54 protein-coding genes (2 of these 54 running past the window's edge) are annotated in these 55,757 nt (G+C 68.9%); 24 read left to right on the top strand and 30 right to left on the bottom strand.

Going from position 1 to position 55,757, the window contains the following annotated elements; all coding sequences use genetic code 11:
- Window positions 1-169: the final stretch of a YdeI/OmpD-associated family protein gene (locus AC07NI_RS15100; RefSeq protein ID WP_494620447.1), read on the top strand. Its footprint begins 428 nt before the window's first position; only the last 169 of its 597 coding nucleotides appear in the window; the start codon falls outside the window, past its left edge; it ends in the stop codon at window positions 167-169.
- A gap of 142 nt (window positions 170-311) precedes the next feature.
- Here AC07NI_RS15100 and AC07NI_RS15095 read toward each other — a convergent pair whose 3' ends face one another.
- Window positions 312-2,597, bottom strand: coding sequence for an NADP-dependent malic enzyme (locus tag AC07NI_RS15095; protein ID WP_494620446.1), 2,286 nt, complete (start codon window positions 2,595-2,597; stop codon window positions 312-314).
- 249 nt (window positions 2,598-2,846) lie between these two features.
- On the opposite strand from AC07NI_RS15095, the gene dapB reads away from it, so the two are divergent.
- The 5 genes from dapB to AC07NI_RS15070 all read left to right on the top strand — a co-directional run bounded on the left by dapB (window position 2,847) and on the right by AC07NI_RS15070 (window position 8,448).
- Window positions 2,847-3,620 (top strand): 4-hydroxy-tetrahydrodipicolinate reductase, encoded by a 774-nt coding sequence (gene dapB / locus AC07NI_RS15090; RefSeq protein WP_494620444.1) that lies wholly within the window; start codon window positions 2,847-2,849, stop codon window positions 3,618-3,620.
- A gap of 55 nt (window positions 3,621-3,675) precedes the next feature.
- Window positions 3,676-6,912: an intermembrane phospholipid transport protein YdbH family protein gene (locus tag AC07NI_RS15085; RefSeq protein WP_494620442.1), complete on the top strand. Its 3,237-nt coding sequence runs from the start codon at window positions 3,676-3,678 to the stop codon at window positions 6,910-6,912.
- Between the two features lie 35 nt (window positions 6,913-6,947).
- Window positions 6,948-7,133, top strand: a complete 186-nt coding sequence (locus AC07NI_RS15080) for a YnbE family lipoprotein (protein ID WP_494620440.1) — start codon at window positions 6,948-6,950, stop codon at window positions 7,131-7,133.
- Window positions 7,134-7,147: 14 nt separating this feature from the next.
- Window positions 7,148-7,504, top strand: a complete 357-nt coding sequence (locus AC07NI_RS15075; RefSeq protein WP_494620438.1) for a YdbL family probable chaperone protein — start codon at window positions 7,148-7,150, stop codon at window positions 7,502-7,504.
- A 71-nt stretch (window positions 7,505-7,575) separates the two neighbouring features.
- Window positions 7,576-8,448 (top strand): EamA family transporter, encoded by an 873-nt coding sequence (locus tag AC07NI_RS15070; RefSeq protein ID WP_494620436.1) that lies wholly within the window; start codon window positions 7,576-7,578, stop codon window positions 8,446-8,448.
- Here the strand turns inward: AC07NI_RS15070 and cysQ are convergent.
- Window positions 8,445-9,230, bottom strand: a complete 786-nt coding sequence (gene cysQ, locus AC07NI_RS15065) for a 3'(2'),5'-bisphosphate nucleotidase CysQ (RefSeq protein WP_494620434.1) — start codon at window positions 9,228-9,230, stop codon at window positions 8,445-8,447. The two genes, AC07NI_RS15070 and cysQ, sit on opposite strands and share 4 nt — an antisense overlap.
- 10 nt (window positions 9,231-9,240) lie before the next feature.
- Window positions 9,241-9,432, bottom strand: coding sequence for a DUF3553 domain-containing protein (locus AC07NI_RS15060; RefSeq protein WP_494620432.1), 192 nt, complete (start codon window positions 9,430-9,432; stop codon window positions 9,241-9,243).
- 65 nt (window positions 9,433-9,497) lie between these two features.
- Here AC07NI_RS15060 and chpT point away from each other — a divergent pair, with 65 nt between their 5' ends.
- The 3 genes from chpT to AC07NI_RS15045 all read left to right on the top strand — a co-directional run bounded on the left by chpT (window position 9,498) and on the right by AC07NI_RS15045 (window position 11,488).
- Entirely contained in the window at window positions 9,498-10,175 is a 678-nt protein-coding gene (gene chpT, locus AC07NI_RS15055; RefSeq protein ID WP_494620430.1) for a histidine phosphotransferase ChpT, read from the top strand.
- Between the two features lie 105 nt (window positions 10,176-10,280).
- On the top strand, window positions 10,281-10,658 hold the full coding sequence (locus AC07NI_RS15050; protein ID WP_494620555.1) for a response regulator: 378 nt from the start codon (window positions 10,281-10,283) through the stop codon (window positions 10,656-10,658).
- Window positions 10,655-11,488: a CheR family methyltransferase gene (locus tag AC07NI_RS15045; protein WP_494620428.1), complete on the top strand. Its 834-nt coding sequence runs from the start codon at window positions 10,655-10,657 to the stop codon at window positions 11,486-11,488. Before AC07NI_RS15050 ends, AC07NI_RS15045 begins: the two co-directional genes overlap by 4 nt.
- On the opposite strand, the gene AC07NI_RS15040 is transcribed toward AC07NI_RS15045, so the two are convergent.
- From AC07NI_RS15040 to nepR, 5 genes are all read right to left on the bottom strand, one after another.
- Window positions 11,446-12,564, bottom strand: a complete 1,119-nt coding sequence (locus AC07NI_RS15040; protein WP_494620426.1) for a hypothetical protein — start codon at window positions 12,562-12,564, stop codon at window positions 11,446-11,448. The two genes, AC07NI_RS15045 and AC07NI_RS15040, sit on opposite strands and share 43 nt — an antisense overlap.
- Before the next feature lie 173 nt (window positions 12,565-12,737).
- Window positions 12,738-12,872: an entericidin A/B family lipoprotein gene (locus AC07NI_RS15035; RefSeq protein WP_099575337.1), complete on the bottom strand. Its 135-nt coding sequence runs from the start codon at window positions 12,870-12,872 to the stop codon at window positions 12,738-12,740.
- Window positions 12,873-12,964: 92 nt separating this feature from the next.
- The gene (gene phyK / locus AC07NI_RS15030; RefSeq protein ID WP_494620424.1) at window positions 12,965-14,659 is read right to left on the bottom strand and encodes a sensor histidine kinase PhyK; all 1,695 of its coding nucleotides are present in this window, start codon (window positions 14,657-14,659) and stop codon (window positions 12,965-12,967) included.
- The gene (locus tag AC07NI_RS15025; RefSeq protein ID WP_494620422.1) at window positions 14,656-15,261 is read right to left on the bottom strand and encodes a sigma-70 family RNA polymerase sigma factor; all 606 of its coding nucleotides are present in this window, start codon (window positions 15,259-15,261) and stop codon (window positions 14,656-14,658) included. Before AC07NI_RS15025 ends, phyK begins: the two co-directional genes overlap by 4 nt.
- A 2-nt stretch (window positions 15,262-15,263) precedes the next feature.
- Window positions 15,264-15,449, bottom strand: coding sequence for an anti-sigma T factor NepR (gene nepR, locus AC07NI_RS15020; protein ID WP_199743613.1), 186 nt, complete (start codon window positions 15,447-15,449; stop codon window positions 15,264-15,266).
- Window positions 15,450-15,683: 234 nt separating this feature from the next.
- Here nepR and phyR point away from each other — a divergent pair, with 234 nt between their 5' ends.
- Window positions 15,684-16,484, top strand: a complete 801-nt coding sequence (gene phyR / locus AC07NI_RS15015; protein WP_494620420.1) for an anti-anti sigma factor/receiver protein PhyR — start codon at window positions 15,684-15,686, stop codon at window positions 16,482-16,484.
- A 180-nt stretch (window positions 16,485-16,664) separates the two neighbouring features.
- Here phyR and AC07NI_RS15010 read toward each other — a convergent pair whose 3' ends face one another.
- The 4 genes from AC07NI_RS15010 to AC07NI_RS14995 form a co-directional block, all read right to left on the bottom strand.
- Window positions 16,665-16,931 carry a hypothetical protein gene (locus AC07NI_RS15010; RefSeq protein ID WP_494620418.1) on the bottom strand — a complete coding sequence of 89 codons (267 nt, stop codon included), beginning with the start codon at window positions 16,929-16,931 and terminating at the stop codon, window positions 16,665-16,667.
- A 13-nt stretch (window positions 16,932-16,944) separates the two neighbouring features.
- Window positions 16,945-17,133, bottom strand: coding sequence for a hypothetical protein (locus tag AC07NI_RS15005; protein WP_494620416.1), 189 nt, complete (start codon window positions 17,131-17,133; stop codon window positions 16,945-16,947).
- A 331-nt stretch (window positions 17,134-17,464) separates the two neighbouring features.
- Window positions 17,465-17,941, bottom strand: a complete 477-nt coding sequence (locus AC07NI_RS15000) for an OmpA family protein (RefSeq protein WP_494620414.1) — start codon at window positions 17,939-17,941, stop codon at window positions 17,465-17,467.
- 106 nt (window positions 17,942-18,047) lie between these two features.
- Window positions 18,048-18,392 carry a YMGG-like glycine zipper-containing protein gene (locus tag AC07NI_RS14995; RefSeq protein WP_494620412.1) on the bottom strand — a complete coding sequence of 115 codons (345 nt, stop codon included), beginning with the start codon at window positions 18,390-18,392 and terminating at the stop codon, window positions 18,048-18,050.
- 151 nt (window positions 18,393-18,543) lie between these two features.
- On the opposite strand from AC07NI_RS14995, the gene AC07NI_RS14990 reads away from it, so the two are divergent.
- A complete protein-coding gene (locus tag AC07NI_RS14990; RefSeq protein WP_494620410.1) occupies window positions 18,544-19,407 on the top strand; it encodes a diacylglycerol/lipid kinase family protein in 864 nt (287 codons plus the stop codon).
- On the top strand, window positions 19,404-20,192 hold the full coding sequence (locus AC07NI_RS14985; RefSeq protein ID WP_494620408.1) for a metallophosphoesterase family protein: 789 nt from the start codon (window positions 19,404-19,406) through the stop codon (window positions 20,190-20,192). Before AC07NI_RS14990 ends, AC07NI_RS14985 begins: the two co-directional genes overlap by 4 nt.
- Before the next feature lie 58 nt (window positions 20,193-20,250).
- Here the strand turns inward: AC07NI_RS14985 and AC07NI_RS14980 are convergent, their stop codons facing one another.
- From AC07NI_RS14980 to AC07NI_RS14965, 4 genes are all read right to left on the bottom strand, one after another.
- A complete protein-coding gene (locus AC07NI_RS14980) occupies window positions 20,251-20,427 on the bottom strand; it encodes a DUF1328 domain-containing protein (protein WP_494620406.1) in 177 nt (58 codons plus the stop codon).
- A 118-nt stretch (window positions 20,428-20,545) separates the two neighbouring features.
- Entirely contained in the window at window positions 20,546-21,166 is a 621-nt protein-coding gene (locus AC07NI_RS14975) for a superoxide dismutase (RefSeq protein ID WP_494620405.1), read from the bottom strand.
- Between the two features lie 216 nt (window positions 21,167-21,382).
- Entirely contained in the window at window positions 21,383-21,784 is a 402-nt protein-coding gene (locus AC07NI_RS14970) for a hypothetical protein (protein ID WP_494620403.1), read from the bottom strand.
- On the bottom strand, window positions 21,781-22,119 hold the full coding sequence (locus AC07NI_RS14965; protein WP_494620401.1) for a hypothetical protein: 339 nt from the start codon (window positions 22,117-22,119) through the stop codon (window positions 21,781-21,783). The genes AC07NI_RS14970 and AC07NI_RS14965 overlap by 4 nt, the downstream gene beginning before the upstream one ends.
- Before the next feature lie 197 nt (window positions 22,120-22,316).
- Here AC07NI_RS14965 and AC07NI_RS14960 point away from each other — a divergent pair, with 197 nt between their 5' ends.
- A complete protein-coding gene (locus AC07NI_RS14960; protein WP_494620552.1) occupies window positions 22,317-24,155 on the top strand; it encodes an HWE histidine kinase domain-containing protein in 1,839 nt (612 codons plus the stop codon).
- A 3-nt stretch (window positions 24,156-24,158) separates the two neighbouring features.
- On the opposite strand, the gene AC07NI_RS14955 is transcribed toward AC07NI_RS14960, so the two are convergent.
- Window positions 24,159-25,370, bottom strand: a complete 1,212-nt coding sequence (locus tag AC07NI_RS14955; RefSeq protein WP_494620399.1) for a CaiB/BaiF CoA transferase family protein — start codon at window positions 25,368-25,370, stop codon at window positions 24,159-24,161.
- Between the two features lie 125 nt (window positions 25,371-25,495).
- Between AC07NI_RS14955 and AC07NI_RS14950 the strand changes: the two genes are divergently transcribed.
- Window positions 25,496-26,170, top strand: coding sequence for a DUF4142 domain-containing protein (locus tag AC07NI_RS14950; RefSeq protein WP_494620397.1), 675 nt, complete (start codon window positions 25,496-25,498; stop codon window positions 26,168-26,170).
- Window positions 26,171-26,173: 3 nt separating this feature from the next.
- Here AC07NI_RS14950 and AC07NI_RS14945 read toward each other — a convergent pair whose 3' ends face one another.
- From AC07NI_RS14945 to AC07NI_RS14935, 3 genes are read right to left on the bottom strand one after another with little or no spacing between them, the layout of a single operon-like run.
- Window positions 26,174-26,599, bottom strand: a complete 426-nt coding sequence (locus AC07NI_RS14945; protein WP_494620395.1) for a PaaI family thioesterase — start codon at window positions 26,597-26,599, stop codon at window positions 26,174-26,176.
- Window positions 26,596-30,180 carry an ABC transporter permease/M1 family aminopeptidase gene (locus AC07NI_RS14940; protein WP_494620393.1) on the bottom strand — a complete coding sequence of 1,195 codons (3,585 nt, stop codon included), beginning with the start codon at window positions 30,178-30,180 and terminating at the stop codon, window positions 26,596-26,598. The genes AC07NI_RS14945 and AC07NI_RS14940 overlap by 4 nt, the downstream gene beginning before the upstream one ends.
- 14 nt (window positions 30,181-30,194) lie before the next feature.
- Complete coding sequence (locus tag AC07NI_RS14935; RefSeq protein WP_494620391.1) at window positions 30,195-31,073, bottom strand: ABC transporter ATP-binding protein; 879 nt, start codon at window positions 31,071-31,073, stop codon at window positions 30,195-30,197.
- Window positions 31,074-31,282: 209 nt separating this feature from the next.
- On the opposite strand from AC07NI_RS14935, the gene AC07NI_RS14930 reads away from it, so the two are divergent.
- From AC07NI_RS14930 to AC07NI_RS14920, 3 genes are read left to right on the top strand one after another with little or no spacing between them, the layout of a single operon-like run.
- Entirely contained in the window at window positions 31,283-31,963 is a 681-nt protein-coding gene (locus AC07NI_RS14930) for a fumarylacetoacetate hydrolase family protein (protein ID WP_494620389.1), read from the top strand.
- Window positions 31,964-31,974: 11 nt separating this feature from the next.
- On the top strand, window positions 31,975-32,607 hold the full coding sequence (gene maiA / locus AC07NI_RS14925; RefSeq protein ID WP_494620387.1) for a maleylacetoacetate isomerase: 633 nt from the start codon (window positions 31,975-31,977) through the stop codon (window positions 32,605-32,607).
- Window positions 32,608-33,240 (top strand): carbonic anhydrase, encoded by a 633-nt coding sequence (locus AC07NI_RS14920; protein WP_494620385.1) that lies wholly within the window; start codon window positions 32,608-32,610, stop codon window positions 33,238-33,240.
- A gap of 3 nt (window positions 33,241-33,243) precedes the next feature.
- Here the strand turns inward: AC07NI_RS14920 and pbpC are convergent, their stop codons facing one another.
- The 4 genes from pbpC to AC07NI_RS14900 all read right to left on the bottom strand — a co-directional run bounded on the left by pbpC (window position 33,244) and on the right by AC07NI_RS14900 (window position 41,832).
- The gene (pbpC, locus tag AC07NI_RS14915) at window positions 33,244-35,253 is read right to left on the bottom strand and encodes a penicillin-binding protein 1C (RefSeq protein ID WP_494620383.1); all 2,010 of its coding nucleotides are present in this window, start codon (window positions 35,251-35,253) and stop codon (window positions 33,244-33,246) included.
- Window positions 35,254-35,288: 35 nt separating this feature from the next.
- Window positions 35,289-40,343, bottom strand: coding sequence for an alpha-2-macroglobulin family protein (locus AC07NI_RS14910; protein WP_494620381.1), 5,055 nt, complete (start codon window positions 40,341-40,343; stop codon window positions 35,289-35,291).
- A gap of 108 nt (window positions 40,344-40,451) precedes the next feature.
- Window positions 40,452-41,279, bottom strand: coding sequence for a carbonic anhydrase (locus AC07NI_RS14905; RefSeq protein WP_494620379.1), 828 nt, complete (start codon window positions 41,277-41,279; stop codon window positions 40,452-40,454).
- A gap of 79 nt (window positions 41,280-41,358) precedes the next feature.
- The gene (locus tag AC07NI_RS14900) at window positions 41,359-41,832 is read right to left on the bottom strand and encodes an Lrp/AsnC family transcriptional regulator (RefSeq protein WP_494620377.1); all 474 of its coding nucleotides are present in this window, start codon (window positions 41,830-41,832) and stop codon (window positions 41,359-41,361) included.
- A 120-nt stretch (window positions 41,833-41,952) separates the two neighbouring features.
- Here AC07NI_RS14900 and ald point away from each other — a divergent pair, with 120 nt between their 5' ends.
- Window positions 41,953-43,065: an alanine dehydrogenase gene (gene ald / locus AC07NI_RS14895; protein WP_494620374.1), complete on the top strand. Its 1,113-nt coding sequence runs from the start codon at window positions 41,953-41,955 to the stop codon at window positions 43,063-43,065.
- 63 nt (window positions 43,066-43,128) lie between these two features.
- On the opposite strand, the gene AC07NI_RS14890 is transcribed toward ald, so the two are convergent.
- Window positions 43,129-43,833 carry a glycosyltransferase family protein gene (locus tag AC07NI_RS14890; RefSeq protein WP_494620372.1) on the bottom strand — a complete coding sequence of 235 codons (705 nt, stop codon included), beginning with the start codon at window positions 43,831-43,833 and terminating at the stop codon, window positions 43,129-43,131.
- A gap of 154 nt (window positions 43,834-43,987) precedes the next feature.
- Window positions 43,988-44,866 carry a bifunctional regulator KidO gene (locus tag AC07NI_RS14885; RefSeq protein WP_494620367.1) on the bottom strand — a complete coding sequence of 293 codons (879 nt, stop codon included), beginning with the start codon at window positions 44,864-44,866 and terminating at the stop codon, window positions 43,988-43,990.
- On the opposite strand from AC07NI_RS14885, the gene AC07NI_RS14880 reads away from it, so the two are divergent.
- On the top strand, window positions 44,859-45,941 hold the full coding sequence (locus tag AC07NI_RS14880; RefSeq protein ID WP_494620362.1) for an XdhC family protein: 1,083 nt from the start codon (window positions 44,859-44,861) through the stop codon (window positions 45,939-45,941). The genes AC07NI_RS14885 and AC07NI_RS14880 overlap by 8 nt on opposite strands.
- On the opposite strand, the gene AC07NI_RS14875 is transcribed toward AC07NI_RS14880, so the two are convergent.
- Complete coding sequence (locus tag AC07NI_RS14875) at window positions 45,938-46,693, bottom strand: creatininase family protein (RefSeq protein ID WP_494620358.1); 756 nt, start codon at window positions 46,691-46,693, stop codon at window positions 45,938-45,940. The genes AC07NI_RS14880 and AC07NI_RS14875 overlap by 4 nt on opposite strands.
- A 133-nt stretch (window positions 46,694-46,826) precedes the next feature.
- Here AC07NI_RS14875 and acs point away from each other — a divergent pair, with 133 nt between their 5' ends.
- The 4 genes from acs to AC07NI_RS14855 are packed head-to-tail and all read left to right on the top strand — an operon-like array spanning window position 46,827 to window position 51,409.
- Window positions 46,827-48,767 carry an acetate--CoA ligase gene (acs, locus tag AC07NI_RS14870; protein ID WP_494620355.1) on the top strand — a complete coding sequence of 647 codons (1,941 nt, stop codon included), beginning with the start codon at window positions 46,827-46,829 and terminating at the stop codon, window positions 48,765-48,767.
- Between the two features lie 34 nt (window positions 48,768-48,801).
- Window positions 48,802-49,359 (top strand): SRPBCC family protein, encoded by a 558-nt coding sequence (locus AC07NI_RS14865; protein WP_494620353.1) that lies wholly within the window; start codon window positions 48,802-48,804, stop codon window positions 49,357-49,359.
- Window positions 49,356-49,772, top strand: coding sequence for a thiol-disulfide oxidoreductase DCC family protein (locus tag AC07NI_RS14860; RefSeq protein ID WP_494620351.1), 417 nt, complete (start codon window positions 49,356-49,358; stop codon window positions 49,770-49,772). Before AC07NI_RS14865 ends, AC07NI_RS14860 begins: the two co-directional genes overlap by 4 nt.
- Complete coding sequence (locus tag AC07NI_RS14855) at window positions 49,769-51,409, top strand: DUF4166 domain-containing protein (RefSeq protein ID WP_494620349.1); 1,641 nt, start codon at window positions 49,769-49,771, stop codon at window positions 51,407-51,409. The genes AC07NI_RS14860 and AC07NI_RS14855 overlap by 4 nt, the downstream gene beginning before the upstream one ends.
- Here AC07NI_RS14855 and AC07NI_RS14850 read toward each other — a convergent pair.
- Genes AC07NI_RS14850 through AC07NI_RS14840 form a run of 3 tightly spaced genes read right to left on the bottom strand, consistent with a single transcriptional unit; the run spans window position 51,373 to window position 55,225 of the window.
- Window positions 51,373-52,080: a hypothetical protein gene (locus tag AC07NI_RS14850; RefSeq protein ID WP_494620347.1), complete on the bottom strand. Its 708-nt coding sequence runs from the start codon at window positions 52,078-52,080 to the stop codon at window positions 51,373-51,375. The two genes, AC07NI_RS14855 and AC07NI_RS14850, sit on opposite strands and share 37 nt — an antisense overlap.
- Window positions 52,081-52,134: 54 nt before the next feature.
- The gene (locus AC07NI_RS14845) at window positions 52,135-54,669 is read right to left on the bottom strand and encodes an HWE histidine kinase domain-containing protein (RefSeq protein WP_494620345.1); all 2,535 of its coding nucleotides are present in this window, start codon (window positions 54,667-54,669) and stop codon (window positions 52,135-52,137) included.
- The gene (locus tag AC07NI_RS14840; protein ID WP_494620343.1) at window positions 54,638-55,225 is read right to left on the bottom strand and encodes a biliverdin-producing heme oxygenase; all 588 of its coding nucleotides are present in this window, start codon (window positions 55,223-55,225) and stop codon (window positions 54,638-54,640) included. Before AC07NI_RS14840 ends, AC07NI_RS14845 begins: the two co-directional genes overlap by 32 nt.
- 163 nt (window positions 55,226-55,388) lie before the next feature.
- Between AC07NI_RS14840 and AC07NI_RS14835 the strand changes: the two genes are divergently transcribed.
- Window positions 55,389-55,757, top strand: the beginning of a protein-coding gene (locus AC07NI_RS14835) for a M16 family metallopeptidase (protein WP_494620341.1). The gene runs 2,496 nt beyond the window's last position; the window shows 369 of its 2,865 coding nt (coding positions 1-369); its start codon is at window positions 55,389-55,391; its stop codon lies off the right edge, out of view.

Genomic DNA, 55,757 nt, shown 5'->3' with positions numbered 1-55,757 from the left:
CGCTAGCGAGAAGGCCACGGCGATGCTGCCGACCCTGTCGGCGCAGAACCGCTTCGCCCTGGCGTTCCGGGTGCACAATCTGAAGACGGAGGCGGGGCGGAAGAAGAAGATCGCCGAATTCGTCGCCATGCTGGAACGCGGCGAGACGATCTATCCGCAGAAACGGTAAGGGCCGGCCGGCGTCGCAAGGGGATGACGCCGGCCGGAGGGCTTACGCGTCGGCGTACTGATGCCGACGAGAACAAGATGGGTACGCCATACGGGCCCAAAAGGCCCTGTGACGCCCTGTCGCGGAGGTTGTCCGGCGAAGCTTAGTCGGCTTCGCCGTCCACCGGTTGGTCATAGGCGGCCATCATCGCCATGTTCAGGATCTTGGACACCGAGGCCGACAGCGGCGCGATCTGCACTGACTTCGACAGGCCCAGCAGCACCGGCCCGATCACCGTGGCCCCGCCCAGCGACTGCACCAGCTTGGTGGCGATCGAGGCCGAGTGGATGGCCGGCATGATCAGGATGTTGGCGCTGTCGGTCAGGCGCATGAACGGATAGTTGGCGCGCTTTTCCGGATCGAGCGCCAGTTCGGGCGGCATCTCGCCCTCGTATTCGAACTCGACATCCATCTCGTCGAGCATGGCCACGGCCTCGCGGACCTTCTCCGAGCGCAGACCCATGGGGTTGCCGAAGGTCGAGTAGCTCATGAAGGCCACGCGCGGCTTGAAGCCCAGGCGCTTGACGGCGCGGGCGGCCTCGCAGGCGATCTCGACCAGTTCGTCGGCCTCGGGCAGCTCGGTGACGTTGGTGTCGGCCACGAAGATCGTCCGGCCCTTGGCCAGCACCACCGACATGCCCATGATCCGGCCGCCCGGCGCGGGATCGACGACGCGCAGCACCTCTTCCAGGGCCTGGTCGAAGCTGCGGGTGACGCCGGTGACCATGCCGTCGGCCTCGCCAAGCGTGACCATCGAAGCGGCGAAGCTGTTGCGGTCCTGGTTGATCAGGCGCTGGACATCGCGCTTCAGGTAACCCTGGCGCTGCAGGCGGTGATACAGCGCGTCGACATAGTCGGGATTGCGATCCGACAGGCGCGCGTTGACGATCTCCAGGCCGACGGTCTCGGGATCGAGGCCGACCAGCTTCATGTTCTCGTGCACCAGGTTCTCGCGGCCGCACAGGATGGCCTTGCCGTAGCCGGCCGTCTGGTAGGCGTAGGCGGCGCGGATGACGCTGGGGTCCTCGCCTTCCGCGAACACGATGCGCTTGGGATTGGCCTGCACCGCGCCGGAGATCTTCTGCAGGAAGCCCGCCGTCGGATCGAGGCGCTGGGCCAAGCCCGCGCGATAGGCGTCCATGTCGGCGATCGGCTTGCGGGCCACGCCGGTGTCCATGGCCGCCTGGGCTACGAACGGCGGCACGTACCAGATCAGGCGCGGATCGAAGGCCGAGGGGATGATGTAGTTGGGGCCGAACTTCAGCTGGCGGCCGTGATAGGCGGCGGCCACTTCATCGGGAACGTCCTCGCGCGCCAGCATGGCCAGGGCCTGAGCGCAGGCGATCTTCATCTCGTGATTGACGCGACGGGCGCGCACGTCGAGGGCGCCGCGGAAGATGTAGGGGAAGCCCAGGACGTTGTTGACCTGGTTGGGATAGTCGCTGCGGCCCGTGCCCATGATCGCGTCCTTGCGGATCGCGTGGACTTCTTCCGGCGTAATCTCCGGATCGGGATTGGCCATGGCGAAGATGACCGGGTTAGGGGCCATCGAGGCGATCATCTCGGGCGTGAAGGCGCCCTTGGCCGACAGACCCAACAGCACATCGGCGCCGGCGACGGCTTCAGCCAGGGTGCGCTTGTCGGTCTTGACCGTGTGGGCGCTCTTCCACTGGTTCATGCCCTCGGTGCGGCCCTCGTAGAGCACGCCCTTGGAGTCGACCGCGATGACATTGGCCGGGTGGACGCCCATGGCCTTGATCAGCTCCAGCGAGGCGATGCCCGCAGCCCCGGGGCCGTTCAGCACGACCTTCACGTCCTCCAGCTTCTTGCCGGTGATGTGGCAGGCGTTGATCAGGCCGGCGGCGCAGATGATCGCCGTGCCGTGCTGGTCGTCGTGGAACACCGGGATGTCGAGCAGCTCCTGCAGCTCGGTCTCGATGCGGAAGCACTCGGGGCTCTTGATGTCTTCCAGATTGATGCCGCCGAAGGTGATCCCGATGTTCTTGACCACCGTGATGATCTCGTCGGGGTCCTTGGAGCTGACCAGGATGTCGATGCTGTCGACGTCGCCGAAGCGCTTGAAGAGGACGGCCTTGCCTTCCATCACCGGCTTCGAGGCCAGCGCGCCCAGGTCGCCCAGGCCCAGGATCGCGGTGCCATTGCTGATCACGGCGACCATGTTGCCCTTGGAGGTATATTCGTAGGCCGCGTCCGGATCGGCAGCGATGGCGTGCACGGGAACGGCGACGCCGGGCGAATAGGCCAGCGACAGGTCGCGCTGGGTCGCCATCGGCTTGGTCGGGGTCACCTCCAGCTTGCCGGGCTGGGGGTAACGGTGGAAGGCCAAGGCCTCCTCATCCGTGAAGGTCTTGCGTTCCGCGTCGCTCATCCGGCGTTTCCCATTCCTGCTGCGCAAGTCGAAGAGGGGCGCGCCGATCGATGCGGACACGCCCTTATGTGCGCTCACCGTAGCGACGGGTGCGGAGCGTCACAACCGGGGACGGATGCGAAAATCCCAGCAAACGCTTGTTGGGCTTGGCCTTGCGTCAACCTCGCTGACCTTCGGGAAGTCGGCGCGAGGTTGACCCGAGGGGCCGGAATAGGCGATTTCCGATATCGCTTATTTAGAGGAAGTCCCTTGTCCCAGCCCGTGAAGATCGCGATCGCCGGCGCCAACGGCCGCATGGGCCAGGCCGTGGCCAAGGCTCTGGAAGGCCGCGCGGACGCGACCGTCACCGCGCGCTTCGAGCGTCCGGGCGTCGAGGGCGCTGATCTGCTCTCGCGCGACGAAGCTCTGGCCACGGCGGAAGCGGTGATCGACTTCACCCTGCCGGAAGCTTCGGTGCTGCTGGCCGAGGAGGCCGCCGCCAAGGGCGGGCCAGCCCTGATCATCGGCTCGACGGGCTTCTCGATCGAGCAGCTGGCGCGCATCGACGCCGCCGCGACCAAGATCGCCATCGTCCGCTCGGGCAACTACTCGCTGGGCGTCAACATGCTGATGGGCCTGGTGCGCCAGGCCGCCGCCGCCCTGCCCGCCGAAGACTGGGACATCGAGGTCTACGAGGCCCACCACAAGCGCAAGATCGACGCCCCGTCGGGCACCGCCCTGATGCTGGGCGAAGCCGCCGCCGAGGGTCGCAATGTCGGCCTCGGCCAAGTCGCCGATCGCGGCCGCGACGGCGTCACCGGTCCCCGCAAGGAAGGCGCGATCGGCTTCTCGGTCGTCCGTGGCGGCGGGATCATCGGCGAGCACAGCGTGATCTTCGCCGGCGAAAGCGAGAGCCTGACCCTGTCGCACTCGGCCATCGACCGCGGCCTGTTCGCCCGCGGGGCCATCGCCGCCGCCGTCTGGGTCAAGGGCAAGCCGCCAGGCCTGTACGACATGCAGGACGTGCTCGGTTTTTCACGCTAGGGAGCTAAGCTGAGCCGGGGGGCTTCTTACTAGGATCTGGACTGCCAAGGACCTGATGGCCGACCCCGCGACCGCTCCCGAAACCAGCAAGACGCCCCGCAGGACCTGGGACCGCGCGCGCCTGCTCGATCTCGGCCTGGAAGCCGTGTCGCTGTCGATGCTGGCCTTCATCGCCACGGGCCTGGTCGTCTGGTCGGGCCGCCGCGAGATCAGCCGCGAACTGGCCGAGGCCTGGCTGCGCGATCACGGCATCGAGGCCGCCGTCGAGCTGGACGACCTGGACGCCACCGGCTTCACCGGCAAGGTCCGCCTCGGCTCCCGCGACAACCCCGTCTTCGCCGCCGACCGGCTGGAGGTCGCCTACGATCTCGCCGCGCCCTGGAACGGCCAGAAGTTCGGGATCCAGACCAAGGCCGTGCGTCTGGTCCGCCCGCGCGTGCTGGCCAGTATCGACGACAAGGGCCAGGTCCGCTTCGGCGCCCTGCAACCACTGCTCGACGAATTCCTGAAGTCGCCCAAGCAGCCTACCGGCCCCGGCCCGGCCGTGCTGGTCGAGGATGCGCGGCTCGATCTGATCACCCCCGGCGGCCGCGCCCGGATCACCGGCGACGCCAGCCTGGACGACGGTCAGCTGCTGCGCTTCGACGGCCGGCTGGCGCCGCTGCACTACGCCGTCCGCGACCTGGCCATCGACGCCAAGGGCGCGACGGTCTCGGCCCGCAAGCGCGGCGATCGCCTGACCATCGACATCTCGCTGGCGCTGGAGAGCTTGGAGGCGCAAGGCGCCGACCTGGCCGGGACCACCGCCAAGCTGACCGCCGACCTGCCCTACCCCGACCTGACCAAGATGACCGCCAGCGGTCCGCTCGAAGCGCGCCTCACCCTGCGCGCAGAGGATGGCCGCTTCGGCGACGCCCAGGGCGAAGCGGCGACCGGCGACGTCTCCCTGACCGGCCGCCTCGACGGCGGGCTGGACAGCTTCGCCTTCCTGGGCCGATGCCGCGCGGCTCTGCGTGGCGAGCGACTGTCGGCCCCGTCGCTGGACGCCCGCGACGCCAGCCTGATCCTGGACCTCACCCGTATCGCCGGCGGTCGCCAGGACGGCCGCCTGACCCTGAGGGGCGCGACCAGCGCCGAGCTGCGGGCCGGCGAGGCCGTGGCGGCCGGAACCGCCGTCCGCGCGGTGCGGGCCAAGGCGACCTCGGACAATCTGGGCCTCGTCGCCGACAAGGACGGGACCAGCATCAATGGCCCGCTGAAGATCGAGGCCGGCGCCGATCGCATCGCCGCCGGCGCTCTGGCCCTGGCCTCGGCCCGGCTGAACGCCAGCGGCCGCATCGACCAGGGTACAAAGGGCCTGTTCCTGACCCTGAACGGCTCGGCGGGCGGCCGCAGCGCCATCTCGGGTCCCGACGCCGAGCGTCTGGCGGCCCTGATCCCCAATCCTGACTACGGCAAGCCGCTGAGCCAGGCCCTGCGGACCTTCGAACTGGCCCTGCCCGCCGTCGGCCTGGAGGTCAGCGGCGCCCGCACCAAACTGACTCTGCCTCGCGAGGCCCGCCTGTCCGCGCCCAACGGCGTGACCCTGACCGCCGTCGCGCCCAAGGGGCTGCTGATGGACGCCGGCCCGGACGGCGCGCGCGGGGCGCTGCAAGCCTCGCTGTCCGGCGGCGGCCTGCCCGTCGTGCGGATCGCGGCCAACGACTGGCGCGCCTCGGGCGGGGTCATGGCCTCGCCGCTGACCATCGCGACAGAAGGCTTCGACCTGCCGCCAATCGAGGGGATCACCGGCACCATCGCCGGCCAGGCCCGGATCGCCGGTGGCCGCTTCACCCTGACCATGCCCAAGTGCGCGCCGATCACCGCCAAGGCCTATGCCCTGGGCGATGCGCCGGTCACCGCCATCAAGGGCACCCTCTGCCCGGCCAAGGCTCCGCTGGTCACCGCCGGGGCCAGCGGCTGGAGCGCCGCCGTCCGCTTCCAGGACGCCGAGGGCGAACTGGCCGTGGCCGAGGCCAAGCTCCAAGGCATCAAGGGCGAGGCGACCCTGGGCGGCGCCGGCGGTTTCGACCGCGCCACCGTCCAGGTCACCAGCGCCGCCGTCACCGACGCAGCCCCCGAGCGCCGCTTCAACCCCATCCTCGCCAAGGGTCAGCTGGGCCTCTCGGGCGGCCTGTGGAGCGGGACCTTCCAGGCCACGACGCCGGTGGGCGCGCCGCTGGGCGAAATCCGCCTGCGCCACGTGGTGGCCACCGGCGTCGGCCAGGCCGATATCGACGCCTCGAAACTGGCCTTCGCCAAGGGCGGGCTGCAGCCCGCCGCCCTGTCGCCAATGGCCGCCTTCGCCACCAACGCCCAGGGCCCCGCCAGCTTCACCGGCGTGTTCGCCTGGGACGCCAAGGGCGCGACCAGCCGAGGCCATCTGGTCGCCAACCGCATCGACTTCACCAGCCCTATCGGTTTCGTCGCCACCCTGGACGGGGCCGTCGACTTCGACAGCCTGGCGCCCCTGACCACCGCGCCGGGCCAGACCCTGAAGATCGTCAAGATCGACAGTCTGGTGCCGCTGACGGCCGTGGAGTCGGTGTTCCAGCTGGGCGCGGACGCCCTGCACGTCTCCAAGGCCACGTTCGAGGCCGCCAAGGGCCGAATCTCGATCGAGCCGATCGACGTGCCACTGGCCTTGGACAAGACCATGCGCGGGGCCATCGTCATCGAGCACCTGGACCTGGGAGAGCTGATCGCCGCCTCGTCCCTTGCCGACAAGGTAAAGGTCGTCGCCGTGGTCGATGGCCGCCTGCCCTTCACCTTCGGTCCCGAGGGTCTGCGCTTCCAGGAAGGGAAGATCCACGCCATCCAGCCGGGCCGGATCGAGCTAAACCGCACCGCCCTGACCGGCGTCCAGGCCAGCCCCGCCGATAGCCCCGGCGCGCCGCCGGCCGCGCCCGCTCAGGTGAACGCCATCCAGGACTTCGCCTACCAGGCCATGGAGAACCTGGCCTTCGACCAGCTGGAAGCCGGCGTGAACAGCACCGACAAGGGGCGCTTAGGGATCCTCTTCCACATCAAGGGCGAGCACGATCCGAAGGTCGCCGAGAAGGCGCGCGTGGGCATCCTCGACCTGCTGCGCGGCCGGGCCTTCGACAAGCGCATCGCCCTGCCGGCCAAGACGCCGGTCGACCTGACCCTCGACACGTCGCTGAACTTCGACGAGCTTCTGGCGGCCTGGCGCCGTTCTTTCGCTCCCGAAGAGGAAGCGGCTCAACCTCGTTCAGGCGCCGTTCAACCGTGATCGGTCACCCTGGATACGAACTGGAGACTTCACGCATGAAGACGCGCGCCCTCTTGCTGGCCCTCACCGCGACGGGAGCGCTCGGCGCGGCCGCCTGCACGCCCACCGTCCGCGTGAAGGTCGACCCGATCAACATCTACGCCAAGCTGGACGCCGACGTGCGCGTGCGGCTGGACAAGGAAGTCCAGTCGCTGATCCAGCAAAACCCCAACCTGTTCTAAGAAGGAGAGCCGACATGATCCGCAAGACGATGACGGTTCTGGCCCTGGGCCTGGCGATGACCGCCGCCGGCGCCAATCTGGCCATGGCCCAATCGGCCGCCGCCAAGGCCGCCGTGGACGCCGCCAAGAGCGCCGGCACGGTCGGCGAGCAAGCCGACGGCTATCTCGGCATCGTGGCCGGCGGCGACGCCAGCCTCCGCGCCTCGGTCGCCGAGATCAACACCGGCCGCGCCGCCGCCTACAAGGACATCGCCGCCAAGACTGGCGTGACCCAGGACGCCGCCGGCCAGGCCACCGCCAAACAGCTCTACAGCCGCCTGGCCCCCGGCCAGTTCTGGAAGCCGCTGGATGGCGGCTGGGTGAAGAAGTAGCTGACACTCCCTGTCATCCCGCGCACTCGCGCGGGATGACAGATAGGGGTTCGCGCCCCTAAAAGCGGCCCATGTCCGCCGCGCGTCCGCTTCTCCTGCCCTATGCGGCCCTGATCGGGGCCATCGTCACGCTCTGCGTCGGCACGTCGCTGGCCAAGGGACTGTTCCCGATCGTCGGGGCGCAGGGGACCAGCGCCTATCGGGTCGGGTTCGCGGCTTTGATCCTCGTTCTGGTCTGGCGGCCCTGGAGACATCCGATCTCGCGCGCCGACCTTGGCAAGGTGGCGATGTACGGCGCGGTGATGGGGGTGCTGAATCTCAGCTTCTACATGGCCATCCGCACCGTGCCGCTGGGCGTGGCCGTGGCCATCGAGTTCACCGGGCCGCTGCTGGTCTCGGTCGCCAGTTCGCGCAAGCTGATCCACTTCGTCTGGATCGGCCTGGCGGTGCTGGGCCTTGGCCTGCTGCTGCCGATCGATCCGGACGCCAAGCCGCTGGACCCCGTCGGGGTCGGCTTCGCCTGCGTCGCGGCAGTGATGTGGGCGCTCTACATCATCCTGGGCAAGCGGACGGGGCACCTGCACGCCGGACGTTCGGTGGCGTTGGGCATGGTCACCGCAGCCCTGATCGTGGTGCCGATCGGCTTCGCCTCGGCGGGCATGGCGCTCTTCCAGCCAAAGCTAATCGCACTCGGTTTGGTGGCGGCGGTGATGTCCAGCGCCATCCCCTATTCGCTGGAGATGATCGCCCTGCGCGCCATCCCCAAGCGCAGCTTCGGCGTCATGCTGAGCCTGGAGCCGGCGGCCGGGGCGCTGGCGGGCCTCATCATCCTGCACGAGCACCTGGCCCTGACCCAGTGGCTGGCCATCGCCGCGATCGTCTCGGCCTCGGCGGGCGTGATCCTGACGACGCCGGCCGAGGCCATCCTCGAAGACGCGCCTTAAGCGGCGGGCGCGCCGCGCGCCACGAACCAGCCGTTGCGGAACGCCTGGTCGGCCTTGCCATACAGGAAGGGCGAACCGTCCGGCTGGGTGAAGGTCCCGCCGGCGGCGACCACCACCGCGTGGGCGGCGGCGGTGTCCCACTCCGAGGTCGGGCCATGGCGCGGATAGATGTCGGCCGAGCCCTCGGCGATGCGGCACATCTTGATCGAACTATCCATCGGCGCGCGCAGGTCGAAGCCGTACTGGGCGGCCAGTTCGGCGGCCTTATCCTCGTGCATGGTGTGGCTGACCAGGCCCAGGGCCTTGCCGATCGGCCAGGGACGCACGTGCACGGGCGCATCGACGCCGGTCGAGGTCGTGCGCTTCATCGCGCCCTGCGCCGTCGTGAACCACACCTCGCCCGTGGCCGGGGCGCAGACGGCGCCGGCGACCGGGACGCCGTCCTCGATCAGGCCGATATTGACCGTGAAGTTGGGATCGCCGCGCACGAAGGCCTTGGTGCCGTCCACCGGGTCGACCAAGAAGAAGCGCGAGCCGACGGCGTCCGGCGTGCCGAACTCGCTGGCGTGCTCCTCGGAGATCACCGTCACGTCCGGATAAAGCTCGGCGAGGCGTTCGAGGATCAGGCGCTCGCCGGCGCGGTCGGCCTCGGTGACCGGGCTTTCGTCGGCCTTCTGGGCCACGGCCAGCTCGGTCTTCCAGAACGGCAGGATGATCACCGCGGCTTCCTCGGTGATCTTGGCCAGGGCGCGGCCCCAGTCGGCGAGATTTTCGCTGCTCATTCCTGCCCCCTCACCCCTGGCCTCTGGGGTCGTCGCCGACGAAGTCCAGACGCACGCGCGTGGCGTCGATGGTCTGCTTGCCGGCTTCTTCGAAATTGACGGTCACGCGGTGTCCGATCACGGACTGAACCTGCCCCAGACCCCAATCGGGCTGGCCGGGATGGCGCACGAGGACGCCGGGCTCTAAGAACGGATCGATCACGGGCTTCCCTGTAGAGGGACCAGCCCCGTTTGCCAAAGCCTCAAATCACGGCAGAGTCCGCCGCCATGACCGACATCGTCTCCGACACCCCGGCTCCCGCGTCCCCCGAAACGGACGTCCAGGGCCCCGACTTCGCCGCCATGCTGGCCGCGCGCCTGTGTCACGACTTCATCAGTCCGGCCAGCGCCATCGTCTCGGGCCTGGATCTGCTGGACGATCCGGCCGCCCAGGACATGCGCGAGGACGCCATGGGGCTGATCGCCTCGTCGGCCCGCAAGCTGGCCGATCTGCTGCAGTTCACCCGTGTGGCGTTCGGCGCCTCGGCCTCGGCCGAGAACTTCGACTCCCGCGAGCTGGAGAAGCTGGCCCAGGGCGTGTTCGCCCATGTCCGCCCGACCCTGGACTGGCAGATCGAGCCGCAGGCGATGAACAAGCCGTCGTCGCGCGCGATCCTCAACATCGCCCAGATCGCCGCCAGCGCCCTGCCGGCCGGCGGCGTGGCCACGGTCAAGGGCGTCGCCGCCGACGGCCGCTTCTCGATCATCTCCGACTCGGTCGGTCCCCGCGCCCGCCTGCGTCCCGAGGTGCTGGCCGGCTTGAAGGGTGAGCCCCTAGCCGAGGGTCTGGGCGGTCCGTGGGTCCAGGCGGCCTATCTGAACGCCCTGGTCCGCGCGGCCGGCGGCCAGATCGCCGTCGAGATCGGCGAGGACCGCGCCAGCATCGCTGCCTGGGTCCCCGCATAGGGGTTCCGGCACAAGCTCTGCCACAAAAGTTACATTTGCCGCACCCCGATCCGGGTTGAGGCAAACCGCTCCTTAACCAGACCGCCCCCACGATGGCGGTCTGAACTGGAGCATGCCGTGAAGACCTGTCTGGTGGTCGACGACAGCCGGGTGATCCGCAAGGTCGCCCGCCGGGTCCTCGAGGACATCGGCTTCGAGATCGCCGAGGCCGCCGATGGCATGGAGGCCCTGGCGTGGTGCCGCGCGGCCATGCCCGACGCGGTGCTGCTCGACTGGAACATGCCGGTGATGAACGGCATCGAGTTCCTGCGCCAGCTGCGCAGCGAGCCCGGCGGGACTGAGCCCAAGGTCATCTTCTGCACGGTCGAGAACCGCGCCGAGCACATCCTGGCCGCCCTGGAAGCCGGGGCGGACGAATACATCATGAAGCCGTTCGACGGCGACATCATCGAGGCGAAGTTCGCCGAGGCGGGCCTGCTGTGACGCCTGAGGACATGGACCTGCTGGCGGCCCTGGGCCGCGCCCGCGCCGGCGTGCGGGTCGAGACCGAAAAGCCCTATATCGTGGAAAGCCGCCTCTCGCCGCTGGCGCGGCGCGAAGGCTATGACTCGATCGACGCCCTGATCGCGGCCCTGCGGGCCAAGCGCGAGGACCGGCTGATCTGGGCCGTGGTCGAGGCCCTGTGCCGCAGCGAGACCACCTTCTTCCGCGGCCGCGAGGCCTTCGCCCAGCTGCGCGACGAAGTGCTGCCCGCCCTGTCGCATCGCCGCCCCGAGGCGCCGATCCGCATCTGGAGCGCGGCCTGCGCCACCGGCCAGGAGGTCTATTCCCTGGCCATCGCGGCCAATGAATCGACGGGTCTGGCGACCGGCACCCGGTTCGAGTTCTTCGGCTCCGACCTCTCCGAGCGTAGCCTTGAGAAGGCCCAGGCCGGCATCTACACCCAGTTCGAGGTCCAGCGCGGTCTGCCGATCCGGATGCTGATCAAGTATTTCGAGAACCAGGACGACACCTGGGCGATCTCGCCGCGCATCCGCCAGATCGTGCGCTGGAAGCGGATCAACCTGCTGGCCGACCTGTCAGCCATGGGTCGGTTCGACGTCATCCTGCTGCGCGGCGTGCTGAAGAACATGGACGCCTCGCTGCGCGGCAAGGTCATCCAGGCCCTGGTCAGCCTGCTGCCGGCCGACGGCGTGCTGGCCCTGGATCCGGAAGACGACGTCTCGGAGTTCGACGACGTGCTGACCGCCGCGCCAGGCGGGTCAGGGCTCTATCTGCGTGATCCGTCCGTGCGGGTCGCGGCCGCCGCATAGGCCTTGGCGGGCGCGCGGGTCACCGTCGCCCCGCCCATCAGGCCGCCCAGGGTCTCTCCCAGCTTGGTTATCCCGCCCACCGGCGCCGGCGTCACCGCCGCGAAGGCCGGCGCGAGCTTGCGGAACAGGATCGGCGACGCCTCCGGCCCGACGATCGCGCCGTGCAGGTCCAGCAGGTCCACCACCTCGCGCGCGGCCTTGCGCCACTCGACCGGCGGGGCGATGCCGTGCGGGGCCGGGGCGCGGCAGTCGGAGAAGTCGGGCTTAAGGCCGCTACCCGCCTCGATCGCCGCCTCGACCTGCCGGGCATAGGCCTGGTCACGGGCCAAGCGGTCGACATCGACCACCAGGTCGGCCTCGGGCAGGGCCTTCAGGTACGAGCGCAGCCACACCGCCAGGAAGGCCTGGAACGAGACGCTGGCCGGGGCGCGCTTCAGATGCCGACGCACGGCGGCGATGCGGTCGTCCAGGCTGCCGCCCGCGTCGAAGTCGCGACCCAGCAAGGTCCGCGAGGCTTCGGCGCAGCCGGCCATCTCCGACAGCAGAACATAGTGGCAGAGCTCGAAATAGGTCGGCCGGGGCCGTTTGCGCAGCGAATAGAACGACAGCCACTGCTGCACCGGGTCGCGGATCAGCATGACGTGGAAGCCGCCGAACCGGCGTTTCAGCCAGCCGACCCGGCCCAGGGTCCGGCAGCAGGCCAGCACCGGAACCTCGCCCCGCGCCCGCGCGGCCCCGACCAGCTCCTCGACATAGGCCTGTTGGGCTAGGTCACTGGCCTCGGACTCGATCCAGAAGCGGTCCAGCGCGAAGCCGGGCTCGAAGCGACGCACGCCGCCGGCCGGATCGAGGACGACCTCGAATTCCTTCAGATAGGGCTGAGTCCCGCCCGGATGGCGCAGGCCGCTGTTTTCGGGGGTCTCGACGTCGATCGTCTCGGCGGTCAGCCGCGCCAACTGCTCATGCCAGGGCTCGTAATAGGCGCGTACGCCCGCCAGCGCCCGGAACCGGTGCCAGACATAGGTGCTGGAGCAGCGCCAGCCGCTGTGCACGAAAACGGTGTTGGTATGCGACAAGCGCGGGCAGCCCCCTCGGCAAGGCTACAGCCTGGCTTGCCAATCTTGCAGCGAGATATCGCCCGAACGGCTCAAGGTTGCACCGTCGCAATACTGCGACGCTTTGTGGCCGCAAACGAAAAAGGCCCGCCGGCGGAACCGGCGGGCCTTTCGCTAAGGTCGGGTAGGACGACTTACTTGACGTCCTTGGCCGTGTCGCTGACGGCCTTACCGGCCGACGAGACGTCCTTGCCGGCGCCTTCAACGGTGTTGCAGGCAGCGACCGACAGCGACGCCAGAGCGGCGGCGATAATCACGAGCTTACGCATGGTCTTCTCCGATGTTCGCCCCCGAAGGGATGGGGAAGGGGCGTTGAAACGATTGCCCGGAGAGAACGTGAGCGGCGAAGCTCGGTTCCGGCCTAGGTTGGCGGAATCACCGCCTGCGGCGTCGGGAAGGTCAGACGCACCGTCAGGCCGCGCGGTTCGTGGCTTTCGAACGACACCTTGCCGCGCAGCTGGCGGGCGAAGGCGGTCATCAGGGTGCGGCCGACGCCGCCGCCGACGCTGTCCGGCACGCCCGGACCATCGTCGCTGATCGACAGCTCGGCCTCTTCGCCGCGCACGTGGAAGCCCACCGCCAGCATGCCGCCGTTCGGGCCGAAGGCGTGCTTCTGGGCGTTGGTGATGGCCTCGACGGCGAACAGGGCGATCGGGGCCAGGCGGTCGGGATCGATGACCAGCGGATCGGCATGGACCTCGGTCCGCACCAGCGGCGAGGTGGCCATGTCGTTGGCCAGCAGCTGGGCGGTCAGCTCCTCCAGGAACGGCCGCAGGTCGACGCGCTTGAGGTCCGGCCCCTGGTAGAGGGCGCGGTAAATCTGGGCCAAGGCCGTGATCCGCTGGCGGGTGTCGTTCATCGCCGCCTTGGCGGCCGGATCGGCCAGGGCCCGCTGCTGCATGTTCAGCAGCGAGGTGATGATCTGCAGGTTGTTCTTCACCCGGTGATGGATCTCGCGCATCAGCGCGTCCTTCTCGGCCAGGCTGTCCAGCAGCGAGGCGTCGCGGGTGACGATGGCGCCGGCCATGGCGTCGAGGGTGGCGGCCAGCTCGCGGATCTCGGGCGGGGCGCGCTCGGCCTGCAGCGGCCGGACGGTGAAGCGGCCGCGGGCATAGATGGCCGCCACGCGCTGCAGATAGACGATCCAGCGGATCACCTCGCGCTCGGCGACGATCAGCACCGCGCCCAGGGCCAGGACGAAGGCCAGCAGCGGCAGCAGCAGGCGTGAGATCGGGTTGATCCAGGCCCAGGACACCAGGCCCGGCGCGGGCGCCGACAGCACGACGAAGACGTCGTCATTGACCAGCGGCGCGGCCGAATAGGTGCGCTCGTGATGGGCGGCGTCCTCGTGGCTCCAGATCGCCGCGCCGCTCTTGGCCGCGCGCTGGCGCCAGCCGCGCGGCGGAGTCGAGAAGGCGTGGGGATCGGTGGCCGCGAAGATGGTGCCGTTCGAATCGGCCAGAGCCACCTCGGCCCCATTGGGCATGAAGCGGCTGACCGTGCCGACCTTGAGGTCCTGCAGGTTCAGGACGGCCGCCATCGCACCCTGGAACTTGTCGGGCGTGCCGGCGCGCACGGCGGCCAGCACCGCCGGCTCGTTGGCGTAGACCGCCCCCGGATCGGAAGCCACGACCATGGTCGCGCCGTTGCGCAGCTCCTGGAACCAGGATCGCTCGCCGCGCTGGGTGTCGAACGGCGTGGTGGCCGCCGCGCAGGCCACCCGGCCACGCGAATCGAAGCGGATCAGGTTGGCGTAGCCCGGCAGGCGGGCGCGCACGTCGGCCAGGCGCTGGGCGCACTCCAGCCCGACCGTGCCCGGACCCAAGGTCTGGAGCAGCACGCCTGCGGCCTCGATGCGGGCGCGGGCGTTGGCGGCGCTTTGGCCGGCGGCCAGCTCCAGGCTCTGACGGCGCGAATCGGCCTCCGCCCGGAAGGCGAAGAACGACTGCGCGCCGCCCAGGACAAGCACCGGCAATAGGGCGATGCACAGGGCAAGCGCCAGGCGGACACGGATAGAGGTTACGGCCTGCCCCGCGCGGCCGGCAAAAGTTTTCACCGCAGAGAGCTCAATCGCTCCGCGTCGGCGAGGATCGCATGCATGGCGTCACCCGCCGATGCGCCGTCACGATCATAGGCCCCCGCTTCGAGGATGGCCTGCAACGCCCGGCGGGCGCGGCTGACCCGGCTCTTCACGGTGCCCACGGCGCAGCCGCAGATCTCGGCGGCCTCCTCGTAGGCGAAGCCGCCGGCCCCGACCAGGATCAGGGCTTCGCGCTGTTCGGCCGGCAGCATGCCCAGGCCCAGGCGCAGTTCGTCCAGGGCGACCGGCGCCTCTGGATCATCGACCGCCACCAAGGTCCGCTCGGCGGCCTCCTGGTCCAGCTGGCTCTGACGCCAGCTGCGGCGCTTTTCCGAATAGAACTGGTTGCGCAGGATCATGAAGGTCCAGGCCTTCATGTTCGTGCCAAGCTGGAAGGACGCTCGCGCGTCCCACGCCTTCATCATCGCGTCCTGCGCCAGGTCGTCGGCGGCGGTCGGATCACCAGTCAGGGTGCGGGCGAAGGCGCGCAGATGCGGGATCAGCGTGACCAGCTCGCGTTTGAAAGCGGGATCGCGGACGGGGTCGGGCGGCGAGCGGCCGACTTGCGGTTCGCTCATGCTCAGCGCTCTCCCTTCGGAGGCTCGGCCTTGCGGAGGATTTCGAGGAATTCGTCGGGCACAGCCTCGTTGACGACCTCATCGAACATCTGACGCAGTTTCACACCGATCGCCTGCTGACGCAGACGCGCTTCATCCAGCGCCGCGGCGCTCTTGCGTTTGTCTTCCATGGGTACGTGTTCGATCATGTCCTCGACACCGAAGTGCATATGCATCGGCGTCCGCCCCCTTTGGCCGAATGTCTTTCCGCCAGACGACAACGTGGTTTTCCGTACCGGGTTCCATAAGCTTGGGCATAGGATGTCAAAAATCCGCAAAGGACGGAACCGCTCATTCGAGGGCACGTTATCGACCTTCGACGGAACGGCTCAGCTTTGCCGTTCGTTAGTATGGTTTCCGAAGACACCGCATCGGGAGGGGTCATGAGTCTTCTAGCTCGGCTAGCGCCGCATCTGCCTTACATTCGCCGCTACGCCCGCGCCCTCACCGGCGATCAGTCGACCGGCGATCACTATGTCCGCGTGGCCCTCGAGGCCCTGGCGGCCGGTGAGCGTTCGCTGGACAACGACCTGTCGCCGCGCGTGGCGCTGTATCGCGTGTTCCACGCCATCTGGCTCAGCTCGGGCGCTCAGCTCGAAGCGCGCCGCGACGAAGGCCTGACGGCCGGCGACGACGCCGCCCAGCGCCTGATGCGCATCGCGCCCCGTTCGCGCCAGGCCTTCCTGCTGACCGCGCTCGAAGGTTTCACCCCCACCGAGGCCGCCCAGATCCTGGACTGCGACTTCGGCGAGGTCGAACGCCTGATCGCCGACGCCCAGGCCGAGATCGACGCCGAACTGGCCACGGAAGTCCTCATCATCGAGGACGAACCGGTCATCGCCGCCGACATCGAGGCCCTGGTCAAGGAACTGGGTCACCAGGTCACCGACATCGCCGCCACCCGCGGCGAAGCGCTGGACGCCGTGGCCCGCCGCACCCCGGGCTTGGTCCTGGCCGACATCCAACTGGCCGACGGCAGTTCGGGCATCGACGCGGTCAAGGACATCCTGGGCCGGATGGACGTGCCGGTGATCTTCATCACCGCCTTCCCGGAACGTCTGCTGACCGGCGAGCGCCCGGAACCGACCTTCCTGATCACCAAGCCCTTCCAGCCGGAAACGGTGAAGGCGGCGATCGGCCAGGCGCTGTTCTTCCACCCGCGCCGGACCGCCAAGGCGGCCTGAAGCTAGGTTTTCCCGAGACCGTGAAACGGCCTTCCGCAAGGAGGGCCGTTTTTCGTTGGGCGGTTTCCTTCTCCCCTCGCGGGAGAGGCCCGAAGGACCGGATGAAGGGCAGCACAAACGAAAACCGCCGCGACGGCGCTGAGGCTGTCGCGGCGGTTTCTGTCTTCACCCAAAGGAGCGTCAGTTGGTGGGCGTCTGCCTCACCGGCTGCTGCGGGGTGTCGTACCGCTGCGCCTCGGCCGTCGTCTTGGCGCCGTTGTTGACCTCGACCGAGGCCAGGTCCTGCGCCTTGAAGGTCCAGGCCCCAAATAGGGCCAGCGCCGCGAGCACGGTGGAGACCACCAGCACCCAGAAGACGTGACGGCCCCAGCGGCCCTGGCGGGCGCGGGTGGCGTTCAGGCGCGGGCCACCGGCGGGCGGCGCGGCGTGATGAATGTCGGCGGGCATGATCTCATACCTCCTATGGCGTCCAGATACGGGCGGCGTCCGCGCGATCACGATCGTTGAAGGCCTGCACCGTCCCGGCGGAGGCCCCGATCGCCAGGATCACGACCAAGGCCATGACCCGCGAACGCACTTTTCTCTGACGCTGTGTGAGCGTCGAAACGAAAACCATTCCGCCATGCTCGGCTTGATAGGTCCGGATCACGACGTTGCTCCCCTGCCCCGGCGGACCTCATGTCCGCCTTGCAAAATCAACGTCTTCCGCGTCTCGCCGTTCCCGTTTCCGGCCCTTTCGAGCGTCGCTAAAAAAAATCGCGCCAAGCGGGAACCGTTGGCGCGAGACGTCGTTTTTATCTTTGCGAAGGCGGCGACGCCCCCCCGACTTGAGACTGGCGATAGCCAGTCTGCCGCCTTCGCACCCCCCTTTGTTGATGCGAACTTCAGGCGGACCGGTCACCGGCCCGCCTTTCCTTCGTTTAACGCGCGCTCGGCGCGCTTGGGCGGACCGGTCCCCGGCCCGCCTTTCCTGCGTTTGGCTATTTGCTCTCCAGGTCGAACAGGATGTCGGCCCGGCGGCGCAGGGGCGCGGCGGCGCCCGAGGCGGCCACGGCGCCGGCGTCACCGACGGCCGCCTTGTCGATCTCGACCTTGCCGAAGCCGTGCTTGGCCAGGGCGCTCGACACGGTCTCGGCCCGACGCTTGGACAGCGCCAGGTTCGCTTCCGATGTGCCGACGGCGTCGGCCAGGCCGACCACGCGCACCGACTTGACGACGCAGCCGCGCGCCTGGGTGCGGGCGTTGGCCAGCAGCATGCGAGCCTCCGGGCTCAGGTCGGCGCTGTCCTGCTCGAAATAGACCGAGGACTGGAAGTCCGCGCAGGCGGCCGGCGCGGCGGCCACGGGCTTGCGCAGGACCCGCCAGGGACTTTCGGACGTGGCGCAACCCGCCAGGGCCAGGACCACACCCGTCAGGCTGATCGCCTGCACGGTGGCTATGATCTTCGTCGTCTTCATTCGAACCCTCCTCCTCGAACCTGCGAACACAAGCCCATAAGAACGCAAGAAAGGCGACCGGCTTGGCCGATCGCCTTGCATGGGGCGTCGTCGCGTCCCGCCCAGCTTAGTAGCGGGGCGAGCCGTCTTCCCAGTAATATCGACCGCCGCGGGAGTCGTAATAGTAATAACGGCCCGCGCGCTCGTCATAGTACTGGCGGCGATTGGCGCTGGTCGAACCGCAGCCGCCGTCTTCCTTGCAGCCCTTGACGGCGCCGACGGTGCCGCCGATGGCCGCGCCCACCAACGCGCCGGTGCCGGCGCTGCCGCTACCGACATTGTTGCCGATCACCGCGCCGGCCAGGGCACCGATGGCCGCGCCGCCGGCGGCGTTGCGTTCGACATTGCCCGTCGAGGTGCACGCCGAGGCGAGCACACCCACGCCCATCAGGGCGATCATGGTCATCTTCATCTTGGCTCTCCGTTCCGAGCTTCCTGTCCCCGTGTCGAGCAAACGACTCCCGGGGGCGACGGTTCCGTTTGCCGGCGGAACCACGGCTGAGCTTCGCCCGTTGCCTCGCCGAGTCTTGAATAGCCAAGTCCTGGAATAGAAGGGGGCGCGCGTGAAGCGCATCGACATCGTCGCCAACATCGCCTCGGGATCGGTGGGGCCTGACGCGCCGCAGATCGCCGAGCGGCTGCTGGCCGAATACGGCGTCTCCGGTGTCGTTCACGCGCCGCAGCCGGGCGAGCTGATGGACTGCTTGCGCAGCGTGATCGACGGCGCGCCGGACGCGGTGCTGGTCGTGGCCGGCGACGGGACGGCCCGCGCGGCGGCAGAGCTGGCCGGTCCCGACGGTCCGATGATCGCGCCGCTGGCCGGCGGCACCATGAACATGCTGCCTCACGCCCTCTATGGCCAACGCAGTTGGCAGGACGCCATGAAGGCCTGCCTGGAGAGCGGCGAGGCCAGGATGATCTCCGGCGGCGAGGTCGGCGGACGGCTGTTCTTCGTCGCCGCCATCCTGGGCAGCCCGGCCCTGTGGGCCACGGCCCGCGAGGCGGCGCGCCAAGGCAATTTCAACATCGCCCTGGCCCGCGCCCATCGCGCCTTCCGCCGCGCCTTCTCCGGCCGGCTGCGGTTCTCGCTGGACGGACGTCCGGAGGTGAAGGCCGAGGCCCTGACCCTGATGTGCCCGTTGGTCTCGACCGCCCTGGACGCCGAGGACCGGGCCCTGGAGGCCGCCGCCCTCGACCCCTCCAGCGCGCTGGACGTCTTCCGCCTGGGCTTCAACGCCGCGCGGGGCCAGTGGCGCGAGGACCCGTCGGTCGACGCCGGCCGCTGCCGCCTCGGCAAGGTCTGGGCGCATGGCCGCATTCCGGCGATCCTGGACGGCGAGCCGGCAAGGTTCGATCCCGAGGTCGCCATCAGCTTCCGCCCCAAGGCCTTCCGCGCCCTGGTGCCGCCCGACGAGAGCGCTGAATGAGACTGGTCCAGCTCTCCGACATCCATTTCGGCGGCGAGAACAAGGAGGCCGTCGAGGCCGCGACGGCCTGGATCAACGAGGCTCGGCCCAACCTCGTGGTCGTGGCCGGCGATCTTACGCTCGACGGCAAGACCCCCGAGTTCGACGCGGCGGCGGCGTGGTTGAAGCGCCTGCCCGACCCGATGATCGTCGTGCCGGGCAATCACGACACGCCCTTTGTCGGCCCTGCCGAGCTGTTCGAGCGCTTCACCCGCGCGTGGCGGCGGTTCAAGGACCGGTTCGGCGACGAGGACGGCGCGGCCTGGCGCGCGCCGGGAGTCACCGTGACCTCGCTCAACACCGCCCGCGCCGCTCAGGTGCGCTGGAACTGGTCGAAGGGCGCGGTCTCGCACGGCCAGGTCCGCCGCATCGTCCGCGAGCTGGAGGCCGCTCCGTCCGGCGACCTGAAGGTCGTGGTCTGTCACCACCCGCTGATGGAGATCCTGGGCGGGCCGATGACCGCCAAGGTCCATGGCGGGGTCGACGCGGCCAACCGCTTCGTCGCCGCCGGCGCCGATGTGATCCTGTCGGGCCACATCCACCTGCCGTTCGTCACCGCCATCCCGTTCGGCGACGGCAAGACCCAGGCGATCGGCTCGGGCACCCTGTCGCACCGCGAGCGCGGCGCGGCGCCGGGCTTCAATGTCATCGAGGTCGAGCCGGGCTGTGTGCGCGTGCAGGCGATGGCCTATGAGCGCGGCAAGTTCGAGGTCTGGCGCACCTGGGCTTGCGACCGCCGGGGCTAAAAACGAAAACGGCGCGATCCGAAGGCCGCGCCGTTTCTTTGTCTCGTCCGGCCTTCGCCTAGCGTGGCGCGCCGCGTCCTCGGAACAGCTGGGTGACCAGCGACACCAGGAACAGCACCAGGAAGACGTAGAACAAGATCTTGGCGATCCCGATCGCCGTGCCCGCAATGCCGGTAAAGCCCAGCAGGGCGGCGATCAGAGCGATCACCAGGAAGGTCACAGCCCAATTCAGCATTTGGCCTCTCCGGTCGGCCCGGCTTCACGAGCCGGGTGGTTGTTGCGTATCGAAGCTCACGGCCTCGCTTCGAAACAACGCACCCGACTCCCGGGCGTTCCGGATTTGGGCGAAGCGCCTATTCCGGAGCCGGATAGGCCCAGCCCTGCTCGCCGGCCTTGGCGGCGGCGTATTGGCTGTCGGCCAGGGTCCAGTTCAGGACGTTGTCGAACACGGCTTCCAGGAAGCCCTTCCGCAGGTTCTGGTAGTCCAGATAGTAGGCGTGCTCCCAGACGTCGGCGACGGCCAGGGCCGTCAGGTCCTGGGTGACCGGGCTCTCGGCGTCGTGGGTCGAGATGATCTTCAGGGCGCCCGAGGCGTCCGAGACCAGCCACACCCAGCCCGAGCCGAAGTGACCGATGCCTTCGGCGACGAACTTTTCCTTCAGGGCGTCTAGGCCGCCGAAGGTCGAGTCGATGGCGGCGGCCAGGTCGGCGCCCGGGGCGGTCTTGGTGGGCGACAGGCCGTCCCAGAAGAAGGCGTGGTTCCAAGCCTGGGCGGCGTTGTTGAACACCTTGCCCGGACCGGCGCCCTTGATGACCGCTTCCAGCGAGCCCTTGTCGTCGCCGTTCAGCAGGCCGTTCAGGGCCGTGACGTAGGCGGCGTGGTGCTTGTCGTGGTGAAAGCGCAGCGTGTTGGCGGAGATGGTCGGCTCCAGCGCCTCATAGGCGTAGGGCAGTTCCGGCAGCTTGTACGTCATGTTCACTCCATGGGAAGGCGTTCCCATGGAGAGGTAAGGGAACGCGCGAAGGCATCTAGAACGCGCGAGCCCAAAGCGTAAGCTTTTAAAGCGGCTGGGCGCGTCAACTTTAGTTGAGAAATTCCCTTTGAAACTTGGGGTTTCCAGGAAATCTCTGGACGCAAAACGCCGCCGAGCAAGCCCGGCGGCGGTCGGCGATCTGATTGAAACGCGCGATCAGCGCTGCGGTGGCTTCGGGTCCAGGAAGGCCTTGGCCAGCGAGGCGGTCAGGGTCGGGTTCTTCAGGGCGAAGATCCCGGCGGCCAGACCGATGCCGATCGACATCAGCGGCTTGTCGCGCACGATCTCGACGACCTTGCTGGTCATGTCGAACGCCTGCGGCGGAGCCTGCTGACCATGATGGTGATGACGGCCTTCGACCTTGCGGGCGGCGATCATGCCGGCGATGGCGACGATCAGGGCCGCGACGGCCGAGACGATCGCGGCGGCGCCGGCCGCCGTGACCAGCGGCACGAGCACCGCATAGATCGCGAAGGCGGCGGACACGACGGCCACCGCGGCGGCGGCGGCGATCGCCGCGGCCGCGGCCAGCGTCATCAGGGTCTTTTCGAAGATCACCGGTTGTTGCTACGGCCGCCGGAGAGCAGCAGGCCGATCAGCACGCCCACGCCGAGACCGGCCAGGGTGGCGGTGATCGGGCGCTCGCGGATGCGCTCGCTGGCGTAGCGCTGGGCGTCCTCGATCTGCTGGCCGGCGGTGTCGGTATAGGTGCGGCTCTGGGCGCGCAGGGTCTCGAAGCCTTCGGTGACCGACTTCTCGACGCGCTTGGCGGCTTCGGTCAGCTGGGCGCGAGCGGCCTCGGCGGCTTGGGCGAAGCTACGCTCGGCGTGCTCGACGGCTTCCAGCGAAGCGGTCTTGGCCTTGTCGGCTTCCTTGGCGGCGGCGGTGGGCATGATCATCTCCTGTTCGCGACGCGACCGACCGGGGACGCTGAAGCTGCGCCTCGTCAACGCCTGCTCGACGTCGGGGTTCCACGTTAGCGTAAGGGCCAAAGCTTCACCACAGTCGAATCCCCTGTGGAGCCCCGGCTGAGCGCCCAAAAGATCCGTCCAAAGCGCTCGCGCCTGACGCGAAGCAAGTCTAAGCTCGAATCATGGACGCTCCCATCGCCAGCGACGACCGCCAGGAAGCCGTCAGGCTCAACGCCTTGAAGGCCTTGAACATCCTGGACAGCGCGGTCAACGAACCCGGCCTTCTGCGGCTCGTGCGTCTGGCCGCTCGCCTGTTCGACGCGCCCAAGGCCGCCATCGCGCTGGTCGATGCGGATCGGGTCTGGCGCAAGGCCTATGTCGGCCATGCCGGCCCCGAGAGTCCGCGCGCCGGCGACCTGGCCGCCCAGGTGATCGAAGCCAACGGCCCCGTCGGCCTCGGCGTGCCGCTCCGCGACGCGCAAGGCCTGGCGCTAGGCGCGCTGGTCGTCGAAGGCCCCGGCCTGACGGGCCCGGCCTCCGAAGACGATCTGCAGGCGCTGGAAGACCTGGCCGCCCTGGCCGTCGAAAGCCTTACCGACGCGCCCTGCGCCTCGCGCAACCTCGAGCGCGAGCGCCTGGAGCTGGCCATTTCGGCCGCCAGCCTCGGCGAGTTCGAGTGGGACATCAAACGCGACACCATCACGGTCAGCCCGCGCCTGGCCGCCATCTCCAACATCGAGCCGGGCGAGGTCCCCGCCAACAATGGCCTGGTGCTGTTCGACTACCTGCATCCCGAGGATCGGGAATGGGCGCCGGACTTCATCAACAAGCAGCTGAAGGAAACCGGCCGCTACGACGTCGAGTATCGCCGCCCCACCAGTCCGGAAGGCCGCGAGACCTGGAACCATGGCTCGGGCGTCGTGCTGCTGGGGGCCGACGGCGAGCCGGCCTATCTGATCGGCGTCGTCCAGGACATCACCGAGCGCAAGGAAGAAGAAGACCAGCGCGAGAACCTGGTCGCCGAACTGGACCACCGCATCAAGAACCTGCTGGCCGTGGTCCAGTCGGTGGCGGCCCAGTCGGCGCGCAAGTCGGCCTCGCTGGACGTGTTCCTGAAGACCTTCGCCGGCCGGCTGAAGTCGATGAGCTCGGCTCACGACCTCTTGACCGCCGCCCGCTGGCGCGGCGCGACCCTGGCGCGGATCGCCGCCGCCGAACTGGGCGGCCTCTCGCCGACCCAGACCCGTTGGGACGGGCCGGAGATGTTCCTGACCCCGCGCGCGGCCTCGGCCCTGTCGCTGGCCCTGCACGAGCTGGCCGTCAATGCGATGCGGTACGGCTCGCTGTCGTCCGAGAACGGCAAGGTCGAGGTGGTCTGGCGGCGCACGCCCGAAGGCGGCTTCGCCCTGGAATGGCTTGAGACCGGTGGCCCGCCCGCCACGGCTCCGACGACCAAGGGCTTCGGCGCCACCCTGATCGAGGACGTGGCCGGCCGCGAACTGGGCGGTTCGGCCAAGATCAACTACAAGTCCAGCGGCGTCACCGCCATGATCACCGGCGCGGCCGAGGCCCTGGCCGACGCCCCGCCGCCCGAGCCCGTCGAAGCCGCGCCGGAGCGTATCGTCGAGACCGTGGTCGCCGCCGACGAGACCGTCCGCCCGGGCGCCATCGCCGGCCTGAAGGTGCTGATCGTCGAGGACAGCCTGCTGCTGGCCCTGGAACTGGAAGCGGGCCTGGAAGACGCCGGGGTCGTGGTCGTCGGCTGCGCCGCCGAACTCAGCGAGGCCCTGTCGATGGTCGAGCTGGACTTCGACGTCGCGGTGCTGGACGCGGACCTGAACGGCCAGTCGGTGGCTCCCGTGGCCGAGATCCTGCGGTCGATGGGTCGGCCGTTCGTGTTCGCCACGGGCTATGCGGACAAGGCGGCGCCGATGGGGTTCGACGCGCCGATCGTGCGCAAGCCTTACAACGTGCACCAGATTGCGCGGGCCGTGGCGGGGGTTACCGGGCGGGCTTAGGCGCTACAGCACGCCCGCCTTCCGAAGGTCGGCCAGCTTTTCAGCACTCATCCCCACCACCTCGGCCAGCACCGCATCCGTATGCTCCCCCAAGGTCGGTCCCGGCCACCGCACGCCGCCTGGCGTCTCGGTCAGCTTCGGGAAGGCGTTCTGCATCTTGATCTGGCCGAACACCGGATGCGGCACGGTCACGATCGACTCCCGGGCCACGAACTGCGGATCCTCGATCATATCCGGCGCCCGATAGATCCGCCCCGTCGCCAGGCCGGCGGCCTCCAGCTTAGGCAGCAGCTCCTCGATCACCTGGTCGGCGGTCCAGGCGGCGATCCTCGCATCCAACTCTCCCTGATGCGCCCCGCGCGCGGTGTGGTCGCGGTAGCGGACGTCGTCGGCCAGGTCCGGGCGGCCCATCAGGTCGCAGAGACGGCGGAACAGGGTGTCCTGGTTGGCGCCGATCAGGACGAGCTCGCCGGACTTGGTCGGATAGACGTTCGACGGCGCGATGCCGGGCAGCACCGCCCCCGAGCGTTCGCGGACATAGCCCGTCAGGTCGTATTCGGTGATCAGGTTCTCCATCACCGTCAGCACGCTCTCGTAGATCGCCGCATCGACCACCTGGCCCTTGCCGGTGCGCTGTCGGGCGTGGAGCGCCATCATCACGCCGAGCGCGGCGTTGAGGCCGGACAGGCTGTCGCCGATCGAGATGCCGGCGCGGGCCGGATTGCGGTCAGGCTCGCCGGTGATGTGGCGCAGCCCCCCCATGGCCTCGCCGACCAGGGCGTAGCCGGCGCGGCTGGAATAGGGGCCGGTCTGGCCGAAGCCCGAGACCCGCGCCATGATCAGGCCCGGATTGGTCTTGGCCAGGGCCTCATAGCCCATGCCCCACTTCTCCAGCGTGCCCGGGCGGAAGTTCTCGACCACCACGTCGGCCTTGGCGATCAGGGCGCGGGCGATGTCGCGGCCTTCGTCCGTACGCAGATCGACGGTGACGGACTTCTTGTTGCGGCCGATCACCGGCCACCAGGGCGACAGGCCCTTGGGCTTGGAGCGTCCCCACTGGCGCATCGGGTCGCCGACCTTGGGGTCCTCCAGCTTGATGACCTCGGCCCCGAAGTCGCCCAGCACCTGGCCGCAGAAGGGCCCGGCGATCAGCGAGCCCATCTCGATCACCCGCAATCCGGCCAGCGGTCCCCCAGCCTTGGTTTCTAGGGTCATCGTCAATCTCCCCCGCCGTCATCGGAACCGTTCACGGCCCCGTGAGGTTTTGTTGATCACCCGGCGCAGTGCGCCGCCGAGCTTTCAAGAACCTCTAAGAAAAACGCGTAGGGAAAGACAGAGCCATGACCCGTCACCTGATGATTGTCGGCGCAGCAGTCGCCGCACTGAGCCTCGCCGCTTGCGGCCAGAAGGCCGATGAGACCAAGGGCGCCGCCACCCCGGCCGAGCAGGCCGCGACCCCGGACGCCAACCCCGCCGCCACCGTCCCGACCCCGTCGGACGAGACCAAGGCCGACGTCTTCGCCGCCAAGGCCGCCGACAGCGACATGTTCGAGATCGCCGCCGCCAAGCTGGCCGCCACGCGCTCGACCAACCCGGCCGTGAAGAAGTTCGCCGCCGCGATGGAAAAGGCCCACACGGCCACCAGCGCCGAGCTGAAGTCGGCCATCGCCGCCTCGGGCGCGGCCATCACCTTGCCGACCGTGCTGTCGGAAGACGCCCAGGGCAAGATCGACGACCTGACCAAGGCCGACGCCAAGGACTTCGACAAGAAGTACGCCGACGGCCAGGTCGACGCCCACCAGGCGGCTCTGAACCTGCTGCAGCGCTACGCCCAGGACGGTGACACCGCCGCCATCAAGGCCTTTGCCGCCGCCACGGCCCCGAAGGTCCAGGAGCACCTGAACATGGCCGAGGGCCTGAAGAAGGGCTTCGGCACCGGCGAGGACGTCGCCAAGGCCCAGGACAAGGCCGACAAGGCGCAGATGAAGGCCGACGAAAAGGCCACCGGCCACTAACGCCTAGGGAATGGCGTAGGCGACCGTGGCCTTGGCCGCGGCCCGCTCGCGCCCTTCCGTCCACATCAGGACATCGGCCGTCGCGATGCGGCGGCCGAGCTTGAGCAGGGTCGCCTCGGCATAGAGATCGCCGGGCTGGCAGCCCCTCAGGAAGTGAATGTTGAGCGAGGTGGTCAGCGCCATGGCCACCTCGCCGATATGCGCCAGGATCACCGCATAGGCCGCCGTGTCGGCCAGGCCCATCAGTGTCGGTCCCGAGATCGTCCCGCCGGGCCGCAGGTGGCGGCTCAGATGCGGCAGCTTCAATAAAGCCCGCCCAGGCCCGACCTCGACCACCGACGCCATCTGCTGGGGATCGATATCCGGGAAGGCGCGATGCAGGAACGCGTTCAGCGCTCCCGCATCCATCTTGATAACCTCATCGCTCACTTGCCGACCGCGACCGTGTTGTCGTCGCCGTTGCGGTCGATCACCGTGTTGTAGGGGTCGATCCCCGCGAACTTCGGCGCCTTGGCCACCGTGAAGGTGAAGGTCTGGAGGCCCGAACGGATCGGCCGGCGCTCATAGGCGACGACGTCCTGGGCGTCGAAGCCCTTGTCGCCCGGCTTGGCGGTGAACAGGCCGATGTCCATGGTCTCGGCGAGGGCGGCGTTGGTCTCCTTGCCCTTGCCGTCGGCGTATTTCTTCTGGGCGTCGACCGTGATGGTCACGTCGAACTTGCCGTCGCTGCGCTTCTTCACCGCCGCGCTCTTGGTCTTCAGGTCGTAGAGCGTGATCTTCTCGAACAGGTCGGTGATCAGGGCCTGCTTGTCGGCGGGAGCCTCGGCGCGCAGGGCGGTCAGGAAGTCGGTGGTGATCGCATAGGGCGCGCCCTTGAAGGCGTGGTCGGCGATCAGCTTGCGCAGAGCCCGATTGACGGCCTCTTCGCCGATCTCGCTCTGCAGGCGGTACATGACCAGCGAGCCCTTGCGATAATAGACATAGGGCTGGTTCTCGACCTTGTAGAGCGGCTGCTCGTCGATGACGTCGCCGCCCCGCGCGCGCAGATAGCTGTCCAGCTCGAACTTCAGGAACTTGCGGATCTGCGGCTCACCATAGGTGTGCTTCATCACCATCAAGGCCGAGTACTGGGCGAAGGTCTCGGCCAGCATCGCGCCGCCCTGCTGGTCGGCGCCGATGACCTGGTGGGCCCACCACTGGTGGCCGATCTCGTGGGCGCCGACATAGGTGACCATGTCGATCTTGGTCGGATCACGATAGTCGGAGATGAAGAACATCCCCTCCGACCACGGGATGGTGTTGGCGAACGACTGGGCGAACTGGGCGTAGTCCGGGAACTCCTGGAAGCGCAGCTGGCGGAACTGATAGGGGCTGAAATTGGCGCTCATATAGTCGAGCGAGCGCTTCATCGAGGTCTTCATCCGCTCGATGTTCCAGGCGTGCTGGGGGTCGTAGTAGACCGCCAGCTGGACGCCCTTGTAGGCCTCCTCGGCAATCTGGTAGCGAGCCGACTGGATCGAGATGAACGGCAAGATCGGCGCGTCGGTGACGAAGCGGGCCTTGCGGCGACCGTTCGTGACCGTGTCGGAGACCTTGTAGCCCGGCGCGATCGGCGTCTGGTCGGCCTCGGTGGTGACCGTGATGTCCGAGGTGACGAAGTCGGCGTCCTTGCGCAGGCCGTTGAACTGGCGGGACGTGACGTCACCCAGCTTGGCCATCCGACGCTCGGGCGGCAGGCCATACTTGCGGCGCTTGGCGCGGTCCTGCAGCAGGCCATCGCGCGCCATGCCCAGGATCGGCGCGATCTCCAGGTTGTTGACGAAGGTCCCGTTGTCGACGACCCGGCTTTCCTGGTCGCTGTTGGGGAAGCCGCGCTGCGAACGCAGGGTGATGAAGCTCATCTTCCGCCGCTCGCCCGGGGCCATCGGCGTGTCGAAGGCGAAGATGCGGTAGTTGAACTTCTCGAAGGTCTTCTTGGGCCGCGCGCCCTCGATCGACAGGCCCTTGACCTGCAGGTCGCGGTCGAAGCGGACGTGGATCTCCTTCAGCGGCGCGGCCGTCTTGTTCTCGATCACGTACGAGCCCTTGGTCTCAAGGCTGGGCGCGTGCGGCTTCAGATCGACCTCGAGCGTCATCGCGACGATCTTCGGCTGCGGCGTGGTTTCGAACGGTAGCAGGGTCTTCTCGTAGTCGGCCTGCCACTTCTCGTTGTCGATCCGGGTCCGGTAGGGGTTCCAGACGTTGGTGTTGACGTAGATGAAGGCCCCGAGGCCGACGAAGACGACCAGCGCCCCGCCCATCAGCAGGCCCGCCCCGCCGTTCAGACGCGTCGGCAGCCGGCGCAGGCGCGGCAGCAGCCGGCTCTCGGTCCCGCGCCGCCACAGGCCGTAGGCCAGCACCAGCAGCACCACCGCGAAGGCGCTCCAGTAGGCGCGCAGCCACCAGGCCCCGATCCAGAACTTGCCGAGACCGTTCATGTCCGAGAACGGCGTGTCGGTGGTCGAGCCGTAGTTATAGAGCTTGGACTCGAAGCCCAGGTTCACGAAGGTGATGGTGGTGACCATGTAGATCACCATCAGGCCCCAGCCGATGAACTTGTGCGGGCTGATCGACTGCAGGAACACCGCCAGCACGGCCACGAGGATGAAATCCACCGCCTGCGGCAGCACGTACCAGATCAGGTACTTGTCGAGCTCGAGCTTGAAATAGCCGTGGAAGACCTGGCTGAGGATGGCGGCGAAGACGCTGACCAGCAAGGTCGAGACCAGCACCAGGGCGATGGCCAGGGTCTTGGGGGCCACGAAGGCCCAGTCGGGCACGGGCGTGGCGTCGATGATCTCGTGGGTCTTGCGCTCGCGTTCGCGCCAGACCAGCTCGCCCGAATAGTAGATGGCGATGATCATCGGGATCAGGCCGAACGAGCCCAGCAGCGGGTTCAGCAGCACGCGGGTGACCGGATAGATCACCCCGCCGTAGCGGCCGGCGTCGGTAGCGAACCACAGGGCGCCCATCGCATTCGCGAGGCCCAGGAACAGCAGCACGAAATAGGCCGGGCTCTTGAACACCTGGCCCATGTCCAGGCGGGTGCGGACCACCAGCTGGGCCCAGGCCGTGGCGCGGTCGAACTTCGGCTGCGGCAGCGGGCCGGTCGTCAGGACCGGCGTGGCGTCAGCCTCGGCCTTGCCCGTCTTGACCTTGCGCTGGCCCGACAGGTCGGCCGACTGGAAGCGGAACAGGCTGTAGGCCAGCGTCAGGAAGCCGGCCGACAGCGCCACCGCGAACAGGCGGTTGAACAGCAATCCCCCGGACAGCGGCGGGATCAGCGTGTTGCGCTCGCTGGCCGTCCAGTACTTGGTGACCAGGCCATAGGCGGCGGTGCCCAGCGGCTCCCAATAGGCGGCGACCTTCTCGAACTCGGGCTTGTCCAGCGCGATGTTGGCGATGATCCACAGCACCATGAAGGCCACGACGCCGACATAGGTCCACATCATCGAGCGGGTGATCGTGGCCAGGGCGAAGAACAGCGACGAGGTCAGCAGGATCGAAGGCAAGGCCAGGGCGAAGTACGAGAACAGGTAGGCGTGGAGGTCGTTGGGACCCAGGCGCTCGGGATCGATCCACGGCATGAACGAGCCGATGAAGATCGCCAGCGGCACGGCCAGGAACGAGATCGCCGCCGCCAGGAAGGCCCCGGTGAAGCGGCCGTAGAGATAGTCGAACTTGCGCACCCGGGTGGAGCGCAGGATTGGCCCAAAGCCCGTCTCGTCGTCGCGCACCACCACATTGGCCACGAAGGCCGTGGTCACGAACATGTAGAAGATCGAGAGGATCAGGTGGGTCTGGGCGATCGCGTACGGCGCGTTCTTGTGGATGTTGCCGCCGCCGCCGATGCGGATCTGGTCGATCGTCGCCGCCCCGAAGGTCAGCAGGAAGAAGATGATCGCCACCACCCAGAAGACGGGTGACTTCAGCTGGTAGCGGAGCTCGAAGCCCGCGATCTTGCGAAACATGCCGCCGCTCCCCGTCAGGCCGCCCGCCGGGTGGTCGAGAGGGTGGAGAAGTAGACATCCTCCAGCCCGCCCTCGACCGGCGTGAAGCCATTGCCAGGGTTATCGTCCGACAGGATGTGGATGACCGTGCGGCCCGCCAGCAGGCGGGTGGAGATGACCTTGTACTGGGCCTTGGCGGCCTCCAGCTCGGGCTTGTCGATGATCTTCTTCCAGATCTTGCCCTTGAGCTGACCCACCAGATCGGCCGGCGCGCCCTCGCGGACGATGCGGCCGTCGCAGATGATGGCCATGGCAGGGCAGAGGTCGCTGACGTCCTCGACGATGTGGGTCGACAGGATCACCACCACGTTCTCGCCGATCTCGGCCAGCAGGTTCAGGAAGCGGTTGCGCTCTTCAGGGTCGAGGCCCGCGGTGGGCTCATCGACGATGATCAGGCGCGGATCGCCGATCAGGGCCTGGGCGATGCCGAAACGCTGGCGCATGCCGCCCGAGAAGCCGGCGATGGCCTTCTTGCGGACGTTCCAGAGATTGACCTGGTTCAGCAGGTTCTCGACCGTTTCCTTGCGGTCCTTGGCGCTGCTGATCCCCTTCAGCACCGCCATGTGGTCAAGCATGTCGTAGGCCGAGACCCGCGGATAGACGCCGAAGTCCTGCGGCAGGTAGCCCAGCGTCTTGCGCAGCTCTTCGGGGTTCTTCAGCACGTCGATGTCGCCGAACCGGATGTGGCCCGAGGTCGGAGCCTGCAAGGTGGCGATGGTGCGCATCAGGGTCGACTTGCCGGCGCCGTTCGGACCCAGCAGGCCGTACATGCCGCGCGGAATCGTCAGGCTGACCTCGTCCAAGGCCCGCACACCATTGCCATAGACGTGCGTCAGGTTCTCGATGATCAGCATGATCTGCCCCCGATCAAAATAAGCGCCCACTACCCCATCGCCGACATGACTCCACGGCGGAGATTGGGGCAAGTGAAAGAACGTTTAGGACTTGGGTTCAACCGCAGGATTTCTGAACGGCGACCACTTTGAGGCCCTTGGCGTTGACGGACATCGTTTGAACCGCAGAGGGGTTTTGGCCAGCCGCTTTTGGGTCTAAACGAAGCGCCATGACCAGCTACGCCTTCCCCCCGCACGCCATCCCGACGGTCCCGGTGGAGGGTTCCGACGCGGTTTTCCCGGTCCGCCGGATCCTCTGCGTGGGGCGCAACTACGCCGCCCACGCCCGCGAAATGGGCGCCGACACCCGCGATCCGCCGTTCTTCTTCGCCAAGCCCGCCGACGCGATCGCGCCACTGAAGGCCCAGATCGCCTATCCGCCGGCGACCAGCGACCTGCATCACGAGATCGAACTGGTCGTGGCTCTGAAGAGCGGCGGCGCCAATCTCTCGGTCGAGCAGGCCCTTGAGGCCGTGTTCGGCTACGCGGTCGGCGTCGACCTGACCCGCCGCGACCTGCAAGGCGCGGCCAAGGCCAAGGGCCAACCGTGGGAAGCCGGCAAGGCCTTCGACGAGAGCGCTCCGATCACCGCCATCCGCGTGATGGACGCTCCGGCGCCGCAAGCCGCCGTCACCCTGACCGTCAATGGCGCCGAGCGTCAGCGCGGCGAGGTCGGCGACATGATCTGGAACGTCGGCGAGGTCATCGCCAAGGCCAGCGAGCTGTGGACCCTGGCCGCCGGCGACCTGATCTTCACCGGCACGCCCGAAGGCGTCGGCGCCATCGCGCGCGGCGACAAGGTCGTCGGCGAGGTCGAGGGCGTCGGCCGTCTCGAGTTCACCCTGGTCTAGGAAGCGCTTCGATGAAGCTGGTCCTGCACAGCGCCAAGCGCGCCGCCGCGCCCTATCGAGTGCGCATCGGCCTGAACCTGAAGGGCCTCGCCTACGAGCTGCGCCCCGTCGACCTGCCGGCCAACGGCCACCACACGGAAAGCTATCGCGCGCTCAACGCCCAGGCCCTGGTGCCGACGCTGGAAGTCGACGGCCGGCCGCTGACCCAGAGCCTGGCGATCCTGGAATGGCTGGACGAGGTCTCGCCCGAGCCCGCCCTCTTGCCGCACACCGCCTATGAGCGGGCCATCGTCCGCAGCATGGCCGAGATCATCGCCTGCGATATCCACCCGCTGAACAACCTGCGGGTCCAGCGCCAGCTGACGGCGCTGGGCGTCGGCGACACCGACCGCAACGCCTGGACCGCCCGCTGGATCAGCGACGGCTTCCACGCGCTGGAGCCGATGGTCGCCAAGCACTCTGGCGGCTTCGCCTTCGGCGACGCCCCGGGCCTGGTCGACTGCCTGCTGATGCCGCAGGTGTTCAACGCCGGCCGCTTCAATGTCGACCTGTCGCCCTTCCCTTCGATCGTCGCCGCAACCGCCCGCGCGGCCAAGCACCCGGCGATCGAAGCCGCCCACCCCGACCACCATCCGGAGCGCTAGATGCTTGAGGACCTGAAAGCCAACAACGCCGCGTGGTCGGAACGCAAGACCCAGGTCGATCCGGACTTCTTCAAGCGTCTGGAAGGCCAGCAGAGCCCGGAATATCTCTGGATCGGCTGCAGCGACAGTCGCGTGCCGGCCAACGAGATCGTCGGCCTCGATCCGGGCGAACTGTTCGTCCATCGCAATGTGGCGAACCTCGCCCCGCCGCAGGACGCCAACTACCTGTCCGTGCTGCAGTTCGCGGTCGAGGTGCTGAAGGTCAAGCACGTCATGGTCGTCGGCCACTATGGCTGCGGCGGCGTGGCGGCGGCCATCGACGGCCAGCGCCGCGGCCTGGTCGATCACTGGCTGCACCCGATCCGCGAGGTCCATGCCGAGCACAAGCACGAGCTGGAAGCGATCCCCGAGAAGCGCGCCATGCTCGACCGCCTGACCGAGCTGAACGTCGCCCGCCAGGTCCGCAACGTCGCCGCCGACGTCTTCGTCCAGGACGCCTGGGCGCGCGGCCAGGCGCTGTCGGTGCACGGCTGGGTCTATTCGCTGAACAACGGCCTGGTGAACGACCTCAACATCGGCATCAGCAGCCTGGCCGATTACGAGCGGATGATGGCGGACAACAACTGCCCGTAGGCTCTAACCGCCCTTGATCCGCACCTTGGCTGTCGCCTTGCGCCCCTGCGCGTCGACCACCGACAGCTTGTAGAAGCCCGGCGCGACCGGCTTCCAGATCGCGCGGCCGCTGACCGGGTCCAGGTCCAGCGGCCGGCCTTCCACGTACCACGTCAGGCCCTCGCCCTCGGCGGCGAGCACCAGGCCGCGCGCCTTCGGACTGAAGGCGTCCACCTGCACCGACGCGCCGTCGGGCGGGAAGATCAGGCGCGGGCCTTCGTCGGCGGCGCGCAGCTTCTGCAAGGCCAGCGGCGCCAGCTTCGGCGCGATCGGGCGCGGGGCCGAGCTCTGGGTTCCGATGGCGTCGGCGACGTCGAACAGCAGCGGCAGGGCCGCGTCGCGGCCGGTCAGCCCCCCCCGCGCGCCGCCGTCGGCCCGGCCCGTCCAGACCAGGATCGCATAGCCGCCGACCACCCCCGCCGCCACCGCGTCGCGGAAGCCGTAGGAGGTGCCAGTCTTGAACGCCATCGACGGCCCACCGCGCGTCAAGGCTGACGGGGCTCGGCCGCGTGGAGCCGGGGCTTCGCGGAGGATGTCCAGCACCTGCCGCGCCGCTTCGGGACGGACCATGCGTGTGCCGGCCATATGCTCGCGGGCCTTGGCGTCCTCCTCGGTCCAGGCCAGCGGCTTGGCGATGCCGCCGTCGCCGAGCGCGGCGTAGAGCATGACGAGGTCGCGCCAGGTGATCCCCTCGCCGCCGAGCGCCAGCGCCAGACCGGCCTCCTTCAGCTGCGCCTTCGGACGCGCCAGGTGCGCGCCGGCGGCCTCTATGCGGCCGGCGAAGGCCTCAGGACCGAGCTTCTCCAGGGTCGCCACGGCCGGGACATTCAGCGAGTGGGCCAGGGCCTCGCGCACCGTGACCTTGTCGTGGAACACGCGGTCGAAGTTCTCGGGCTGGTAGTCGGCGAAGCGAGTGGCGTTGTCCTGCAGCTGGGTGTCGGGCGCGACCAGGCCGTCGTCCATGGCCATGGCGTAGATGAACGGCTTCAGCGCCGAGCCCGGCGAGCGCAGGGCGCGGGTCATGTCGACCCAGCCCCCGGCTCTGTCGCGGCCGGCCGAGCCGACGGACGCGCGGACGGCGCGGTTCTTGATCTCGACCACCAGCACAGCGGCGGTGGCGTCCGGGCCTTGCGCGCCCGCCACGGCGGCGACCATCGGCTCCAGTCGCGACTGCAGGTCGGCGTCGAGGGTCGAGACCACGCTGGCCTGGCCTTGCGGCGCGTTGCGGGCCAGCTCGCCGGCCGCGTGCCAGGCCAGGGTCGGGAACGGCGCGCGGCGCGGCAGTGGCTCGTTCTCGGCCTCGAACGCGGCGGCCTGGGTGATGGTGTGGGCGCGGACCATCTTGTCGAGCACCCCGCGCCGGGCGGCCTTGGCGGCGTCGGGACGGCGGTCCGGGCGACGCGCCTCGGGCGACTGCGGCAGGGCGATCAGCAGGGCCTGCTCGCCGTCGGTCAGGCTGGACGGCTCGTGGCCGAAATAGCTGAGGCTGGCCGCCCGCGCGCCTTCCAGGTTGCCGCCATAGGGGGCCAGGGTCAGGTACAGCGCCAGGATCTCGCGCTTGGACAGCCGCGATTCCAGCTGCACGGCGCGGACCATCTCGATCAGCTTCGAGCTGAGATTGCGCGGGCGCGGCTCCAGCAGGCGCGCGGTCTGCATGCTCAGGGTCGAGGCGCCGGACGTGGCCCGGCCATGCACCACCGCCGAGCCGACGGCGCGGACCAGCGACAGCGGATCGACGCCCAGGTGCCAGTAGAACCGCGCGTCCTCGGTGCGGATCAGGCGCTTCTGGAAGGTGGGATCGGTGCGCGACAGGTCCGCGCGGATCCGCCAGCGGCCGTCTTCGACCGGCAGGGCGCGCAGCCAGGCGCCGCGACGGTCGAGAACGACCGGCGACGAGTGCCTGGCCCGGGTCATGTCGGGTGGAAACGCGGCGCTGAGGGCGAACAGCCCGACCTCGACGGCGAGGGCGATCACCAGGCCTTTGGTGATCGCCCCAAGTCTGTCGTCCCTCACTGACCGGGCGCGATCGTCGCGCGCGAGGCCTCGGAGCGGCCCACCACCGCCGGGCGATACATGTCCTTGGCCACGGCGCCGGGCAGGAAGAAGCTCCCCGGCGTCACGGCCCGGGCCACATAGGCCAGGGCGAAGCCCTTGTTCCCTTCGAGGTCCAGCGCGGCGATGAAGCGGTCGTCGCGGCTTTCCTGGACGTCGGCGGCGGTCAGCTCGCCGAGGAACTTGAACGGTCCGTTCTGGGCGTCGTCGGCGCCGAGCGTGGTCTCGATCTCGAAGCCGGCCGGCAGGGCGTCGTCGACCACGAGAGCGGTCGAGCGGGCCTGCATCGAGCGGCCGGAGACCAGCACGATGATCCGGTCGCCCTGGCGGATGGTCGCCGGATCGATCGCGCCGCCGCCCATCGACAGCAGGCGCTTGGACACCGACAGGCCGTTGGCCTCCGCGCCCGGAGCCGAGACCGGCGTGCCGCGTACTGAGACGGTCCGCCAGATCGCGCCCTTGCCGGCGTTGACGAAGTGGGCGTCGGTCAGCTTGCCGACCGCCCAGCGCGGCGCGCCACCGGCCGGCGGCAGGGCGTTGGCCCCGCTGGCCTGGATCGACATCGGGCCCGAGGCCTGGATCAGGGCGTTGGCCGCGTGCAGCAGCGCCGCCTGCTCCTGGGTGTTCAGGCTGTCGGGATCCTTGCTGACGTTCTCCAGGCGGCCCTGCATCTGGCGAGCGATGTCCATCATGTTGGACTCGGCCGCGAGAGCCGTGATCACCGCGGTGTCGCGCAGGTTCGACTGGTACCAGTCCTGCTCGTCGCGATAGCCCAGGCTCGACACCGCCTGACGCATGGCCGAGCGGGCGCGGGCGTTGTCGCCCATGCGGGCCAGGCCGGCGGCCACATAGGCCTTGGCGATCGGCTGGCTCTCGTCCTTCATCTGGACGTCGTGCCACCAGCGCAGACGGGCCAGGTCACCCTTGCCGGCCTTGGCCATCACGTAGAGCGCGTAGGCGCTGGCGCGGCGGCGCATGCGCTCCGTCGCCTTCTTCGAAGCGTCCTCGTTGCTCGCCCACCAGCCCGGATATTCCATGCGGTAGGCGACCGACGAGAAGCCCTCGGGCCGGCTGACCTGGCGCATGGCCGAGACCGCCTTGTCGATGGCGTTGTCGGGCACGGCTACGCCTTGGGCGCGGGCTTCCAGCAGGAAGTCGACGACATAGGCGCCGAGCCACGGATCGGCCTCGCCGTCGCCGACGCGCCAGAGCCCGAAGGCCCCATCCAGGGTCTGGCGATCCAGCAGCTTGCCCACTGCTCCAGCCAGCGCAGCGGGAGTCCGCTTCAGCTTCGGATCGTTCGAGAAGGTCTGGGCGTAGAGCAGCGGATAGGCCGTCGAGACCAGCTGCTCGGTGCAGCCGTACGGATAGCGCTGCAGGGCCACGGCGATTGCCGACGGGTCGAAGCCCCGGATCGGCGAGTAGCTGACCTGCATCGTCACGTCGCCCGCCGCCAAGCCCGACAACAGCTGGTACGAGGGCGTGAAGCTCTCGCCCGGCTTCTGGACCTCGGTGGTGGTGCGCACGATGTCGCCCCAGCCAAGGCGGGTCTGGATCGGATAGTCCTTCTGGGTCGCGAAGCCTGGGCCAGCGACCTTGAAGCCAATCTTGCCGATGCCGGTGACGTCCGGCGCCAGGAAGGGGATCTTCTCGGCGATGCGCTGGCCCAGGATCAGCTGGAACACCTTCTTGAAGGCGACCTTCAGTCCGTTGGTCGAGAAGGCCTCGGCGGTATAGGCGCCCGGCTTGCCCTCGACATTGTGCAGCTCCAGCGTGGCGTAGGCCTGGTCGCCTGGCGCCAGGAAGCGCGGCAGGTTGAGGTCGGCCACCACGGGCTGGCGCACGGTCAGCGGCTTGGAGGCCGAGCCGACGGCGGTGTCGGTCCAGGCCACGGCCTGGATGCGCAGCTCGCCGTTGAAGTCGGCGGCTGGCAGCTTAATCACCGCCTTGCCGTCCAGACCGGTCTCGACGATGCCGGACCACAGGGCCACGGTCTTGATCGGGGTGGTCGTCAGGCCCTCGCCGCCGACCTCGTCGCCACCGAAGTTCACGTTCGCCGGCGCGCCCAGGTTCGGGTCGAGCAGGCGGCCATAGTCGTCGCGGTAGTTCAGGGTCAGGGCGCGCTTGCCGAAGTACCACTTCACCGGGTCGGGGCTGTCCTGGTGGGTCAGCTGCAGGATGCCCTCGTCCACCGCGGCGATGGTGACCTTGGCCTTCTGGCCAAAGCCCAGGCCCGACACCTTCACCGGAATCTCGACCGGCGCCTTGCTGTCGATCTTGGTCGGCGTGCCGAGGTCCACCGTCAGCTTGCGGCCCTTCGGATCGATCGGGACATAGACCAGGCCGAGCGCGCGGCGCGGCTTGGGCGAAGCGACCGGGTCACGCGGCTGGATGACGCTGACCATGACATAGGCCCCGCCGCCCCAGGCGGCCGAGGTCTTCAGGCGCACGGTCGTGCCGTTCTCGCCGACGCTAACGGTTTTCAGGTCGATCAGGCGATCGGTGGCGACCGCGATCTGGGCTTCACCGGCATAAGGCGGCTTCAGCGTGATCTCGACCGTATCGCCCTGGCTGTAGGTCTGGGTGCCGGCCGAAACGCGGACCACGTCCGGCGCCTCGCCTTCGCGGGCCGGCGCGCCCCAGCCCGCCGAGAAGCGGGTGACGGTCTTGGCGCCGTCCGCGCCCTCGACCTCGAGACGATAGTCGCCCCAGCCGAGGCGGCGGGTGAACTTGGCCGGCGAACCGGCGCTGATGTTCACCTGCGCTTTGGCCACGATCGCGTCGCGGCTGCTGCGGCGCCACTGCCAGCGGCCGTTCTGCTGGAACCAGTCATAGTCCCAGCGCTCGGCCACCAGGGTGTAGGTGGCGGTCGCGCCGACCCGCTGTCCGGCGGCGTTGACGGCGATGATGTCGAGGCTGACGGGCGGATCGCCCTTGCCGGCCTCGCCCTGGTCGACCTTGACGCCGTAGTACAGCGCCTTGGGACGAACCTTCAGCTCCAGCCCCTCGCGGACCGGCCGGCCGCCGGGCTCGAACACGGAAGCCGTGACCGAGGCGACCAGCGGCTGAGCCGTGTCGCCGGCATCGGTGGTGGCGACCGACAGGATCGCGCGGCCCTCGCCGTCGGTGACGGTCGAGCCGAGGTCCAGATACTTCTCGTCGAAGGTCTTGGACTGGTCGCCCCACTCGAAGCCCTTGTAGGCCGGGAACGGGTCGCTGTCGGCGCGCAGACGGGCCTCGCCCTGGGTCTGCAGGCCGGCGCCCGGCGCGCCGTAGAGGAAGCGGGCCGAGACATCGACCTGGCGGGTCTCGCCGGCCCCGACGGGGCGGGCTTCCTGACCCGTGGTGGTCACGGCCAGGCGTTGCGGCGCGAAGTCCTCGACCGAAAAGCTCAAGCTGCCGGTCGCCTCCTCGATGCCTTCGATATGCAGCTCGGCGGTCCAGCGGCCACGCGGGGCCGAACGCGGCAGGGCGATATCGGTCAGCACCGCGCCGGCGTTTGCCTGGCCGAACGCGTAGCGCTTGAACTCGACGCCCGAGGGCCGCTTGACGATGACCTCGCCCTTGCGGTCGGCGACGGCCTTGGCCATCCGGTCGCGGACCATCGAGGTCAGGTGGACGGTCTCACCAGGCCGGTAGATGCCGCGGTCGGCATAGAGGTAGCCGTCGATATCGGCCGCCACGCTGCGCCCGTCGACGCCGCCCTCGGTGCGGCCGCCGACGCCCTGCTTGGAGAGATCGACCGGCGAGCGGTCCAGATCCAGCACGGCCAGATCGCCTTGCGGGCCATAGGCCATGACCATCTTGGCGCGCTCGGCGCCCGTGCCTTTCAGCAGCGGACGCAGGAAGCGCACGCGGCCGTCGGCGTCGCTCTTGGCCTCGGCCAGGGGCTCGCCATCGGCGGCCACCAGGTTGACGTTGACGCCCGACAGGGTCTTGGCGCTCTTCAGCGAGCGGACCACGACATCCAGGCTTTCCGAGCCGTCATAGGCCAGCATGGCCATGTCGGTGAAGACGATCCAGCGGCGGGCCTGGGCCGGGTTGTTCTCGCTGTCGTCCGGATCGCGGCCGCCCGAGGCGTCGCGCGCCTTAATGACGAAGGCGCCGGCCTTCATGTCCTTCAGCACCGCGCCCAGCGGGAAGACGGTGGTGGCCTTCTGGCCGGTCGCGCCGCCCGTAACCTGAATCGTGCCCTTCCAGACCTGGCGGCCGTCTTCGCCCACGGCGTCATCGCCATACTCGCCGGCCCAGTCGCCCTCGCCGGTCGGATCGGGCGCGGAGATCGACTTGCGGACTAGGTTGCGGTCCGGCACGCGCCAGACCTCGATGGCCAGGGCCTGGACGTTGATCGTCTCGATGCCGACGCCGTCCGACTCCTCGCGCGGCAGGATCACGCCGTCGCCGGCGAAGCCGACATACGGCGGCTTCTCACCGAAGGTGAAGTCGACATCGGCGTTGGCGGTCAGGGTGTCGCCGCCCTTGGCGGGCAGACCCTTCAGCAGGGTGATGCGATGATCGGTGAAGCCGACGCCGCCCAGGCACAGCTCGTCGCCCTTGACGCGCACCGAGGGCTGTCGGCCCAGATCGGGCGAGACCAGCACGAAGTCGGCATAGGACTTGGACGGGTCCAGGTCCTTGCTCATGCGGATGCAGGCCAGGGGGTCGGGGCCGGAGCTGTCGACGCGGGTCTGCCAGACGGCGAAACCTTCGGGCTTGGGAATGCCGCGACGCGGGGCGTTGGCCGAGCGGGGCTTGCCGAACAGGCTCCAGGCCTCGCCCTTGACCGCCGTCGCGCCGGCCGGCTTGCCGCCGCCGAAGAACATGCCGGCCTTGCCGACGGCGAAGCCGCCGCCGAAACCGACGACCAGCGCCCCGGCCACGGCGATCGCCACCGGGCCCTTCAGGGCTGCGGGCCAGCGTTCGGAAACCTGGCCGCGAAGCTTGTCCCAGCGGTCACGCCAGGAGGCTTGGGTGTCGCGAGCGCCTTCCGGCGGCGTCTCGTCCGTCGACATCCGTTATCTCCCAAGTGATTTGCGCAGGTTCAGGGCGAATTGAACCTAAGCGCGACCAGGGGTCAACGGCAGTCGAATGACAGTGTTACGCTGAATACTTAAGCTTGATCAGGCGTCGAACGACACCACGCCCGTCGCCAGGTCGTAGCAGGCCGAGACGACCTTAAGGCGGCCTTCCTCGATGCGCTCGGCCAGGACGCCGTCGGCGACCTTCAGGCGGCCGGCGATGTCGCGGACGTTCTGGTGGATGGCGGCGTCCTGCAGGTCGGCCGGGTGCTTCTCCTGAGCCTCCAGCACCGCCGGGATGATCGGCAGCACCATCTCGTACAGCGCCCCGTGCAGATTGGCGTGCTTGGTCGCCACGTCCACCGCCGCGCCGACCGCGCCGCACTTGGTGTGGCCCAGCACGACGATCAGCGGCGCGCCCAGGTGCTCGACGGCGTAGACGATCGAGCCCAGGCCTTCTCGGCTGACGGTAGAGCCCGCCACGCGGACGACGAACAGCTCACCCAGATTGCAGTCGAAGATCAGCTCCGGCGCGGTGCGGCTGTCGGCGCAGCCGATGATCACCGCGAACGGCTTCTGGCCCTTGGAGAGCTCGCTGACCCGCGCCAGGGTCGGCAGCATCAGGTTGGCGCCGCCCCGGGCGAAGATGGCGTTGCCGTGCTTCAGACGGCCCAGGGCCTCTTCGGGCGCGACCTCCTGGGCGGGCTCGGCGGCGGCCGGAGCGTGAGCCGGCTCGGCCTCCAGCGGCTTGACGTTGGCCAGGGCCTTGTCCAGCGCGGCCTTGTCGGAGGTCTGGTGCTTGAGGGCCGAGCGCGTGCGGCGGCCCTTCTTGGTCAGGATGGTCGGCGCGGGGCCGTCACCCTCTGCGAAAGCGATGGCCGGCGCGGCCAGACCCGCCAGGGCCCCCAGCAGAAGTCGTCTCGAAACCATCTCGTCCCCCGACGCGGTTTGATGTCGGCGGGGAGCATACCCGATTTAGGTTAACCGGGCTTAACAGCATTGCGATATCTCAAAGCGGCAGTTCGACGCGCTTAACGACAGTCCGCATGGCGATACTGCTGCTGACGCGGACCACGCCGGGAATGCGGGTCAGCTCCTGGGCGTGGACCCGTTCCAGGTCGTCGACGTCGCGCACCACCAGCCGCAGCAGGTAATCCGAACCGCCGGTCATCAGGTAGCACTCGGCCACCTCGCGGACATTGGTCACCGCCTTCTCGAAGGCGCTCAGCGCGCTCTCGGCCTGGGAAGACAGGGTGACGGTGACGAAGACGCTGAGCGGCAGGCCCACGGCCCGCTCGTCGATCACGGCGGCGTAGCGGCCGATGACCCCGGCCTCCTCCAGCGCCCGCACGCGACGAAGGCACGCGGACTCGGAAAGATTCACCGCCTCGCCCATTTCCACATAGCTGGCGCGGCCCCGCCGCTGCAGCAGGTGGAGGAGCTTCCGGTCGAAGCTGTCGAGGTCGACGGGAGGTTTCTTCACCAGAACGCCCCTATTGCGCAGGATTCCTGCATAACACGTTTTGTGTCGCACGAAATACCCAAGGAACCTGCAGGCTGCGAGGCGTAAACCGGCGTCAAATCGCTTTTGGAGGAAAGCATCATGCGCGTAGGCGTCCCTTCCGAGATCAAACCGGGTGAACACCGGGTCGGCCTGACCCCCACGGCCGTCCGTGAATATGTCGGCCACGGCCACACCGTCCTCGTCCAGTCGGGCGCGGGCCTGGGCGCCGGCTATGCCGACGATGTCTATGTGAAAGCGGGCGCGACCATCGCTCCGGACGCCGACGCGGTGTTCGCCGGCGCGGACATGATCGTGAAGGTCAAGGAACCGCAGAAGGTCGAGTGGGAGAAGCTCGAGCCGCGCCACATCCTCTTCACCTACCTGCACCTGGCGCCCGATCCCGCCCAGACCGAAGGCCTGCTGAAGAGTGGCTGCGCGGCCATCGCCTATGAGACCGTCACGGACGCCAAGGGCGGCCTGCCGCTGCTGGCCCCGATGTCGGAAGTGGCCGGCCGGATCGCCGTGTTCTCGGCGGCCGAGACCCTGCTCAAGCACAATGGCGGCATGGGCCTGCTGCTCTGCGGCGTGCCCGGCGTGCCGCCGGCGCGTGTCGTCGTCCTCGGCGGCGGCGTGGTCGGCTCCAACGCCGCCCGCATGGCCGCCGGCCTGGGCGCCGAGGTCGTGGTGCTGGAACGCTCGATCCCGCGCATGCGCGAGCTGGACGACCTCTATCAGGGCCGCATTCTGACCCGCTATTCGACCTTCGCGGCGGTCGAGGAAGAGATCCTCAAGGCCGACGTGATCATCGGCGCGGTGCTGACCGCCGGCGCGGCCGCGCCGAAGCTGGTGCGTCGCGAGCACCTGAAGCAGATGAAGCCGGGTTCGGTCCTCGTGGACGTCTCGATCGACCAGGGCGGCTGCTTCGAGACCAGCAAGCCGACCACCCACGCCGAGCCGACCTACACGGTCGACGGCGTCGTCCACTACTGCGTGGCCAACATGCCGGGCGCGGCCCCGCGCACCTCGTCCGAAGCCCTGGGCAACGCCACCCTGCCGTTCGGCCTATCGCTGGCCGACAAGGGCCTGGACGCGCTGAAGACCAACGTCCACCTGGCGCGTGGTCTCAACGTCCTGAAGGGCGAACTCACCCACCCGGCCGTGGCCGAGGCGCTGGGCAAGAGCTCGGTCGATCCGTACGGGGCTTGGAAGTAACCAGACAGCAGAAGGGCGCCGCGCGGCTTCGCACGGCGCCCTTCTTTTATTCTGAGCGTGGGATCAGGCCGCGAAGCGGGCGATGTCCAGGCGGCTCTCGACCATGTCCAGCACGTCCGTCATCCGGAAGTCCGGGTCCACCGGGTGCAGGGCGTCGTAGACCGAGCGGGCGAAGGCGAGATCGGCGGCGGTCTTCACCCGCCAGTCGAACCGCGACCAGTCGCGGGCGGCCTTCAGGTGGGCCTGGCTCCAGCGCTGGGGCTGGTTGCGGATGGCGGCGGTCGGCGAGATGCGGGCCTGCGGGTCGCGCTCCTCGGCGGCGGCCTCGCGCAGCACGCTGGCCTTGATCACCTCGACCTCTAGACCGGCCGGGAAGGTGCGATGCACGCGGTTGGAGGTGTAGTCGGCGCCGCTGGCCAGGGCCATGCGGACGGCGTCGTCGATGACACCAGGGTCCATGAACGGCGCGTCGCCCTTCAGGCGGACCACATGGGTGACCGAGCTGATCGCCTCGGCGCAGCGGGCGATCCTCGCGAGAATGTCGGCGCCGGCCCCGCGATGGACGGTGTGGCCGCGCGAGACCAGGAACCCGGCCAGGGCGTCGTCGACCGCTTCGTTGCTGGTCGCCACGATGATCTTGGAGAGGCAGCGCGCGCCGCGCAGGCGCTCCAGCTGGCGCATGATCATCGGCTCACCCTGCAGGGTGGCCATCGACTTGCCCGGCAACCGGGACGAACCCATGCGGGCTTGCAGGACGGCAAGGATCATGACGCGTCTCCCTATCTTGCGGATAAGCTAGACCAGACAGATAAAACTCAAGTGAATCAGAAGCTTACAGGACCTTAATCGACAAGCTTAATCGGCGCGCAAGAAAGCGCGGCCTGTCGACCGTCACAGTGTCGCTGGTGATTCCAGGTTTAGATCAGGCGACCCAACGTCGCGGGTCGAGCGCGACCGGATCGTCGATGGCCATCTCGTCCCAGTCGAGGTCCGGCGGCGGGCTCGAAGCGGCGGCGACCACGGCCGACAGCTCGGCGGCCGAGTTGACGCCGACCAGCACGGCCGAGCCTTCCGGGCGCGACAGAGCGAAGCCCAAAGCCGCTTGAAGCGGATCCGAGCGGCCCTCGGCGATCATCCGGCGCACGCGCGACAGACGGCCCGAGGCGCCCTTCAGCTGGGCCGGCACGCGGTCGGGCGGCAGGAACAGCAGGCCGTTCAGGAAGATCGAGCGCAGGTGCACCTCGACGCCCATGCCGGCGATGCGTTGCAGCGAGCCGTCGGCCAGCAGGCGCTGGTCGAGCAAGGAAGCCGGGGCTTGCAGGATGTCGGGCTTGAAGCGCTTGGCGACGCCGACCGGATCGTCGGTGGCGTGGGCCGCGACGCCAACCTTGGCGAACAGGCCCTGGTCCTTCAGGCGGTGCAGGCGGTCCCACAGGGCCGCGCCGTGCGGGCCGCACAGTTCCGAGGGCGAATGGACGATGATCGAATCAGCGCGCTCGACGCCGATGCGGCGCAGGGCGGCGCGGGCTTCGGCCTCGACGAAATCGGGACCGCGATCGGCGCGGGCCGTGGCCAGGCAGACGCGGAACGGCACCGGACGCGGGATCAGGTCGCCCAGCAGGGTTTCGGCGCGGCCGAACAGACCCGAGGCGTCCAGCACCGACAGGCGGGCGCGGGCGGCGATGTTGAGGATGTCGCGCGCTTCGGCTTCAGGCGAACGACCGCGCGGCGCCGACGAGCTTCCGCCGTCGAGACCGAACTGGGCCGCAGCCAAACCGAGTTTTGTGACCGAAATGGACATCGCCATCCGTGCGCGAAAACATCAAACAGATGCGAACGGTACGCGCCAAGGTTTGAACATCAGGTTTCTGGAAACTTGCGGAGGCGTTAACGTCGGCATGATGATGACCGACCGCTCAGACGATGCCTGGCCCATGCACGGCATGGCCGACGACGCCCGCCCGGCCTTGTCCGCCACGCTTTTACGGGGCCCCGCAGCCCTGGCTACCATCGTCGCCCTCTCCGGCGGCGGACCGCGTCCGGTCGGCGCGCAAATGGTGTTCGGCGAAAATATTGTTTCGGGATTTTTGTCGGGCGGCTGCATCGAGGCCGATGTCGAGGTCCATGCCGAAGCTTGCCTGGAGGACGGCCAGCCGCGCCGCCTCGTCTATGGCGAGGGCAGCCCCTGGCCCGACATCCGCCTGCTGTGCGGCGCGCGGATCGAGATCCTTGTCGAGAAGATCGAACCCGACGACCCGGCCGTCCGCACCCTGCTGGACCTGGCCGAGGCCCGCGCGCCCGCCTTCTGGGTCACCGACGGCCTCAAGCGCCTATGTGTCGAGGAGCCACAGGCCCCGTGGCCGGGCGCCTTCGAGCGCGCTTATGACCCGCCGCCGCGCCTGGTGGTGCTGGGGGGCGACCCGACGGCGCTGGCCGTTGCCAGTCTCGGCGCGCAGTCGGGCTTCGAGACCTTCTTGGTCCGCCCCAAGGGCCCGGCCGCGCCGCCGCCCCTGGCCGGGGTCGCCTACAGCCGCGAGACGCCCGAGGCGGCGCTGGCCGGCATCGCCCTGGACGCCTGGACCGCCGTCGCCGTCTGCGGCCACGACATGGAAGTCGACCACGCTGCGCTGATGGCCGCCCTGCCCTCGCCTGCGCCCTATGTCGGCCTGCTGGGCGCAAGGCGGCGACTGCCGGAGCGGCTGGCGCGGCTGAAGGCGGCCGGCCTCACCGACCGCGACCTCGCCAAGCTACGCGCCCCGATCGGCCTGGACCTGGGCGGCAAGGCCCCGTTCGAGGTCGCCGTAGCGGTGATCGGCGAGATCATGGCTACCCGCCACGGCCAGCCGGCGCTGGAACGCCGGGCGGTCGAAGCCTAGGCCGGCGCCTTCTCGGCCCCGAACGCGGCGATGTCTTCCAGCAGGGCGTTGGCGGCCATGTTCACGAGCTCGCCGCCCTTTTCGGGCGTGGCCTGGGCCGGGTCCGAGCCCATGCGGCCGTCGGCGTAGCGGGCGCGGAAGTCCAGGGCCTCGCGGATCGGACCCGACGGCGCGATCTGCGGCTCATAGGCCGTGGTCTTGATCGTTTCCGGATAGGCCCATTGGGTCACGGCGATCTCGGACGGGGTCGCGTGGCTGCCGTGGCCGACGGGGAATTGGCGGTTGGCCAGGGCGTTGACGCCGGCCAGGTCCCACCAGTTCTTCAGCTTCAGGGCGAACGGCGCGCGCTGCTGGCGGAAGCTGTAGTCGGCATAGATTTCCGAGAACGCCGCCTCGATCGAGGCGACATTGCCGCCGTGGCCGTTCAGGAAGTAGATCCGCGTGAAGCCGTGGGCCGAGAGCGATCGCACCCAATCGCCGATCGCGGCGATGAAGGTCGAGGGCCGCAGGAAGATGGTGCCCGGGAAGGCCAGGTGGTGCTGGGCCATGCCGATGTTGAAGGTCGGGGCCACAAGGATCCTGTCGCCGGCGCGCCTGCTGGCCTCGTGGGCGATGATCTCCGGACACAGCCAGTCGGTGCCCAGCAGGCCCGTCGGTCCGTGCTGCTCATTGGAGCCGATTGGCACGACCACGGCCTGGCTGGTCTTGATGCGCGCTTCGATCTCGGACCAGGTGGACAGGGCAAGCAGCATGGGGAAACTCCTAGGACTACCCCCTTCAATTGGACCTCGCCTTGCGCCAACGCAAGAAACCGCATTGGTCTGCTTGCGCCTTCCCCCGGCCCGCGCATAACTCCGCCGCAACAAGACCAAGGGAGTAGGCGGCGTGAGCGACGGACAGGTTTTCCCGGTTCCTCAGGATCTGGTGGAGAAGGCGCATATCGACGCCGCCGCCTATGACGCCGCCTTGGCGCGCGTCGAAGCCGATCCGGAAGGCTACTGGCGCGACATCGCCGCCCGCCTCGACTGGATCACGCCGCCGACCAAGATCAAGGACGTCTCCTACGCCAAGGACAACTTCCATATCCGCTGGTACGAGGACGGCGTCCTCAACGTCTCGGCCAACTGCCTGGACCGCCACCTGCCGGCCAAGACCGACGACGTCGCCCTGATCTTCGAGGGTGACGAGCCCGGGACCTCCAGCACGCTGACCTATGGCCAGCTGCACGAGGAGGTTTGCCGCATGGCCAACGTCCTCAAGGACCTGGGCGTCAAGAAGGGCGACCGGGTCACGATCTATCTGCCGATGGTCCCGCTGGCCGCCGCCGCCATGCTGGCTTGCGCTCGCATCGGCGCGGTGCACTCGGTGGTGTTCGGCGGCTTCTCGCCCGACAGCATCGCCGGCCGCATCCAGGACTGCGAGTCCCGGATCGTTATCACCGCCGACCAGGGTCGCCGCGGCGGCAAGCGCGTGTCGCTGAAGGCCAATGTCGACGAGGCCCTGCTGCAGTGCCCGGAAGTCGACAAGGTGCTGCTGATCCGCTGGACCGGCGCCGAGGTCCCCGTCGTCGAGGGCCGTGACGTGGTCTGGAACGACGTCCGCGACGCCGCCTCGCCGGAGTGCGAGCCTGAGCCGATGAACGCCGAGGACCCGCTGTTCATCCTCTACACCTCGGGCTCAACGGGAAAGCCGAAGGGCGTGCTGCACACCACCGGTGGCTATCTGGCCTGGGCCTCGTGGACCTTCTGGGCGGTGTTCGACTACCGCCCCGGCGAAGTGTTCTGGTGCACCGCCGACGTCGGCTGGGTCACCGGCCACAGCTATGTCGTCTACGGCCCGCTGGCCAATGGCGGGACCAGCCTGATCTTCGAAGGCGTGCCCAACTATCCGACCCCCAGCCGCTTCTGGGAGGTGGTCGACAAGCACAAGGTCGAGATCTTCTACACCGCCCCGACGGCCCTGCGCGCCCTGATGCGCGAGGGCGACGAGCACGTGACCAAGAACGATCTGTCGTCCCTGCGCATCCTCGGCAGCGTCGGCGAACCGATCAATCCGGAAGCCTGGCTTTGGTACCACCGCGTGGTCGGCAAGGAGCGCCTCCCGATCGTCGACACCTGGTGGCAGACCGAGACCGGCGGCATGCTGATCACCCCTCTGCCGGGCGCCACCGCCCTGAAGCCGGGCTCGGCCTCCAAGCCGCTGCCGGGCGTCAAGCCGCAGTTGGTGGACGCCGAAGGCAAGGTCCTGGACGGCGCGACCGAGGGCAATCTCGTCCTGACCGACAGCTGGCCGGGCCAGATGCGGACGGTCTATGGCGACCATGGCCGGTTCTTCGAGACCTATTTCTCGACCTATCCCGGCAAGTACTTCACCGGCGACGGCTGCCGCCGCGACGCCGACGGCTACTACTGGATCACCGGCCGGGTCGATGACGTGATCAACGTCTCGGGCCACCGCCTGGGCACCGCCGAGATCGAGAGCGCCCTCGTCGCCCACGAGACCGTCGCCGAAGCTGCAGTGGTCGGCTACCCCCACGACATCAAGGGCCAGGGCGTCTACGCCTATGTGACCTTGAAGGCCGGCGTCGAAGCCACGGACCAGCTGCGCAAGGACCTGATCCTGTGGGTCCGCCATGAAATCGGCCCGTTCGCCGCGCCCGATGTCCTGCAGTGGGCGCCGGGCCTGCCCAAGACCCGCTCGGGCAAGATCATGCGCCGTATCCTGCGCAAGATCGCCGAGAACGAGCTGGGCAGCCTGGGCGACACCTCGACGCTCGCAGATCCGTCGGTGGTCGATGATCTCGTAAAAAACAGAGCCGGGGCGTAACGAATAGCAAGCCGGCTGCGTTAGCTTGAGTGTGATGCGTCGGCTCGTTCCCTTCCTGCTCCTGATCGCCCTGGCGGGTCCCGCCCGGGCCGATGCCGAGTGGGAGACGAAGGGCGACGGCATCACGGTCGACGCCCAGGCCGACAATCACGGTCGCGGCATGGTCCGGGCCAATGTCGATATCGACGCTCCGCCGGCCGTGGTGTTCCGCATCATCCTGGACTGCGATCGCGCCGCCCGCATGAGCCCGGGCGTCAAGAGCTGCCGCGTGGTCTCCCGCGCCCCGGACGGGACCGAGATCCGCGAGCACACGGTCCGCTGGAGCATCTTCCTGCCGACCATGCGCTCGACCTCGCGGGTGACGCTGATCCCCGATCGCGAGATCCACTTCACCTGCATCGGCGGCGACATCCGCGCCTGCGACGGCTCATGGCGGCTGGAACCCTTGGACGGCGGCCGACGCACCCGGGTCACCTACGACATGTGGGCCACCGCCCCCTTCGTCGTTCCCAGCGGCATGATCAGCGCCATGATGCGCAAGGACGTGCCAAGCTCCCTGAAGGCGCTGCGCCGCGAGTGCGAGGGACGATGATCGAAGAGGACGCGCCCGACGGCCTGTGGCTGTTCGACGGCGTCTGCAATTTCTGCACGGGCTCGGTGCAGGCGGTGCTGCGCCTGGACCGCAAGGGCGTGATCCGGTTCACGCCTATTCAGTCTGCCTACGGGCGGGCGCTTGCCCGCAAGCACGGCATCGATCCCGAGACGCCCGAGAGCTTCCTGTTCCTCGACCACGGCCGCGCCCTGGCCAAGACCGAGGCCATCGGCGCCCTGCTGCGCCGGCTGGACGCCCCCTGGCGCTGGTTCGCCTTCGTCGACCACCTGCCGCGCGGCCCGACCGACGCGGCCTATGACTGGATTGCCCGCAATCGCTACCGGCTGATGGGCAAGAAGGACCGCTGCATGGTCCCGACGGCCGAGCAACGCGCGCGGTTCATCCTCGAATGAGCCGGCGGATCGTCCTGGTCGGGGCCAGCGGCGTGTTCGGCGCGCGCCTGGCCGCGATGATCGCCCGCTGGCCGGACGTCGTGCTGGTGTTGGCCGCCCGCCGGCGCGAACCGCTAGAAGCCCTGCGCGATCGCCTCGAAGGCCCGGCGACGATCGAGATCATGACCCTCGACCGCAATGCGCCCGAAGGCCTGGACGCCTTCGCCGTGGTCGACGCGGCCGGGCCGTTCCAGACCAGCGATCTGCGCCTGGCCAAGGCGGCCCTGGCCTCTGGCGCGCACTATGTCGACCTCGCCGACGGCCGCGCTTTCGTGGAGCAGTTCCCGGACGCGATGACCCAGGCCGCCACGGCCACGAACCGCTGGGCGATCACCGGCGCCAGCTCGACCCCGGCGCTGAGCACGGCGGCTTTGGATCGGCTGACCGCCGACTGGACTCGCATCGACGCGGTCAACACCGCCATCTCACCGGGCGCCGACGCCCCGCGCGGCGCGTCGGTGATCGCGGCGATCTTCTCGTGGACCGGCCAGCCGGTGCGCGTGTTCGAGGGCGGGGCCTGGACCCAACGACCGGGCTGGAGCGGCTCACGCAGAGAGCTCTTCCCAGGCCTGGGCCGCCGCTGGGTCGCCCTGGCCGAGACGCCCGACCTCGACCTGCTGCCGCGCCGCTACAAGCCGTGTCACGTGGGACGGTTCGAGGCCGGGCTTGAGCTGCCGATCGCCCACCACGGCCTGGCGCTGCTGGGCTGGGCGCGGCGCAAGGGCCTGGTGCGGGATCTCGCGCCCTTCGCCAAACCCCTGGGCGTCCTGGCCGACGCCTTGGCGCGCTTAGGGACCGATCGCGGCGGCATGGTCGTCGAAGCCGTCGGCAAGGATGCCCAGCACCAGACGATCCGCGCCCGTTGGGGCCTATGGGCCGAGGCTGGCGCGGGACCCAACACGCCGGCCTCGCCCGCCGCCGCGATCCTGCGCGCTCTACTCGACGATCGGCTGACGGGACCACCGCGCGCGACGTCCTGCGTCGACCTGCTGCCTCTGGAGGACCTGCTGGCGCCGCTGACGCCCTTCCCGATCCGCACCCGCGTCGACATGGCCTCGCCACGCGCCAAGGGCGTCTTCGCTCGCGCGCTCGGTCCGCGCCTGGTTACCCTGCCCGAAGTCGTGCAGCAGGCCCACGATGGCTCGGCGAGAAGCCTGACCGGCTGGGCGCGTGGACGCGGCGCCGGCGGTCCCGCCCGCCTCGTCCGGATGCTGCAAGGCCTGCCCGAGCGCGGCCGCCACGAGACGGCGGTGTCGATCGCGCCAGACGAGCTGGGCGAGACCTGGACCCGACGGTTTGGAACACGCCGGTTCCGCTCGCGCATCGTCCGCGTCCGCCACGACGCCTACGCCTTCGAGGAGACGGCCGGCCCGCTGACCTTCCGCTTCCACGCTGCCGACTATCCGGGCGGCTTCTCGTGGATGTTCGAGGGCTGGCGGATCGGACCGCTGCCCCTGCCCGCCGCCTGGGCGCCACGCGTGCGGGCGCGGACCTTCGCCCGCGATGGCGTCTACCGCTTCCGCGTGCTGGTCGCCCACCCGTGGATCGGGGTGATCTTCGGCTACAGTGGGCGTCTCGGCGTCACCGTCAGCCGATAAGGGACGTACAGCGCCAGCTCCAGCGGTCCCGACTGGTACCAGGACAACGGCAGTTGCAACCCCTCGACCGAGACGGCGTAGTCGTCGCCGAACCGCTTGGCGGTCGCGCGCGCGTCCTCGGCGACCAGGTCCAGAACCTCGGGGCGGCGCTTCTGGGGGCCGATCAGGGTCAGGTTCCACTCGTCGTCGGGCAAGATCTCGGTCCGGCCGACCTTGGCTGTCTTCCCGGCGAAGGCCTTGATGCGTCCGGTCGCGGCGTCGAACGTGTCGCCCGGTGCGATGCGGGTCTTCACGACCAGGATGGCGACGCTGGTGTCGACCTTCCTGTCGGGCTGGATGACAGCGTCCAGCATGGTGTCGTCGAAGCGCCCGATCACCTCGTCGCCCAGGCCCAGCTCGACCTTCGCCCCCGCCGCGGCCTTGATCATGTTGCGCAGGGTGGCCCGCAGCTCCTCGCGCCGCTGGCTCAGATCGCGCGTGTCGCAGATCACCCGGACCGTGGTGACGATGTTGTCGGCCCGCGTGCGCAGCACGACATAGGGCGTCTTGATCGGGTCGTACTCGGTCAGGCGCGAGCCCGTGACGACGATCTCCTCGACGCCCTCGTTCTGCGCCGCCACCGGCGCGGACATCGTCAGCGCGAGCGCCAGACCCAGGATCACGAGTTTCATGCGGCTTCCTCCCAGACTGCTCCACCCTAAGGCGTGCGGCCAGGGAGGCAATCGCTAGAACAGCGCCGCCACGCTCTCGGCGCTGTAGGGCTTCTGCAGCACCGGCGTTTCCTTGAACCGGTCCGGGAACGCGGCGCTGTCGCCGAAACCGGTGCCGAAGGCGAACGGCACGCCGGCGTCCTGCAGCGCCTCGGCGATCGGGAAGCTGGTCTCCTGGCCAAGATTGACGTCCAGGATCGCGAACGGCGGATGGCCCTCGGCCAGCACTTCAAGGGCCTGGGCGACGCTGGACGCGACGGTGATCTGCTTGACGCCGAGGCGCGTGAGCATGTCCTCCAGGTCCAGCGCGATGATCATGTTGTCCTCGACCACCAGCATCCGCTCGGGCGCGCGCACCGGGGTGTCGGAGCGGCGCGGCTGGGTCACGGCCGTGGTCACGTTCTCGGTCGAGACGTAACGGCCGGGGATGCGGATACGGGCCTGGAAGCCTTCCGGCCGGTAGTCCAGCTCCACCTCGCCGTTCAGGTCGTGCGGGATCGAGTGCTCGATGATGGTCGAGCCGAAGCCCCGGCGGGTCGGCGGCTTGACGGGCGGACCGTCGCGCTCGCGCCAGTCGATGATCAGGTCGCCCTTGGCGTCGCGCTTCCAGTCGATGGCCACGTGGCCGCGCTGGTCGCACAGGGCGCCGTACTTGGCCGAGTTGGTCATCAGCTCGTGGATGACCAAGGACAGGATCGAGAAGGCGTCCGGGGCCAGGGCGGTCGGCGCGCCGTTCAGACGCACGCGCTCGGCCTTGGCGGACAGATAGGCCTCGGCCTCGGCGGTGATCAGGTCGCTGAGCGCGCCCGGGCCCCACTGGTGGCGGGTGATCTGGTCGTGGGCGCGGGCCAGGGCCTGGACGCGGCCGCCGATCACCTCGGCGAACTCTTCGACACTGGCGACGCCGGACCGGCTCTGGGTGATCAGGCCGCGGATCAGGCCCAGGATGTTGCGCACCCGGTGGTTCAGCTCGGCGATCAGCAGTTCTTGGCGCTGGTTGGCGCGCTGGCGCTCCTCATCGGCGAGATCCGTCAGGCGGAAGACGATCTCCAGCAGGCTGGTGCGTAGGCTTTCGGCCAGCGAGCGCTCGACCGGCGTCCACGGGCGGCTCTGGCCCCGCACGGTCTCTTCCCAAGCCTCGAAGCTCTTGCGCGGGGTCAGGCGGTCGCCCAGCGGTCCGACCTGCACCAGCTTGGCCGGCTTGCCGGCCCAGACCACCGTCTTGGCCTCCTCCTTGCGGAAGAAGATCAAGTAGTCTCGTGGGGTGCGCGACAGCGGCACGGCCATCATGCCCGCGGCCTTCTCCGACCAGGCGGCGGCCGAGGGCAGCAGGCTGGCGATCTCGTGGGTGGCGAAGACCGAATGGGTGTCCTTCTCGCGCAGCACCCGCACCAGGGTGTGGACGTCGCTGGCGTCTGGCGTGGAGTCGCGCAGGGTCAGGCGGCCTTCCAGCCACAGGGCCAGGCCGTCGCAGCCGACCAGGCGGCACAGGTCTTCCAGATAGGGGCTGAGACCGTCGGCGCCCTGGTTGGTCTTCACCACCGCATTCATCATCCGGTCGTGCAGGTTGCGCGCCTCGGACATCCGCCGGGTCTCGATCTCGCGCTCGCGGCTCTCCAGGGTCAGGGAGAACAGCTGGCCGAACAGCTCGGCGGCCGTCCGGCGCTCGTAGCTGATGTGCTTGGGCGCGTAGTGGTGGCAGGCGAACAGGCCCCACAGCTTGCCGTCGCGCAGGATCGAGATCGACAGCGACGCGGCCACGCCCATGTTGCGCAGGTATTCGATATGGATCGGCGAGACGGCCCGCAGCATGCTCATCGACAGGTCGACGGGCTCGCCGGCGGGGCTGGTCGGCGGGAAGATCGGCGAGACCTCGGCGTCGACGTCGGCGATGATCCGCAGCCAGCTGCGCTCGTAGAGGGCCCGGGCCTGCACCGGGATGTCCTGGGCGGGATAGCGCTGACCCAGGAACGAGCCGATGCCCGGCCGCACCGACTCGGCGATCACCTCGCCCGCGCCGTCATGCGCAAAGCGGTAGACCATCACCCGGTCGAACTCGGTCAGGGCGCGGACCTGGCGGGCGGCCTCGTGGCAGAACTCCTCGAAGGTCGGCCGCGCGGCGATCCGCGTGGTCATCGAGCGCACGGCCGAGGCGGCCTCGATCAGGGTGTCGGGATGGCTGGGCTCGCCCTCGACGATCAGCAGGCGGCCGGAATAGTGCAAGGCGAGGTCGAAGTCCTCGCCGCCATCGGCCAGGGGCTGGCCGAACATCCGCTCGACCGCGTCGGCGCCGCGCATGATCTGCAGGCGGCCCCGGATGTTGTGGATGGCGTGGCCGCTCAGCACCTGGGTCAGCGGCTTGCCGACCAGGTCGGCCGGGGCCACGCCCAGATAGCGCAGGCTGGTGGTCGAGGCGTGGACCACGAGCCAGTCGGAATTGACCGCCAGCAGGAAGCCGAACGGCTGAACCGCGCCGAGGACGTGGATCGGCTCGCGGTCGCAATTGGTCAGATTGACTTCAAACCCGGACATGGGCGCCAGTACGGACATGCAGGGCTCCAGGCGGGGCTATCGTCTCGAACGCGTCCGAGAAGCACTGAAACCCATATCGCGCTCCGGCCTCGACCTCGTCTGTCCGCGTCCCGACATTGGGTTCCTCCAGCCAGGCCAGGAATGTGCGCCAAAGGTCGTCGCCCTCGCCCTGGGTCAGGTAGGCCAGCGGCAAGCCGTGGCCGGCGGCGCGGACCTGGCGAGCCAGGAAACGGGCGCCCAGGCGCGAGCCTTCCAGCGTGTAGAGCAGGCCGGCTCCGAAGTCGGGCGACGGGACGACGGCGGCCGCGAAGGGCGGGGCTTCCAGGCCGAGGGCGGCGAGATCGCGGGCCAGGGCGGTGCGGCGCACACGCTTGGGCCAGTCCGGCAGCCAGTCGGAGACGCCGGCCCGCTCGAGCGCCAGTTCCAGCGGCGCGATGGCCATGGCCGAGGCGGAGAGGAAGGCCCCGTAGCCCAGCGGCGTCTCGATCTTCCAGGCGGCGACCATGGCGTCCAGAGTCGCGTGGCTCTCGGCGGTGGCCGCGCGCAGGCGGTCGCGAAGCGAACTGTCGGACAAGTTTTCCCCCACGCGAATCGAGCCCGTCAGGCTGAGGGGGCGACACGGTTATCTGTAACACGGACGGCGCCGCTTGGTTCCGCCCACATGACAGGACAGTAAGGTTTACCCCGTCAGGCGCGGTGCTACGGTCGCTGTGGACTGCTTCAGGAGACCTTCGCGCATGATCCGCACCGCCAAGCTGGCCCTCGTGGCCGCGGCCCTTTCCACGACCGCGCTTTCACCTTTGGCCATGGCCGCCCAGGCCAAGCCGAAGCCCAAGCCGGCCGCCGCCGCGCCCGCGTCCTCGGCCATCGCGGTTCCGCCGATCGTCTATCAGCAGCGCGTGCTGGCCAACGGCCTGAAGGTCTACACCTCGCGTGACACCACGACCCCGAACGTCACGGTGCAGGTCTGGTACGGCGTCGGCTCCAAGGACGACCCACGCGGCCGTTCGGGCTTCGCGCACCTCTTCGAACACCTGATGTTCAAGGCCACCCGCAACATGCCCAGCGAGACGCTGGACCGCCTGACCGAGGACGTGGGCGGCTTT

This window comes from Caulobacter sp. GW821-FHT10E02, assembly GCF_059415225.1.
This window is presented reverse-complemented; position numbering and strand designations above follow the sequence as displayed.

Coding starts and splice junctions, on each gene's coding strand:
- AC07NI_RS15070 (WP_494620436.1), top strand. CDS start 7,576: ATGTCCGCCGCGCGTCCGCTTCTCCTGCCCTATGCGGCCCTGATCGGG.
- ald (WP_494620374.1), top strand. CDS start 41,953: ATGCGCGTAGGCGTCCCTTCCGAGATCAAACCGGGTGAACACCGGGTC.
- AC07NI_RS15075 (WP_494620438.1), top strand. CDS start 7,148: ATGATCCGCAAGACGATGACGGTTCTGGCCCTGGGCCTGGCGATGACC.
- AC07NI_RS14940 (WP_494620393.1), bottom strand. CDS start 30,180: ATGTTTCGCAAGATCGCGGGCTTCGAGCTCCGCTACCAGCTGAAGTCA.
- AC07NI_RS14930 (WP_494620389.1), top strand. CDS start 31,283: ATGACCAGCTACGCCTTCCCCCCGCACGCCATCCCGACGGTCCCGGTG.
- AC07NI_RS14995 (WP_494620412.1), bottom strand. CDS start 18,392: ATGAAGATGACCATGATCGCCCTGATGGGCGTGGGTGTGCTCGCCTCG.
- AC07NI_RS14910 (WP_494620381.1), bottom strand. CDS start 40,343: ATGTCGACGGACGAGACGCCGCCGGAAGGCGCTCGCGACACCCAAGCC.
- AC07NI_RS15025 (WP_494620422.1), bottom strand. CDS start 15,261: ATGAGCGAACCGCAAGTCGGCCGCTCGCCGCCCGACCCCGTCCGCGAT.
- AC07NI_RS15010 (WP_494620418.1), bottom strand. CDS start 16,931: ATGCCCGCCGACATTCATCACGCCGCGCCGCCCGCCGGTGGCCCGCGC.
- AC07NI_RS15000 (WP_494620414.1), bottom strand. CDS start 17,941: ATGAAGACGACGAAGATCATAGCCACCGTGCAGGCGATCAGCCTGACG.
- chpT (WP_494620430.1), top strand. CDS start 9,498: ATGACCGACATCGTCTCCGACACCCCGGCTCCCGCGTCCCCCGAAACG.
- AC07NI_RS15035 (WP_099575337.1), bottom strand. CDS start 12,872: ATGCGTAAGCTCGTGATTATCGCCGCCGCTCTGGCGTCGCTGTCGGTC.
- AC07NI_RS15080 (WP_494620440.1), top strand. CDS start 6,948: ATGAAGACGCGCGCCCTCTTGCTGGCCCTCACCGCGACGGGAGCGCTC.
- phyR (WP_494620420.1), top strand. CDS start 15,684: ATGAGTCTTCTAGCTCGGCTAGCGCCGCATCTGCCTTACATTCGCCGC.
- AC07NI_RS14955 (WP_494620399.1), bottom strand. CDS start 25,370: ATGACCCTAGAAACCAAGGCTGGGGGACCGCTGGCCGGATTGCGGGTG.
- AC07NI_RS14975 (WP_494620405.1), bottom strand. CDS start 21,166: ATGACGTACAAGCTGCCGGAACTGCCCTACGCCTATGAGGCGCTGGAG.
- AC07NI_RS14885 (WP_494620367.1), bottom strand. CDS start 44,866: ATGTCCATTTCGGTCACAAAACTCGGTTTGGCTGCGGCCCAGTTCGGT.
- AC07NI_RS14890 (WP_494620372.1), bottom strand. CDS start 43,833: ATGATCCTTGCCGTCCTGCAAGCCCGCATGGGTTCGTCCCGGTTGCCG.
- AC07NI_RS14860 (WP_494620351.1), top strand. CDS start 49,356: ATGATCGAAGAGGACGCGCCCGACGGCCTGTGGCTGTTCGACGGCGTC.
- AC07NI_RS15085 (WP_494620442.1), top strand. CDS start 3,676: ATGGCCGACCCCGCGACCGCTCCCGAAACCAGCAAGACGCCCCGCAGG.
- AC07NI_RS14850 (WP_494620347.1), bottom strand. CDS start 52,080: ATGAAACTCGTGATCCTGGGTCTGGCGCTCGCGCTGACGATGTCCGCG.
- AC07NI_RS14865 (WP_494620353.1), top strand. CDS start 48,802: ATGCGTCGGCTCGTTCCCTTCCTGCTCCTGATCGCCCTGGCGGGTCCC.
- AC07NI_RS14935 (WP_494620391.1), bottom strand. CDS start 31,073: ATGCTGATCATCGAGAACCTGACGCACGTCTATGGCAATGGTGTGCGG.
- AC07NI_RS14845 (WP_494620345.1), bottom strand. CDS start 54,669: ATGTCCGTACTGGCGCCCATGTCCGGGTTTGAAGTCAATCTGACCAAT.
- AC07NI_RS14875 (WP_494620358.1), bottom strand. CDS start 46,693: ATGCTGCTTGCCCTGTCCACCTGGTCCGAGATCGAAGCGCGCATCAAG.
- AC07NI_RS14965 (WP_494620401.1), bottom strand. CDS start 22,119: ATGCCCACCGCCGCCGCCAAGGAAGCCGACAAGGCCAAGACCGCTTCG.
- maiA (WP_494620387.1), top strand. CDS start 31,975: ATGAAGCTGGTCCTGCACAGCGCCAAGCGCGCCGCCGCGCCCTATCGA.
- AC07NI_RS14880 (WP_494620362.1), top strand. CDS start 44,859: ATGGACATCGCCATCCGTGCGCGAAAACATCAAACAGATGCGAACGGT.
- AC07NI_RS15095 (WP_494620446.1), bottom strand. CDS start 2,597: ATGAGCGACGCGGAACGCAAGACCTTCACGGATGAGGAGGCCTTGGCC.
- nepR (WP_199743613.1), bottom strand. CDS start 15,449: ATGATCGAACACGTACCCATGGAAGACAAACGCAAGAGCGCCGCGGCG.
- AC07NI_RS14855 (WP_494620349.1), top strand. CDS start 49,769: ATGAGCCGGCGGATCGTCCTGGTCGGGGCCAGCGGCGTGTTCGGCGCG.
- AC07NI_RS14980 (WP_494620406.1), bottom strand. CDS start 20,427: ATGCTGAATTGGGCTGTGACCTTCCTGGTGATCGCTCTGATCGCCGCC.
- AC07NI_RS14920 (WP_494620385.1), top strand. CDS start 32,608: ATGCTTGAGGACCTGAAAGCCAACAACGCCGCGTGGTCGGAACGCAAG.
- AC07NI_RS14905 (WP_494620379.1), bottom strand. CDS start 41,279: ATGGTTTCGAGACGACTTCTGCTGGGGGCCCTGGCGGGTCTGGCCGCG.
- AC07NI_RS14950 (WP_494620397.1), top strand. CDS start 25,496: ATGACCCGTCACCTGATGATTGTCGGCGCAGCAGTCGCCGCACTGAGC.
- AC07NI_RS14985 (WP_494620408.1), top strand. CDS start 19,404: ATGAGACTGGTCCAGCTCTCCGACATCCATTTCGGCGGCGAGAACAAG.
- cysQ (WP_494620434.1), bottom strand. CDS start 9,230: ATGAGCAGCGAAAATCTCGCCGACTGGGGCCGCGCCCTGGCCAAGATC.